This window comes from Bacillus sp. OTU530, from assembly GCF_038440375.1.
The window spans coordinates 1-57,671 of sequence record NZ_JASATP010000038.1 but is presented as its reverse complement, the minus strand read 5'-3'; the positions used below and the strand labels follow the sequence as shown (position 1 = coordinate 57,671).

Here is a 57,671-nt window from a genome sequence, read left to right as displayed (position 1 = left end):
ATTAAGCTAGCCCTTCTTTGCGTTTATTGATGTTATTTACTCAGAGAATTCCATTGAGAATTTCATTGATATTAGTGACAAAAAATATGATGTGATTTGCAATGTTTGCACCTCAAAAGGGAACCCGTTAGTTATCCATCCTGTCTTTTTTTAATTTGTATTAAAATCCATAACAATTTATTGCCGGGGAATAATTTCAAATACCGCATTCTTTTAAAAAGTTTATTACAAAAAACGTTCGTTTAATGTAATGTTGGGCAATACACTGAAAACCTATGAATTTTGGTATTTGATTTTACATGAACTTACACATTAATCTATTTACAAGAGTACCAACATGACAATGCTCTCTCTAAGAAAAGTATGGTATAGTGATTTTAAATATTAATTGATTGCTGCTGCAGAATGAAAGGCGGTGCACTGTGGGTAACAACATATTTACTGGTATTAAATATTCAAGAGTATATGAACAAATTGTGGATCAACTTAGAGAACTGATTCAAGAAGGAAAGATCCTTCCCGGTGATCGGCTTCCGGGTGAGCGGGAACTTGCTACTATGCTTGGATGCAGTAGAACCCCATTGAGAGAAGCGCTTCGGGTACTGGAGGCCGAGGGAGTTGTAATAGCAAAACCAGGTGGCGGTCGGTATGTGCAACATGTTGACCAGCGTCTCGTTATGGAATACAGCTTTGATCCTGTCGATCTTATGAAGACAACATCTATCATTTATTTTTTAGAAGTCCGTGAAATGCTAGAACCTCATATTGCAGCACTTGCTTGTGAAAGAGCTACTGAAGAAGACATTTTAAAAATGGAAAGAGCCTTGTTGAAAGTAGAAGCAGAACGAAAAGATATTGATGAAAAGCTAGTGCGAGACAGTATGTTTCATTTGGCGCTGGCAGAATCAACTCGGAATTTCGTGCTTGTGACTACACTTGAAACAAATTTAAATATGCTTCAGCAAATAAGGATGAAAACGTTGTTATCACCTGAAAGGCTAGAACGTTCAACTGCAGAACACCGAGCTATTTTTAATGCAGTGAAAAGCCGGAAACCAAAAGAAGCATCGGAAGCAATGGCTGCACATTTACAGCGATTACGAGAAAGCATTTTAAATTTTAAATAATCAATAATATTTTCTTTGACCCTATCGTTTACAGATAGGGTTTTAAATTTCCAAAAAACATTGACGCTTTCAATAAAATACTGCATAATAAACTCAACTGGTATGACCAGTGTACCAAATAACCAATTATAAATTTGGAGGTAATAATTATGATGTAAGAAAATTTTGGTCATTTAACTAAAAATTCTTGATGTCTCCAGCGTCATTGCTGCCCCTTTTACAACTTGCCTGCTTGGAGATTTGGGAGCTGAAGTTATAAAGGTTGAACTCCCTAGCAAAGGAAATGCTACAAGAGGACTTGGTTCTTGGAAAGGTGAAGAGTCGTTAAGATAGCCCGTTTTAAGAAGTAAACCCTAATATCGTTTTAACAAGACAATCTGGTTATGGTCAGACAGGTCCTTATGCAGAAAAAACCAGGTTTTGGAACTCCGTGCACTGCTTTTTCAGGTTATACCTATTTGCAGGGATTTTCAGACAAACCTCCTGTAACCTCCGCTTTTTCATTGTTGGATTATGTTTAGGGAATTTTTGTTGCCATCGGAACTGTAAGCGCTCTCTATCATAGGGATGAAAACAATGCAGAAAGACAAATAGTTTAATTAGGATAATTGGGGACAGTAAGAAAAAGAAGCCCAATGTTAGTAGGGCACTCTAGTCCGGCGGGTACATACCAGACAAAAGACGGGAAATGGGTTGTTCTTGTCTGCAGTACAGAAAAAAAACATGGATTAGATTGGCGAAATCAATGGAGAAAGCAGATTTAGTTGATGATCAACGGTATAAAACAAGATGTGGGAAGCTTTCTGTTGAAAGATGGTCCAAATTTATAGCTCCACTGTAAACCAGAAGGGCAGGAAAAACTGGGATGAAAAAAGGTTTAGGGAACTTTTTCTTATCTATTTAATGAAAGCGTTATCTAAAAAGAGGGGTGAAGAAATTGCTAACATTTTTAGGGTTTTTAATGATCGTAGTTTTTATGTATTTAATTATGAGTAATAAAATGAACGCTCTGAATGCTCTTATAGTAATTCCAGCACTATTTGCTCTTTTTGCAGGTTTCACAAATGTGGGCGACATGATTCTAAGTGGAGCTGAAACGGTAGCTTCAACCGCCGTCATGGTGACTTTCGCCATATTGTATTTTGGAACTTTGATTGATGCGGGAATGTTTGATCCATTAGTCAATAAAGTGATTAAAATTTCAAATGGTGATCCTCTAAAAATAACAGTTGGAACGGCCATTCTTTCTTTGTTGGTAGGTTTAGATGGCGATGGAACCATTACGTATCTAATTGTTGTTACAGCTTTTTTACCCCTCTATGAACGTCTAGGCATGAACAAACTGATTCTCGCTTGTTTACCTGCGATGTCGATGGGGATTATGAATGTTCTTCCTTGGGGTGGACCGACTGCACGTGTTATGTCTGTTTTTAAATATGACGCGGCGACAGTAATTACTCCACTGATTCCTTCAATTATCGCAGCGGCTCTTTATTTATTAGGTCTGGGCGTTTACTTTGGCTTGAAAGAAAGAAAAAGGCTGGGCATTCAAAAGATTTCTGTTGATCATCAAGCGAAAGATGAAATTGCAGCAGCTGTGCTGGATGTGTCAACTGAATCATTAAAAAGGCCTAAACTATTTTGGTTTAATTTGGTTATAACCATTTTATTAATTGCGGGGTTATTTACAGCTGTTCTTCCATTACCTGTTTTATTTATGCTTGGATTCGTTATCGTGACGATTGTCAATTATCCCAATTTAGCCGATCAAAAAGCCAGAATAGAAGCACACGCTGGGAATGTTTTGACTGTTGTTTCACTTATATTTGCTGGAGGAGCATTCGCCGGGATATTAGAAGGTACTGGAATGGTAGATGCCATGGCAACCTCTATAGTCAAAGTGATTCCGGATTTTCTTGCTCCTCAACTTCCATTTCTTGTTGGTTTAACGAGTATGCCATTCACTTTCTTTATGGCAAACGATCCTTACTATTTTGGTATTGTTCCTATTCTAGCTGAAACTGCTTCACAAATTGGAATCGATAAACTAGAAATTGCACAAGCATCACTTCTTGGACAGCCTCTTCATTTGTTAAGCCCGCTTGTTGGCTCTGTTTATGTATTAATCGGGCTTGTTGGTATAAATTTTCGTGATCATATTAAATTTTCTACTAAATACGCAGTCGGCAGCGCCCTTGTAATGATTGTTGTTGCGATCCTTACAGGTGCACTGTCCCTTTAGTAGGATTTGCTTTCTGAAAATTCAATATCATCTTTGTACCTAAATAATCTGATTATATTAATAGATTACCATTTAAAAATTACAGTTTTCAATCTACTCATTATATGTATCTTTCGTCCAGAAGCAAAGTATATTGGCCATCAACCAGTTGAACATCAAATAGTATGACATTGGAGCTAGATGATGTTTTGGCTACTGGTTTACCTTCTGGTAGTTTTCCAATGAAGTCAGGCGACGTCGTATCTATGGAAGTAGCGAATATCGGTAGGCTATGTAATTATGTAAAATAGCAGATATAAATGCTTTCTAAACGATCTGTTAATATTGGTTATTTTCTCTGTTTTTATTGCCATTGATCCCTTTTCAATTTTGAGGTTAGCCAGTTTTTCTGGTTGACCTTTTCTATTGTGCTGTAACTATCGGTAACAAACAACAAAGATCCTTTCCACCAACAGATCTGTTAGAAGAAGGCCTTTGTTGCAATTTCGTTAGTGCTATATACAGAAAAAGATTGTTTGATTTTTTAAATCAGTCACTAGGCAACCCATTCAAAACCGCTTGCTAGATAATCGAAGGGTTCCCTAAACAAAGTTTAGATAAAAAGGAGCAGTAAACATCATGACAAAAGTGATTGCAATTAATGCCGGAAGCTCTTCTTTGAAGTTCAAATTATTTGAAATGCCGAATGAAGAAGTACTAACAGCTGGGTTAATAGAACGTATCGGTTTAGATAAGGGAGTATTCACTATTTTAGTAAACGGAGAAAAAGTAACAGAGGTAACAGACATTCCAGACCATGCTGTTGCTGTTAAGATTCTTCTTTCTAAACTAACAGATCTTGGGATTATCCAATCATTAAATGAAATTGAAGGAATCGGTCATCGTGTGGTACATGGTGGAGAGAGATTCCATGATTCTGTTTTCATTACAGAAGAAACATTAAGAGAGATTAAAATTTTATCAGAGTTAGCTCCTTTGCATAACCCAGCGAACATCATCGGAATCAAGGCGTTTCAAGAAGTTTTACCAAATGTAAAGGCTGTAGCTGTTTTTGACACAGCATTCCATCAAACAATGCCTGAACAATCATTCTTATATAGTTTGCCTTATGAATACTATGAAAACTATGGCATTCGCAAATATGGTTTCCATGGTACGTCACATAAATATGTAGCTGAAAGAGCAGCAGAATTATTAGATAGCCCTATAGAAGAATTACGTCTTATTTCTTGTCACTTAGGAAATGGTGCAAGTATCGCGGCAATTGAAGGTGGAAAATCTATTGAAACTTCAATGGGCTTTACACCACTTGCAGGTGTTGCAATGGGAACTCGTTCAGGAAACATTGATCCTGCGCTTATTCCATTTATTATGGAAAAAACGGGTCACTCAGAAAGTGAAGTGTTAGATATTTTAAATAAAAAGAGTGGTCTATTGGGTATTTCAGGATTATCCAGTGACCTTCGTGACATCGAACAAGCTGCTGAAGAAGGAAATGATCGTGCAAGAACATCTCTTGAAGTATTTGCTAGTCAAATTCATAAATACATTGGTTCATACGCAGCTCGTATGTGTGGAGTAGATGCCATTATCTTTACAGCTGGAATTGGAGAGAATAGTAGTGAAGTCCGTTCACGTGTATTACATGGATTAGAATTTATGGGTGTTTACTGGGATGCAGAATTAAATCAAGTTCGGGGAAAAGAAGCGTTTATTAGTTATCCGCATTCTCCAGTAAAAGTTATGGTTATTCCAACAAATGAAGAGGTTATGATTGCTCGTGATGTAGAACGAGTAGCTTTACACCCTATTGGATAAAAACGTTTAGGATACCTTATACGTTCTGGGGCATGATCGACGCTTGAAGAAGTATGTAATTCAATGGATGTCGCAGAACCAAAACGACGATGAAGTTCCTGTCTAACTTTTGTCTATAGCAAAGAATTCAGAAGAGGCATACACTGTAATACATTCACCTACAACTCGATTTCCAATGGTCATCGTGTATTCAACTTGATAGGGAGAAATCATTTATTTCATCCTTCCTTCTTCTTGTCTTTGCTACAGCATATGAAGGAAGATATTGTTGTTGCATTTGTTACAAGTGCGCTCAACTAACCCTCATCTCCTTTTTTAACTCTAATTATGATAAAAAAGCGAAGCCATCTAAATTCAGTTCATAAACTAACTTTAGATGGCTTCACTTTTTAAAAAGATAGTAATTAGTTAAGAATTGTTTCCTTATTTTCCATAATAGATTATCAATCCGTTATTTTGGTTACTACTTTTACAATTGTTTTTGCAAGATTCATGACCGTAAATAAGCGGGTATCATTTAAAAATTGAGAGGTTGGTAATGGATCTATATAATTGACAAACCCGACAAAATGGTAATCCCCCACTTCTGGAGGTTTTTTTTCAAGTGCCTTTCCAGGGATTAGCGGTCCCTCTTTAAACATCACATAACCTACTTGATCTTTATGGTTCTGGTGCAAAAACTCTGAAGATAATTGCAATTAATCTCTAAAGCTTGGACATACTGATACTAGTACTCTAAAAAAGGACGTGATTAGTATGGAAAAGCAAGATTTGTTTAAGTGAAAACATTATCAGCCTGACATTATTTTGTTAACGGTGAGATGGTACCTACGGTACAATTTTAGTTTTCGTAATCTAGTGGAGCAAGATCATCGTTTTATCAAGAAGCGAGTCCGTTCTATACTAGGATTGAAAACGTTTCGAACAGCCAAACAGATTATCTGTGGAGTGGAAGTGATGCATATGCTGAAAAAAGGACAACTTCAACAAGGGGTGAAGTCTGTCCAGAGTGAGATTGAATTCATACATAAATTATTTGGAGTAGTATCATAATTCACAGTTGAAAAGAATATCGAGGTTCTATGCTTCTAAAAAATCATATTTGCACCAGAACCAAAAATAGGACAAGCGGATTGGCCTTCACCGATCTTCAGTAAGGGTGGCCTAAAACAGGCCCAGGTACCTAGGGAGCTTATCGAAAAAGCATTGGAGGATGATTTTTGATTTGGTAGTGAAAGGAAAAGGCGGAAACCTGAAATAGAGTTTGCTCAAATTATCTTTATGCTACCTTATAAAAATAAGAATATCTAGAAAGATTATTGAATTATCTAAATAAACACTTACATTTTATTTAATAAATCTTTATAATGAAATATAGTAACAAATAGAGAGATATTGGTTTTGGTGTAAATTCTTTATATTTTTGTAGGGGGAAAAGGAATGGCAAAACAGAAGCAAAAGAAAGAATCTAATGACAAGATTGCGGGAAGGCACATTGAAGAGCACTATCGTTTTAATAGCAAAAGGCTGTACCTTATAAGTAAGGTTCGTTACGGAAAGCCGTCTTCAAAGGTTTATTATGCTGCATTCGATAATGAGGGAATCGATATCTATGAATTTAATAAAACCGCTACCCCTCAGGTAGTATTGGTGGAGCAACAGAAATGGGGTTCTTTTTCAAAGGTAACGGTTGATCACTATTTTTCAAAATCAGTTTTCAACTTTAGTGGTAATAAAGATTGGTTACTTATAGTAGATTTGAAAGGCAAGGAGGCGGAGCGAGTAATTGACAATTTTACTGATATTGAAGTCCATGTAGTACCCCGCCCTGCCTGGAGGAAAATAGTAGGCTTTCGCTCTAAAACGAATTGGAAAATGTTTGTTGCTTCCTCTATTTATACATACATCCTGTTTTTAATTCTGCATGGTATGTTACCAAGAACAGTAGATAGTAGTCTTATGGGTTTCGGCATTATAGGTGTACTCCTTAGCTTATTAGGGCTCATTGTTGGGATCATTAGACCAGCTTATGTGTTGCCAAAAGTTAAACTTAAGACAAGAAAAAGGGTATTATACTGGTATTCCTACTTAGTAATTGTATTTCTTTCTATGACAGTTGTCTTTGTACAAACCGATGCAGTACCAAAAGATACAAATGAGACCGTAAGCGTTGCAGCTAATACTACTCCGAATGACAAAGTGGATAATGAACAGAAGGAAGAAGCCGAGCAGAAAGCACAACAAGAAGCTGCGCAAAAGGCACAACAAGAAGCTGCGCAAAAGGCACAACAAGAAGCTGCGCAAAAGGCACAACAAGAAGCTGCGCAAAAGGCACAACAAGAAGCTGCTCAGAAAGCACAACAAGAAGCTGCGCAAAAGGCACAGCAAGAAGCTGCTCAGAAAGCACAGCAAGAAGCCGAGCAGAAAGCGCAGCAAGAAGCTGCTCAGAAAGCACAACAAGAGGCTGAGCAGAAGGCACAACAAGAAGCTGCTCAGAAAGCACAACAGGAGGCCGAGCAGAAAGCGCAACAAGAGGCTGCACAGCAAGCACAAGAACAAGCCGCAAGGGAAGTAGCTGCAACAACATCTTCCTCTCAGAATACGTCTGCTAGTGGTAATAACGGTTATGTTCCATTCCAAAATGACCCTAGTGATGATAGACAAACGAATATGAGCTGTGCTGGACAAATTAAAGGAAATGCAAACTCAAAAATTTACCATGTCCCTGGTGGGCAGTATTATGATAAAACACAAGACGATATCGTTTGGTTCTGTTCAGAGGCAGATGCACAGGCTGCTGGTTATAGAAAATCGAAAAGATAGACATTATCTTTGGATTCTCTAATTAAAGGTACTAACCTACAACCTATTAGTAAACATGACAAAAGGGCCTCTGGAGAAGTAGGAGGCCCTTTTGTCTGTACACCACTAAATTGTATAGAGATTGCAAGGCATCCCTATGTGTTTATCTTGCTCAAACATCTATTTTTTATGCATCTGTTTGTATAATTAAACATATGAGTATCGACGTTCAACAGGAACAAAGACTACTACAGTAATCCTCTAGCCCTTAGTTCCTTTTCAATACAATACTTCACGAAATCCTCGATCGTCATCTCTTCTTCTCTCACCACTTGGGCTACTTTTTCTTTTACATGAGAAGGAATAACCGTGTGAATGGTTTCCAAATCGCTGTCAATCATAACCCCTTTATGACGGACAGATACAGTTCCTTCTATTATATTGTGTTGAAGGAGATTGATTTCCACACCATGTTCTTCCCTATTGAACGGGAGTAAGAACGGTTTTACGAATACTTCAATCGTCGCGTCCTCCCGTTCCTTTACCTTCATATTATAAGGGCCGACAAACAAGAATAATTGTTCCAGTACCTTATAAATGGGGGAATTCAGCTGACTCGGTTTGACGAACAGAAACTGGGCATATCCTCTTTTATTGATCGCTTTCATGCTCTTTAATTCACCAGATGCCACATACCCTTGTTCCAGTAACTCATCCAACTGTAAGAATGTTCCTCTTTCCGTCTTTGTCCGAACGATCCCCTCTTGTGTAATTTCCATAACCCGGGCGATTTCCTTTGTCGTCGTATGGATAAAGGATTGATAGAGGAACGTATTCGTCTCCTTATGATAGATTGGCGTCTTACTTTCAATCTGATGATGTTCCATATAATCGAGGAGATCTTCTTCTTGTACAAAAGAGATCTGTTTCCCTAAGTAAAACGCTGTAAACGAAGGAATTTTCCCGGTTTTAATCAGCTTTTGCGCGGTTGATAGGGATACCCCGAGCATCTCCGCCACATCCTTGTTCGTGAGACCTGGTTTCCGGTACATCTCCTTCACCTTTTCTACGGTCTCCGGTGAAAAGTAATAGGTCCCGTCAATGGTCCAGTCATTCTTATTGATCGGTACAATCTCTTCCCTTTTCACTAAGCTGTAAATCGTTTGTTCGGAGATGTTTAGAAGCTTTGCCATCTCCTTTGTGGAAATGTCTTGGTCTAATGTTTCTTGCGTGTTTACCTCGATTGTCATCGTACCCTTCCCCTCTCACATTCTCTACTGCTATGACATTTTATAAAATTGTTCTCTCGTTTCTACCGTTCATGATCTACAAAACAAATTCGTTGATGTTTTCTATTTGTATAGATATGTAGTTAAAACATATAGAATCATGACATCATAACGGATCGTCTTCCCCTTGAATGATATCCATTCCACTTCTATATATCTATTATACTACAATTCATTCACCTATCATCAAATAAACGTAAAGTATAAGTTTATTTATAAGAAAAGAAAGAATGAATGATAATCTAATAAAAATAATAGAAACGTTATGTATGTGAAGAGTGCAAATAATGGGGCGGTTATTTGTATCTCTCATGATGTACCAGTACTTCTATGCAATATATAATAGTATCAGTTATATAATAATAATACAAAGAGTACCGTTTAATCCATAACATATGGAATGGAGTTGGTGAGATTGGAATTCATAAAAAGAGATAAAAGTGAATCTTCATTAGTAAAACAATCATTATCTACAATGGATCTATTACACATAGTCCAAAATGATACAGTAAAAGAAGAAATGATAGATGATACATACTTACCTGTATTACAATCCATTGTGTATCAAAATGAAGAAGAGTTATAGGAAACAACTGTGAAGGATTATATACGAGATCTCTTTCAGTTTTATAAACATTGGCTACAATACCTGTCTTCTTCTCGTCATGAGGGTTCCTCCCAAGGATAAACAGGAAATTCTAAGGAGTTACAATTAAATATCACATTAAACATCAATTAATGAAAATTGATTAATGTATAAGTTAATGTAAAGCCAAGTACCCTAATTTATGTGACTTTCTTTTTTATTTGACGTAATTTCTTTAAAATTAAATGTCGTTGTCTAATAAATTAGAAATAGGGTGTTTTTTCCCATCCCCTCGAAAAGGTGGATTAAGGGATTTTCCGAAAAACAAATCCCCGTTAAAATAGAGAAAGGGCGCTTCCCTATTCAAGAAAAGCGCCCTTCGTATTATAAGGTCAGCCAGAAAATATTTCTGGTTGACCATTTTTTATATCCATATATGATAGCGGTAGCCGGGGTAGAACGTAAGCGCCCTTGGGACTCGACCCCGTCCATTAAACAGTTCGCCCCCTACTTGTAGAAACATGATTGAGGCTGGTTGGGACAATGATCTCGTATAACAAGCGAAGCTATGATACTACATGGAGGATTAGGGGTTACCGGTTAATAGATTTTCAGGAGGGGATAAATGATGAATCCAGTCATTGGTCTGGATGTGGCAAAAGGTGAAAGCCAGGTTCAAGCATTCTTGGATAAAAAGCAGCCGTACAAAAAAGGTTTTAAAGTAGCACATACTCTTGAAGGGTTAAATAGTCTTCTAGGATTTATTAGAGAAGTAGAGGATGTATCAGGGGGACGACCTCCCATTGTGTTAGAGTCCACTGGACATTATCACACACCAATTGTCCAGTATTTTGAGGACAGAGGGTACTTATTAATTATCGTGAATCCTCTCATATCGTATCGGGCTAAGAGTTCTAGTTTACGCAAGGTAAAGACGGATATCATTGACGCTTATCACCTCTGCGAGCTGTACTATAAAGAGGACTTAGAGCCTTATAAACAAAGAGGAATACAACTCTTAAACCTTCGTAATCTTACAAGACAACACGAAAATATTACAGGCATGTTTGTACAAACCAAACTGCAATTTCAGGCAGTTCTGGATCAAGTATTTCCTGAATACTGTGGAGTTTTTGGAGCTTTATATTCGGATGTTTCTTTACTGACTTTACAAGCATTTCCTACTTCAGAAGAAGTCTTGGAAGCAGGCGAAGAAACCATCGCTAACAAAATAAAAGAGTTCTGTAAAAGTCGTTCACAACAATGGGCAAACAGTCAGGCAGAAAAACTAATGGCTGCCGCAGCTCAAAACCCATTTCAGAAAACCTTATATCATAGCCTTTCTTTAAGTTTGAACATGTATATTAATATGCTTCTTGAATACAAAAAACATCTATCCACGCTTGAAGACGAGATAGATGCATTAGCAAAGCATATTGAAGAGTGTGAGATTATCCGGTCAATCCCTGGCATCGGTGAAAAAATCGCTGCCACGATTATTTCTGAGATTGGGGAAATTGATCGGTTTAATCACCCTAAGAAACTAGTTGCATTTGCCGGAATTGATCCAAGTGTCTTCGAATCTGGTACATTCAAAGGGACTCTAAATCGAATTACCAAAAGAGGCTCTAGTAGACTACGGCACGCCTTGTATATGGCCGTTAAATGCGCCCTTCGTGATTGTCGCAAGAAGAAAACGACAGATGAAATCATTCCTCGTAACAAGCGATTACGAGAGTTTTATGATAAGAAACGCGAAGAAGGAAAACCCTTTAAAGTAGCTGTAATAGCATGTGCCAATAAACTCTTACATTGGATTTATGCACTTTTAAAAAGCCAATCAGCTTTCCAAGATCTAACCTAGTTTAAAAATATAACTAAACAGCCCAAAACTTTCCAAAAGCTGAACATTGGAAAGTTATTTGGCATGTCTAAATTTAGTATAGCATGAGATATTTTAAATTTTTATTGAAAAATATTGACAAACTATTAGCTGGTTTAGTTTAAGTACAATTCTTCACAAAGTCACAGAAAAAAAACCGATCTTCCTAATTAGGAAAATCGACTTTCCTTCTGTTATTAATTTAAAGGTGTTATTACTTAAAAACAGTTATTGGGTGGGTAAATGTCGCTCTTACAGAAACGGAATTCCTTCAGATGTACCGCCCCGAAGTTGATGCTGCTATCCCCTATCTTGGAGTCAACCATATTAGGCGCACATAAGAAGAGAGTGTTATAACGACGCTATGTCATTCTAAACTATTCTTAAGACATTCCACCATTTTCATTTTCTAAATATAGGAAGTTTAATTAAAATTGCTACATTTATCGTCCAAAAGAGCGACTGAAAGGTTGTCCTGATTGCACAAGCTGACGTACATTCTTTAAACGGCGAGACTCATATTCCAAAAGAGCCTCAGCTGCTGCAGTTCCTTGTATTCCCTTTGCAACACAGTCGGCCAAGGTAGCAGCATCTTGTAATGAAGCATTAAATCCCGATGCAGTGAGTGGTGTAGGTACATGTGCAGCATCTCCAACGATTGCTATACGTCCTTTCACAAGATTATCAGGAACGTATTCGGCAATCGGTGTTCCTGTAAGGTTACGTGTTTGAATGCTATGAAGAGTCGCGTCTAACCATGGTTGAGGCCATCTAACAGAAGCTTGTTCAGCTAGCTCAATCAGTGTCTGTTCTGGAATGTCAGGAGCATTAAGTGAATGTCGCACAACGTTTCCTTCCACACATCCAAGACGACGTAACAAATCATTTCGAGTGTTATCGTACCAAGCCCATCCTAGTCGTCTATGTCCTAGAGCGCGAGAACCGTCTGTTCCAGCAACAATAGAACCGAGTAAAAAGTCACCAATACCATCTGGCATAGTAGTCATCGGGGCATTACGACTTGGTCGATGTTCTTCAGGGATATCATTCTCATCTACAATAGCTACCCATATCAAGTATCCCGCAAAAGTTGCGTCCGGTTTATGCGGTGCAACATGATGTCGCACCGTGCTGCGGTGACCATCAGCACCAATCAAAATATCTCCGCGGAATGTCTCTCCCTTATCCGTCACAACCCAAGCAGAGTCGTCGTCCTGATTAACAGTTTGAACGCGAGTATCATAACGTAAGTCGATTCTAGGATCAGCTTCGGCTTCTGCGCGCAATCGAGACTGTACAGATGACCAAGCCTCAACAGACTTAATTCCACCAGAAGCAAGTTTTCTTAAGACTTTCGCTGTTATAGTTCGATCAATATCTCCACTGTCAACTTGAAGAACAGCGCCACTACGTGGTTTCGCTCCAGCTCTCTCTAAAATTGTAACATTTAACCCAACTCGCGCAAGAGCAATCCCTGCCATTAGTCCAGAAAGCGACGCACCGACAACTACAGCAGATTCATTTGCTTCTTGAATGGATTCGGTAAAAGTGTCATTGATTGATTCACTCAGGAAATTATCCTTTCCTACATTTTTTTCAGTCATTGTATTTTCTCCTTATCCTACAACTAACTTGCCCCGATAGTTGAAGAAGTCCCCCTGCTTCAAATTATTGATTGATGTCGATAACTCTAGTAAAAAAGAAATATTTGATATTAACCAATTACATCTCTCCCGACATCGATAAAATAAATGGCTGTTGATTTATTTTTCGCGTACCTGGCACGGCTTTTGAGCTAGCAGCTAGGCAAGGGCAATTTGGGCAAGAGTTGCATTTTTCTGTTCTGCAACCTTTTTAAGTAAATCAACTAGAGCTTGATTTTCTTGAAGATGCTTTAACTAAGAATAGTTGAATAAGAACTCAATAATTTTTAAAAACAGCCCGATAGAAGCTGAAGGCACTGTAAAAATGCCCTATTGAAAAAAGGTATAATACCTCATAATTGCAAGGGATTATACCTTTTTTCTTTTAGTCTCCATTTCAAACAGGTGTACAATCAATACTTTATAATCTATATAGCGCACTGATCCAAGTGCAAGTGATCGCCATTATCGACAAGCCTCCCACGGTGATTCCCCCGATGTCGGCGCCCGTGGCAAAGCCGAGCTGTACGAAGGAACTGTACAGACTAAACATAATACCGAGTTGCAGGAATCAGTGAACCTAAAAAGAATGGACCAATTCCTATTTCCGTTTCTCCTCGTGTATAGTCAATATTGCAATTATGACGGATCGCTTACGCGGTGGCTCAGTGTGATCTTCGGAGCATACAGAAGTAATGGGCTCAAAACTTCCATAACTCTTGCCACATTAGGATGCTGAGCGTGTTCAGCAACAGCTTTTTCATTAACCCAACCGTCAAGGATATAGAAAGTGTTGGGGTCTTCAATCTTTTGGTATAAATCGTAGTAAAGGCACCCTTCCTCAAGACGTGCAGGTCCTACAAGTTCCAGGAGAAGTTCTTTTACCTTTTCGCGGTTCGGCGTTTCACAACTTACTTCGCAAATGATGTGTTGTTCGTCTGGTTTTAAGGTTTGCATTGGTCATCCCCCCTTTTTTAGTTAGCAGAGCCCGAATGTCATCTGGCTTTACGTTCAACGAGCAAAAGAATGTTGATCGACCACCGATCAATTTTTCCCCGCATACACTCGTGTCTGCCCGCCATCGACCACCAGGTCAATACCCGTAATGAAGCTGCTCGCATCAGAAGCCAGAAAGACCACGGCGTCACCAATATCTTCCGGCGTCCCGACACGCCCTATAGGAATCTCACTCGTGACTCGCTGCGCGTAATCGGCCACCTGTTCTTCGGTCATTTTTTGCTCGGTGCGGTATCCCTCTGTCGGCACAACGCCCGGGCTAACCGAATTCACTCTGATGCCCCGATGCTTGAGGTCTGTGGTCCAGCTGCGTGCAAGCGAACGGACGGCTGCCTTGGTCGCCGCATAAACCGCAAAACCAGGAAGCCCCATGTCGGCGGTGATCGAAGCGTTCAGAATAACGGAAGCGCCGTCCTTGAGAATCGGAAGCATTGTCTGAACGGTAAAGATTACGCCCTTGATATTGACACCCAACAAGTGGTCGATGTCCTCCCCGGTGAGCTCTTCGAATGCGATGGGTTTGCCTCCGCCAGCATTTGCGAAGATGATATCGAGGCCTCCGTGCTCTTTCTGGATGGTCTCGGCGAGACGCTCCAAATCGTCCTTCTTCGTAACATCAACAGCGATGCCACGCACCGATGTTCCGAGCCGCGCTGACGCCTGTTCAATCTGTTCTTGTCGACGCGAGACAATGTAGACGAATGCTCCCGCCTCGGATAAGCTCTTAGCAGCGCCGAAGCCAATCCCAGCGCTACCCCCTGTGACGAGTGCCACGCGTCCTTCCAATGTCTTTGATGTCAGTTTTCCAATATTCACATCTTCCATTGAGTCATCCCCACTTCCCCATAATTACATGTATTAAATATCATCTAAATGTCGTTATGTCACAATTAACTATGGCCAACGATTGCGTGCGGTACATACGGCTCTTCCAAGTATGCAACATCTTCCGGTGTTAACGAAACGGAAAGAGCAGCTACTGCATCTTCGAGATGAGAGATTTTTGTAGCACCGACAATAGGAGCTGTTACCGGTTCTTTCTGCAGCAGCCAGGCAAGGGCAATATGAGCGCGTGGAACACCATGTTTTTCTGCGAGTTCGGCAACACGTTCTACGATTAATCGATCGGCGTCTGCTGTTGCATCATACTTCGTTTTTTGAACTTGATCCGTTTCCGAACGAAGCGTTGTTTCCGACCAATCACGTGTCAATCTTCCCGATGCGAGCGGGCTGTATGGGGTGACGGCGATCTTTTCTTCCTTGCAGAGCGGCAGCATCTCCCTTTCTTCCTCACGGTACATGAGGTTTAGGTGGTTCTGCATGGATACAAACTTTGTCCATCCATTTTTCTCAGCCACATGAAGCGCCTTCTGGAACTGCCATGCGTACATGGCAGAAGCACCAATGTATCTTGCCTTGCCGGCCTTCACAACATCATGCAATGCCTCCATCGTTTCTTCGATTGGAGTATTGTAATCCCACCGATGGGTAATATAGAGGTCTACATAATCTGTACCAAGGCGTTTAAGACTTTTATCAATTTCGCTCATAATCGTCTTCCGAGAAAGTCCAACACTATTTGGACCGTCGTGCATTGGAAAATGAACTTTTGTTGCAAGGACGATTTCATCCCGATTTGCAAAATCCCTTAAAGCACGTCCCACAAATTCCTCACTCATTCCGTCTGAATACACATTTGCTGTATCAAAGAAATTGATCCCTAATTCTAGTGCCTGTTTAATAATCGGACGGCTCTTCTCCTCATCAATTACCCATTTTTGGGGCCAGCGCTCTGATGGTACACCAAAGCCCATCGTACCCAGGCAAATCCGTGATACATCCAAACCTGTATTTCCAAGTTTTGCATATTCCATTTGTTTCATCCCTCTTTCTTATAGATGTAATATAGCTCATAAACGCTGTTTATCATTCGACAAACATCATTAAATAAACATGTATGGATATCAATTGTTAGCTTGCTTTTAAAGTTTACACTCACTTGTAATATTGTTCTCGGTACTTCATTGTATTAGAATTAAATATCATATTTACGGTTACCGATCATTCTCACGCTTTCAGGATCGTTATGATCAAAGATAAGGTTTTTTTTCATATCTAAAGTAGCAATCGTCTCCATATCCTCTTGGCTTAATTCAAAGTCAAAGATATTGAAGTTTTCGATGATTCTTTCTTTACGAACAGTCTTTGGAATCACAACGACTTCTCTTTGTGTTAACCAACGTAAAATCACCTGACTAACGGATTTATTATACTTTTCTGCTATTGATACTAAAACTTCATTCTGGAAGATGTTATTTTTCCCTTGGGCAAAAGGACCCCAGGACTCGATCTGAACATTGTTCTCTTTCATAAATTTAGCACTTTCAATTTGCTGGGTGAAAGGATGTGTTTCAATCTGGTTTACGGCAGGAATCACTTCATTATGATCCATTAAATCTACTAGACGGTCCATCTTGAAGTTGCTGACTCCGATTGCCCTGATCTTTCCCTCACGATACAATTCTTCCATAGCACGCCAAGAACCATATACATCTCCAAAAGGCTGATGAATTAAATACAAATCCAAATAATCCACTTGCAATTTTTCTAGTGATTTTGCAAATGCTTTTTTTGTATTCTCATAACCGGCATCCTGAATCCAAACTTTCGTAGTAATGAATATTTCCTCTCTTGGCACCCCACTCCGTTTGATTGCTCTGCCAACCGCTTCTTCATTTAGATATGCAGCAGCGGTATCAATCAGACGATAGCCTGCCATAAGGGCATCATAAACGCTTTGTTCACATTCATTTGCATCTTCAATCAGATAAACACCAAAACCGAGAATAGGCATCTCCACACCATTGTTCAAAATTACTTTTTGCATTTTGTAATCCTCCTAATTCTTTTATTATTTATTTTAATTATTAATTAAAACCAAGCACTGGATGCGGTACATACGGCTCTTCCAGGAAGCTAATATCTTCAGGTGTTAAGGTAATCAGAAGAGAAGCTACCGCATCTTCGGGATGAGACATTTTCGTAGCACCAATTATAGGAGAAGTAATAGGCTCCTTTTGCAGCAACCAAGCAAGCTTGATTTGAGCGCGGAGAACACCGCGTTTTGCCGCCAATTCTGCTACTCGTTCTACCACTTTCCGGTCTGAATCGGATGTTGAGGGAAAACACATATTCTAATTGATTGGTTCTCACTTACGAATAGACGTAATATAGCTACCATTACTTTTCATTTAATAGAAAAAGGATGCTTATAATGTTCGAATGTTACCAATCGATTGGTTTTCCATCTCTGAAGAATCCCCCATTAGGTCCTTCAGTTCCAATAGTCGCTAACCAAAGGATAGACTCAGCTGCTTGCTTTGGAGTTCTTGGAGCGGATGGTCCACCCATATCTGAACTTACCCATCCCGGACAGACTGCGTTTATTTTGATGTCTCCTTTGATTTCTGCAGCTACCAATTGTGTCAATCCATTCAAGGCAAGTTTAGACAACTTATAGGCGCCTGTTCCTTGAACGGACATTTCTCTCATCGCCCCAAGTTCTGAAGAAACATTAATAATTCTCCCATAGCCTTGCTTTTCCATGAGTGGAATAAAGGAATGGATGACATGGCAAGCGCCGAAGAAATTAGTTGCCATCGTTTTCTCTAGAATGGAAGGGTCCATAGTCAATAACCTTTTATACTCATCCAAATACACGCCAGCATTATTAATCAATACGTCTAATCTTCCATACCTTTCATTTACTGTAATCGCAGCTTGACGGATGCTTTCTTGATTGTCTACATCCATCATCACAAACGAAACATCCAGATCTGACTCCTTAAGTTTTTGGGCAGCTTCATGACCCATATTTGGATCCCGACTTGCCAAAATAACTTTAAAATCTTTCAAAGCCAATTGTTTAACCAGCTCATATCCAATTCCTCGATTCCCGCCGGTGACAAAAGCAACTTTTTTATTATCCTGTGACATTTAAAATCCTACATTTCTCTCCTCCTAATAACCTTGGTTAGGGCAATTTACATTTTTAACTGCTAATCCTATCAAGGAAATAGGACAAGGATATAAATCAAGAATGATTGGCAACTTTTATAGAATGTTGAATTAGTTGTTTTTTGGAACTATACATGGTGTTTCTCAGTAAAATAAACACTATACTCAATATCAAGAATAGAGCCCCTGCTAACAATACGTATTGGATACCCATGCCCGATATAAACAATCCGCCTACTGCCGAACCAATGGTTATTCCTAAGCTACCAAATGCTAGAAACAATCCATTAGCAAATTCAGGAGCTTCTGGAACTGCAGACGCAATCCAATATTGGCTAATATTATTACCAACAGCAAATAATACTCCCCATAGCAAAACAATGATAAACATAGGTGCAGTGAACGTCCCCATTAGGAGTAATAAGATGTAAATGGCTCCTAATGCGAATGGATAAGACACTACAGATTTGATGGCATTTTTAGTAAGTAATGTCCCTCCCACGAGGTTTCCTATTAAACTTGCCACACCAAATATAACTAACATTAAACTAATCGTTTCCCCTGATACTTTAGTAATAGTTTCGAGATACTCGGCAAGGTAAGTGTAAACCCCAAATATTGCTGCATTTATAAATATGACAGCAAAAATGGATAGCCATAAAATTGGTTTTTTTAATACGCTTAATTGTGTTCCGTAAGAAAGTCTTTCCTTAACCGGCATAGATGGTACAAATAATAACATAGCAATGAATGCTACAGCATTCACGATAGCAAAGAATAACATCGCATTTTCAACCGAAGTTGTATTAGCAATAAAGGTAGTGATTGGTACACCTATTACCATACCTGCAGATACTCCCAAAATTACTTTAGAAATAGCTTTTGGAGCTTCTGCCTGGGGAACTGAGCTAGCTGCTGCTGTCAAAGCTATTGAGATATAAACTGGATGTAAAAAGGCTGGAATCACACGAGCAATTAATGCAATTGTAAAGTTTGGTGCAAATATGGAGACAATATTACCCAGAACGAAAACACCAAGTACAAGTAACAATACCTTCTTTCGATTTATACCAGAGAACAATAAAGGTAAAATTGGACCAGATATAGCAACAGCAAGTGCGAAGAAACTCACTAGCAACCCTGCTGTGGATACACTGACATGAAAGTGTTCAGCAATTAAAGGTAAAATGCCAACAACACCCATTTCAGTATTTAAGATGCCGAAAACTCCTATGGTTAGTATAAATATAAACAAGCTATTTCGTTTAGACATAATATCCCTCTCCTACTTTCATTCATTATAAATCTTAACTTTTTGGTAATGCATTTCTATAAATAGCATGAACAGATACGTCACCTGTTTCATGGACGGAAGATCTGGATTTGTACCATTGTGGATACTTATAATATCACCACCCTTCAATAATAAACGAATGTACGTTTATCTATAATCAAATTAATAATTAGATATTTTAACCTCTTTCTTTATGTTCATTCTGTACACCTTAACGGAAAGACTGAAAGGAATTAGCTACTTAGAACTTTAAATATTAATCGAACGTTCGTTCATTTTAACTTCAAAAAAATATTAACTTCCACTTGTCATATGTTAAACGAACATTCGATTATAGTCAATATATATTTTTATCAGAGAGAGCATGTTTTTTATACAATGGAATTAACTAATATTTAACCATTTGCTCCCTCTGAACGAAAAGTTTCAATAGAATCGATTTTCAAGCTTTTATAGCATCCCAACTCATACGAATAATTTCATCCATTTTTTCCTGATTCAATTCAGAATTTCCATTAAAATGTTCTTTAGCAAATTCAATGACCGGTCTAAAAGTAAAGATAACCAGCAGATTCGTATCAACTTGTTTAAAAACATGTTGCTGCTTCCCTTTTTCAAATAAACTATTATAGAGCGGTTCAAACAATTCTATACTTTCTTCAAGAGAGATTTTGTGAAGTAGGGGTGAATTTTGAAACTGCTCAATAAACAAAAAGTAATCTTTATTGGTCAAGATAAAATGAATAAATTTTCTTAAAGAAGTTTCAAATGCTATTTGTAATGGAGTTGAATCATCGAAATTGTTGAATATTTCTAGACTCATCTTCTTTTTGACATTCAAAAATAATTTATTAAGCAAATCCTCCTTATTTTCAAAATAAACGTAAATAGTTGAAGCAGATACCTTGGCTTTTTTAGCGATCTTCGACATAGAAACTTCGGCAAGACCCTGTTCATTTATTAACTCTATTGTTGCATTAAAAATGCTTTCGTTTTTGTTTTCATCTTTATGTCTCATATGCCATACATTAAATGAACGTTCGATTAAAGTCAAGTGGTTCTGAAGGACAACTATATTTACAATCAACAACTATTCTTATTAAACTAACCCGCTAGCCATCCATGCAGCACAAAATCAGTGTTGCGCCACAAATATGGATCGGCTTTTTCATAACTTTGTGAAGAAATGTACTTAAACTAATCTGCCAGTTAGCTTAAGTACATTTCTTCACAATCTTCACGATACAATAAAAAATGTTATTCAACAATCGGCCCTTTAGCTGAATAAAGGAGGGGACGGTGTTCCCTCAGATTTTTTTATAAACCTCTGCATAAGCGACTTTCAATTGCTCACGCAATTGCTTGTTCTCATCTTCTAATTTCTTGATTCTTCGCTTCAACGATTCAATGATGGCATCTTTGTTGTTGTCATTCATCTCCCGTTTGATTTGTTTCGAAGTCGGCACTTGTGCTTGTTGTTGCCTCAGGGTTTCGATTCGATCACGCAGCTCCTGGTTGTTGTACAGCGTCGCTTTCGCTACACCAGCTTCGTTCGCTACGCTATTGAAATTGATAGGCTTATTGGCTCGCACGAGCCTTTGGATGGCTTTATCGACCTTTTGAGCGGAGGAAGCCTTCCTTGATGCGTGAATCGCTTTTAACTGTTCTTTACGGTCATAATTAGCCATTTCTCACACCTTGCTTTCGTTTCATTCGTTCCATTCTGCCAAAGATAATGTTTCCTTCTGTGAGCTTGCTTAAAATTTCTTCATAACGCTTTAAATTCTTGAGACTCTTCTCCACAATGTCTTCACGCCCATATTGTTTTGCCACTTCAATATTTCTGGCCGTCCTTTTGATGTGATCTTCATATTTCCCTATATCGAAATCGGAAAATCCGATGGCTAAATCTTTACAAGGACTGCCTCCGTTACACGTTAAACAAGGAGCTTCCTCCATATAAGGACAACTGCCGCTTAAACGAGCGTGACACGTTCCATAGTTGTTTTCCATCGCATTCAGTTTATGGTCCTGCCAGAGAGCGTGCAGAATGTCCTCGGGGATGTCTTCGCCCGCCTTGATTGCCTGCACCTCACCATTCCGGTCGAAGCTGAACACCCCTTGGCTGATGACCGATTCAAATGCTTTTCGCTTCGTGTCATCCAACAGCTTGGCATACCGCAAGGTCATGTCAGGGTAAGCATGGGCTAACAATTCTTGCACAGTCAGAATATCCGCACCGCCGTTCAACATTTTGACCGCGTAAGTATGGCGGAACTGATGGGGCTTGAAATGAAACATATTTCCTTTCTCGTCTACGATGTTTTTCTCGTTTGCCAAGACATTCAGTTTTGCTTGAACCCAAGCTTGGGAATAAGGTCTTCCTTTCCGAGAACCGTGATAGCGAACGAAAATAAACCCTTCCGGGTTATTGTCTTGATTGCTGTTCTCTTTGGATTTGTGAATGAGAACCGCCAAGATGTTTGCCATTTCTTCATCGATTGGGATTCGATGTCCCTTCACATAGGTTTTTTCAATATCTGTCACAATGGAATATTTGCCGTTCAGCCGTTCCAAGCAATCAGAGGTTAAGCCCAATACGTCTGAGATCCGCAGCCCCGTCTTGTAAGCCACCCATACGACAGGGATAACGTCTTTGTGTAAATCGTTGATGTACGTAAAAAGTTGTTCCAACACAAAATCAGGAATGTAATCAATTTGGTCAACGGACTTCTTCCTCAGTTTCGGTTTGTCTTCAGGAAAAAGCAACAATTGTACATGGGTTTCGGGCGCGATGTCATATTCATATCGCTGGATGTCTTCGAGAAATTGTCCCACATAAACTAATGTGTTTGATATAAAATGTTCTGGATGTGCATTTTTCTGTTTTACATTGCTCTTGGCATATTCATGTAACCATTGGATGTATTGCTCCATATGAGAACGCTTCAAGCCTTTCAAATTCTCCCAAGTAGGTTCCTGCGAAAATACAAAAGACAGAAATTTTGATAAATTATGTAAGTAGCTTTTTGCTGAACTCCATGAGAATTTATTTTTACTGAGTAAGCGTTGTTTGATATATTTTTTTATCTGTTTGCACACTTCCACTTGTTCAATTTTTGTGAAATTAAGATAATAATCTGCTTTGCTTTTGTTATAAGGAATCCCATATTGATCATGCAATACCCGCACATCCCATCGGTCTTTGTCCCATTCTTCACGTACGTCTGTCAACGCAAAGAGATTGGAGTGGATGAATCGTAAAAAGGTTGCTACGGCTGTTTTCTTTATGTACTCGCCATACGTTATGTCCTGCGTAGGTCGCTGTGTTGAAACCCCTTGCTCCTGTAACCAAAACCACCATTCCCGTTCCGCTTGGTTGATGTCCAAGTCAAGGAGAGAGGGAAGGGCAGTGTATTTTTCGTTGAGAAACGCTGTCAACTTTCGCAAGTTCGTTGCTTGTCCCTTAAACACGTGGCTCAACATCCATTTGTCGTTGAATAGTTTCCGGTAACACACATACTTCACTTCCAGGTTGACAGTCGGGCTGGTAATCTTAAAATGTACATTTTGATTTGGGCCCGCATAATTCTCCGCCATCTTCTGAAACTGCGGAATATCACCGATAAAGCCACTAATCCAAACGTCGTTGACCAAGAAATAGGGGTCTTGTAGGTAACGGAACCATCATCTTGTATCGTCTTCACAGGATAACCTGACAGCTCGCGCTGCAAGCGCTCATGGAATCCTAATTGTTCTGTCCTGATTTGCTGTGTTTGTCTCATTCTCCCCCGCCGTTCTGTCGTTGGATTTGAAATGCGCTCTGCGCCTTCTCCCAATCCTTACGGATTTCTTCGTCCGAAGGATGAAGGTACAGGTTCATCGTCGTTTGGATTTGCGAATGCCCCAGACGCTCTTGCACCTGTTTGATATCTTTTGTCTCCTGGTAGTACATCGTCGCATGAGTGTGTCTGAACAGGTGAGGGTGCACGTCAATCCCTGTTTTCTGCCGCAACCGCTTGAACAGGGCTTCTACGTCCCCATATGTCATAGGTTTGCCCGCATTCTTCCCACGCAGCTTGACGAACACGAAGTTGGTATCCATGTCTAATTCGTCGATCACTTCATACAGGTAATCGTCGTACAAGTCCATGAGGGATTGCGACACGAAGATCTCCCGTTCCCCTGTTTTCAGCTTCGCGCCATTCTCCAATTCCCCACGGTCCGTCAGACGAATGCGATGCCCTTTTCCATGGTCAAACTGGAAATCCTCCAAGAATAACGAGAGCGTCTCTCCGATCCGCAATCCTGTCTCGAACAATAATTGGATGAGGAAGGTGTCCCGTATATTCGTTGTTGCCGCCAAGACTTGTTGCACCTGTTCCTTTGTGAGTGTTTGTATCTTCTTACGAGGTTCTTTTACCTTCAGCACATTCCGTATGGACGGCTTGTCCTTATTGATGTGGTGAAGAAGACTCTTATATCGTGTTCTTCCACCTGTGAAAACTTGCCGCATGAGTTTTTCGTCCATATAACGCAGCAGCTCTTCGTTACGGTACAGATAGTCATAGAAGTTTGTGACAGTGGTGACCGTCAGGTTCACCGTCTTCTCCGTTTTCTTTGCCTGCTCAGGTCGAAGGGACGTCACCTTGGTACTCTCATATGGACTTCGAAGCCACCCCACAAATTCCGCCAAATCCTCCAATCGGATCTCCCTATAATCCTTCCCTGTCTCCTGTAAGTACAGGAAATACTGCTTTAACGCATAACAGTACGTCTTCTGGGTGTTGCTACTTTTCCCTGTGGCATCCAAATACTTAAGATACTTTACCACAGGGATCACAGGAATGCCTTCCGAATCTATTAATATGTATCTCTTGCCATTCTCTAAGATCACCTCTTGTACACGCACAACTTTTCACCCCCTAAAACCTTTTTACGCTTGGTCTGTCGACCTCGCTACGCCTCCCGCTGTGAGCTACGTCCCCTAACTCATAAACAAACATACATGCTCTTATCATTCATATACATGATAGACTATCTTTTCAATGTCTGGTTATAGAGTATATCATGTAAGAAAAAAGAGGATATACTCCCTATATTGGACATAGTATCCTCTTCTAATTATAGTATGTTTAAATATGATTGTCCCCCAGCAACTAATTACGTCTTTATACTGTTCAATGGCGGGATTATAAACGTCACTAAAATTAAAGCAGCCTTTTTGATATTTGAAAGCCTACCAAAAGCGTATGTCCTGTGCAGGGTACATTTCATTTGTCCCGTTATCAATAAATAGGGGATGCCAACACCAACATATCCGCAGCTAATATTTCGGGGTAGATGGCTTGCATATCATCCTCCTAAACACATTTCCCATTTTCTTTCGTGCGGCAATATTCGCAGGCTTTACATACGTGAATTTCTTGGAATGCCACCCTCTAACCGTCACTATGTGGCCGGATTCCTCTGCTCCCTTTTGAAAAGAACTAACGAGCCTTGATGTATTTCCGTTTTTACGCGGGCTTCAATTCAGTACTAATATGTTCATAAAACTTCACTTCTCATATTCTATTTGTGCGGAATATAATCCGCTGGTGACAAAGCAATCATCCTCTGTTCCATTTATGCTGTTTATGAATGCATGATACGGATGCACCATATAGGCTTCAAACGCCTCTTTATCCTTCAGATCTACAACCATCGTTACTGCGTTTTCGCCACCAACCCAGCCTGTATTTTTTCCTATTGTCAGATCCATGATTTCAGGAATATTATCCTTCATCGCTTTCAACAAATTTATTTCTTTATTCAGTTTTTCTTCTGTTATGCCTTCTTTAATTGGTGCAATAAAAATATGTCTAATCATTTTAATCCTTCCTTTAACTTGAATATTTTTAACTTAGTTCTTAAGTTGACGACATTGTCCGCACGGGAGTAAAAGACAATTATCTCGGACATAAACTCCTCACTTTTGACTTTTATCAGTCCTCGATCTTATATGCGTTCAGGAGCGTTTCGCCAAGGCCGTTTGCCTCGGGATCGTGAGAGCCTTTGCCCGTATCCATAAACTTTATTTTTTATAATTAACCAACTTGAACAGTTGGACGAATAATCATCTCGTTAACGGCTACATCGGAAGGTTGCTCAATAGCAAATGCGATGGCACGAGCAACGCTATCCGCATCAATTGCAATTTTGTAAAATTCATATAATCCTGCTTTCATCGTTGGGTCAGTTGTAGTTTCTAAAAGTTCACTGGTAACTGCCCCAGGAGAAATATTTGTCACACGGATATTTGTCTTGTTCATTGCTTCTTCTTGACGCAAGCCTTCAGAAATGGCTCTTACTGCAAATTTGGTACCACAATATACCGTTCCGCCTGGGTAGATATTATGTCCAGCTACAGAAGAAAGATTGATAACATGACCTGATTTGCGCTCTCTCATAGATGGAACAATAGCAGCAATAGCATATAGAACACCTTTGATGTTGACATCAATCATCTTATCCCACTCATCAACTTTATTCTCAGCAAGAAAAGCCCGTGGCATGATTCCGGCGTTGTTGACTAGTACATCAATTTTTCCAAACTCTTTAAGAGCATATTGGGCTAGTTCTTCCATTTGCTGACGAGAAGTTACATCGGTCACTTTATAAATAGCTTGTCCGTCGTTATTTTGAATTTCAGCTTGCAATTTCTTTAAACGGTCATCACGACGAGCAGCTAGGACCAATTTTGCACCTTTAGATGCAAGTTCTCTTGCAGTGGCTTCTCCAATACCGCTAGAAGCACCCGTAATAACGACAACTTTATCTTGAATATTAGACATAATAAATAACACCCTTTCTTAGTTTTCAGGAATAATTTCATTAATACAATTTAATGCGTTTAGTGTTCTCGGAAAGCCCATATAGGGAATGCAGTGGGTGATGGCGGTGATTAAGGTTTCCTTGTCATTGCCAACATTTTTGTTCCCCTGCACATGTGCTTTTACTTGACCTTCTGCACCACCCAACGCACTAACGATACAGAGTGTCAACAACTCCCGTGTTTTCAAATCAAGCCCGCCACGGGTGTAGAAATCTCCAAAGCAAAAAGAAGAAAGATAATCCTGAATATGCTTTTGATTTGCTGGGGCACCTTCCCGCATCTTTGCAATGATATCTCCAAATATCTCTACTTGAGTTGCAAGACCTTTATCAAAACGATTGTCTTCTTCAACTTGTTTTTGGCTTTCAAGTGGTAATGTAATATTGTTGGATTTGAAAACCTCATTGACTTCATTTATGGCGTTTAGCGTTTTCGGAAATCCAATGTATGGAGCACATTGGTAAACCGCCTCCTTGATTTCAACCGGAGTCAGCCCAACATTCAGCGCAGCTTGAACATGAGCCTTTAATTGAGGTAATGTTTGATTGGTCGCAAGCACAACCAGAGTGATAAGCTCACGATGTTTGTCATCCAGATTACCTTGATAAAAAACTTCCCCAAAAATAAATCGGCTCAGGATGTCTTGAAAATCAGAGTCGGTAGCGTATGCGGCAGGTACTCCATTCCCAAATAGTTGTTTGTATTTTTCCTTGCTCTTTTCAACACGGTTCATATTTAGACCACCTTTTAGGACTTACTTTTCTATTTTGCTTAAAGTATCAAGTTAAAGTTACGATTATTCGAGAGAAAATTAAATCGTACTGAGGGAGCTTAGTAAAGGTTTCGAAAAGTATCGTTCTTGAACTGATAAAATAGTAGCTCATTCAGTATTACTACCCCAGCATTATCGGGTAGTTTAATTTAATATTCTTTTTAACCTTGCCTACTCTACTATTATCGTCCAAAAGAGCCTCAGCAGCTTACTTTTAAAGTTTACGCTCACTTGTGATATGATTCTCGGTACTTCCTTGTAATACAGTTTTATATGTCAAATTTAACGTTACCGAGGAATCTCACGTTTGCTGGATCGTAATGATCAAAGATAAGGTTTTTTTTCGTATCTAAAGTAGCAATCGTCTCCATATCCTCTTGGCTTAATTCAAAGTCAAAGATATTGAAGTTTTCAATGATTCTTTCTTTGTTAACAGACTTTGGGATCACAACAACTTCTCTTTGTGTTAACCAACGTAAAACCACCTGACTGACGGATTTATTATACTTTCCTGCTATTGATACTAAAACTTCATTTTGGAAGATGTTATTTTTCCCTTGAGCAAAAGGACCCCAGGACTCGATCTGAACATTGTTCTCTTTCATCAATTTTTCACTTTCAATTTGCTGGGTGAAAGGATGCGTTTCAATCTGGTTTACGGCAGGAATCACTTCATTATGATCCATTAAATCTATTAGACGGTCCATCTTGAAGTTACTAACTCCGATTGCCCTAATCTTTCCCTCACGATACAATTCTTCCATTGCACGCCAAGAACCGTATACATCACCAAAAGGCTGATGAATTAAATACAAATCCAAATAATCCACTTGTAATTTTTCTATTGATTTTGCAAATGCTTTTTTTGTATTCTCATAACCGGCATCCTGAATCCATACTTTCGTAGTAATGAATATTTCCTCTCTTGGCACACCACTCCGTTTGATTGCTCTGCCAACCGATTCTTCATTTAGATATGCAGCAGCCGTATCAATCAGACGATAGCCTGCCATAAGGGCATCATAAACAGCCTGTTCACATTCATTTGCATCTTCAATCAGATAAACACCAAAACCGAGAATAGGCATCTCCACACCATTGTTCAAAATTACTTTTTGCATATAAAATCCTCCTATATTCTTAAGCCTTAGAGTAACGAACCCATAGTTCAAGTTCATTTTTACACAATGTCTATTATCATTTTTTTAAAGTTACTGATCATATTTTTATAATTTTATTTGTGTTGCTTCTTCTAATTTGGCTAGCAGTTGATTTTGCAAGTCAATATTTTCTACTCTTTCATCATAACGAGAAAGCTTCTTATGGTAGTAATAATTCCCTGAGCTCAAGGCATTTTTATCCTCACCACTAGCTAGCCAAACCTGTGAGGAATAGCCACCTTCAAGAGAATCATTTGCGCCTGCACCACCCATGCGAGTTGGCACCCAGCCAGGATCAACTGCATTGACGAGCACATCTGGCCATAAACGACTGACCGCTTTCATCAGTAATAACAAGGCTAATTTGGAACTTGAATAATCTGTTCCTTGTTCTAAATGATCAATGTTCAATCTAGAACCGCGATGCATGCTAGATGAGACATAAATAATCCGTTTAGGTTTCTCAATAAGGCTAGTTAAAAGATAAGGCGCTTCAATATTCACTGTGTAGGTTAAACGAGCATCTGTCGTGTAAACTCCTGCATTATGAATAATGACATCAAATCGACCGAATTGATTGACTTGTTTAGCCACTGAGAGAATTTCTTCTTTCTTTCCTAGGTCTCCAATGACCACCTGAGTGGCACCAGGATTTTCTTTTAAAGCCTCTTTTGCACGAGCTTCATTGCGTGCATGTAAAACTACTTCATTTCCTTGAGCAATTAGCTCTTTTGCTGTCAATGCACCAAGACCTGTTGACGATCCTGAAATAAAAATTTTTGTCATTTTCATTCACCTCCAAACTTATTTTCCTGTTTTTAACAAATCCAACAAATTATCAATGAAGCCCCCACCTCCCTTTAGGACTCTACTTCTCATACAATCCTTTAATCAAGTCGCATCGTACAGGCGGGTACGTAAAGCGGACCAGATGATGAGTCCAACGAGGGTAATGACCAGGGCAGCGACCATAATCGCGGACCAACCGCCGAATGCCCAAAGTGGACCAGCAATGACCGAACCTATCGCACCTCCAAGAAAGTTACTCACTACGAAAGCCGTGTTCAGACGGCTTCGTGCAGAACCAGGAAGAGCGAGGAGACGGGTCTGTCCCAAAACCAGGTTGGTCTGCGTAGCGATATCTAAGACAATAACAACGATAATCAGTCCAATGATTGAATTTTTCAAAACCCAAGCCGCAATCAGTGACAATGCGAGTAACGCTAAGGCGCCTCCTGCAGCAGGAACGGACCAGCCACGGTCGTGCAAGACACCTGCACGCCTTGCAGCAAGAGCACCAGCTAAGCCAGCAAGTCCCAAGAGCCCTATCTGACCTGCCGAGTAAGAGAATGGCTCCGCTGTTAGCAGATAAGTTAATGATGTCCAAAACAGCGAGAACACGGCGAAGTTCGCTGCAGAAATGACCAACGTCGGAGGCACTGCACGATGACGTGCCACGGTTGTGAACACCGATCCTAAAAGACGTGGGTAGGAAATACGTTCGCGTGGTTCGAGTTGCGGAATAATTTTGTACAGTATGATAGCAAGAATAATTGCGACACCTGCTGCTAATCCATAGATCGCCCTCCACCCAAGAAGATCGGCTACTAAGCCGCTAATAGTGCGTGAAAGTAGAATACCGATTAGAGCTCCCGAAGCGACCGTGCTGACTACTCGTCCACGTCGCTCAGGCTCAGCCAGTTCACTGGCTAATGGAGTCAGAAGCTGTGCAGAGACAGTGGTCAATCCTAAGCCGCCGAGCGCTGCTAGTAGGACGGAGAACGTCGGTGCTATGGCGGAGACCATAAGCATCACTGCTGATAGACTCAGAATCAGTGGAATTAGCCGACGTAAATTAAGAACATCACCTAGTGGCACTAGGAGGAATATCCCAAGCGCGTATCCAAACTGGGTGACGGTTACCAGCATCGCAGCGGTCGATGATGAGACGCCGAGAGACGAGGCGATAATCTGGAACAGTGGTTGAGACAAATAAAGATTCCCGACTGCCAGCCCCGCGGCAATCGCGAAGATGATTGTTTTCGCCGGGGTCATCCGGCGGTCGGAGTTGGTGGATATTTTGGACATTATGAAACCTCCTAATAATCTAACGGCTGTGACAGCCTCGTTAATATACTGTCGCAACTGTTTATTTCACTTTTTTTAATCCTTCTTTAAGTTGCTTTCCTTATAAATTGCTTTACATGGCATGACTGATCATAAGAATTTATAATTTGAGCATTAAACAATTGTAACTATACAACCTTCGTGTTACACGAAGTCAATAATTTAAAATTCACTATTAATCTGAAATTTTTGAAAAGTAGTAGCAGAACAGATACGGAGAACCATATGCAGGTCTTACTATTTTCGAATTGTATAAATGAGAACGATAAACTAAAGATAGAGATTCCCTTCCATTTTCAGATGGTTGTTTTTGCATGGTACTTGTTTTTTATATCATCATCTCCTTGTTTTTAATTCACATTGATGATTTAAGCCACATCTGTGTATAATTATAAGCAGAAATAGAATGTTAACAATCACTAAATCACCACGATTTGTGTATTAGTGCACAGGTTGATTGGAATTGTGTATTTATTTTTAAGAAGGATGGGGGACTCTTACAATGTCTACGGTTGATAGAAGAATACTCAGATCTCAAGAAGCAATAAAAAAAGCTTTTATTGAACTGATGTCTGAAAAAAATTTTGATCAAATTACGATACAGGATATTGCTGACAGGGCCAATGTGAATCGAAGAACCATCTATCTTCATTACATGGATAAGTTTGATCTGCTTGATAAGCTCATTGAAGAACATATTAACGAACTACGAGAAATGTGTGAATCCGCAGATGAAACGGATGATTTAAATGCAGGTGTGAGCTGGTTCGAATACTTTGGACGCCATTATTCATTCTTTTCGGCGATGTTAGCCAGTAAAGGAGCCCCTTTCTTCCGTAGCCGGTTCCTTGAGTTTGTCATCGAAGTTATCAAGGATGGATGGAATATAACAGAAGGAAAAAATCGCGGTTTAAGCGAAGAGGTTATTCTTCAATTTTTCGGAACGGCTTACGTAGGGGTAGTGGAATGGTGGTTCAAGAATGAAATGCCTTACCCACCTCATGTTATACAAGAACAAGTGTGGATACTGCTAGATTCCATGGAAAAACTAGCTCAATTTAGTGAAAAAGAAATGGGATAAAAATAATTACAAAATTTAATCGATTTGTGCACTAATACACGAATCGTAGGAATTTGGTTATTGAAAGCGTTTTTTTACTGTTTATAATGATAGACAGATGCCCAATAACGAATAAAAATCAATAAAGGTGATACAGGATTGTTACTGGTCATGCAGGCAAAACCTAAATCGCTAAAATCGTGGACTTTTTATGTCTTATGGTGGACTTTTTATGTCTTACTGTGGACTTCTTATGTCTTCAATTTTAGTGGTTTAGGTTTTTCTTTTTTTTAAAAATGGAGGTGTATGGCAATGAGTTATGAAAACTAGGAGTGGACTTTTTACGTCTTCAATTTTAATGTTTAGGTTTTTCTTTTTAAAAAATGGGGGTGTATGGTAATGAGTTATGAAAAACTAGGAAAAGAAATAGTAGGGTTAGTCGGTGGAGAACAAAACATAGCTAGTGTTGTGCATTGTGCGACTCGTTTGCGTTTTAAATTAAAAGATCCTAAAAAAGCTAATAAGCAAACCCTTCAAAACTTAGATGAAGTTCTCAGCGTTGTAGAGAACGGTGGACAATTTCAGGTTGTAGTCGGAAGCCATGTGTCGGAGATTTATAAAGCAATTACAAAGATTGCGAATGTAGGTGTTGAAACAAAATCCAAAGATGAACCAAAAGGAAGTATTGGAACACAAATTTTTGGAGTTATTTCAGGTGCTTTTTCCCCATTGCTCGGAGCCTTTGCCGGTGCAGGTATGCTTAAGGTGTTGTTAAATATTTTATCAATGACTGGAGTATTATCAGCAGAAAGTGGAACGTACCATATTTTATCAGCAGCTGGAAACGCGGTCTTTTACTTCCTTCCAATCTTTCTGGGTATTACAATTTCTACAAAACTTGGAGCAAATCCTTACGTGGGCGGAGCCATTGGAGCTGCATTATTAGAGCCGAATTTTGCAAGCTTGTTACAGAATACGGGTGATGTCTCTGATTTTCTTGGAATTCCGGTTGTTTTGATGAATTATTCTTCTTCTGTGTTCCCTGCTTTTATCGCAATTGGTGCCTATGTTGTTTTAGATAGATTTCTTAAGAAAATCATTCATAAAGATGTACAAATGTTTTTGGTTCCAATGTTGTCATTAATCATCATCGTACCATTAACGGTAATTGCTTTAGGTCCTTTCGGTGTATATCTGGGTAATGGTATTGGACATGGAATTAGCTTTTTATCTACCAAAAGTGGAATCTTGACAGGTGCTGTAATGGGCGGCGCTTGGGCTTTCATCGTCTTAACTGGTCTTCACTGGGGATTTACACCGATTGTTATGGAAAACTTAGCTAATGGTGGAGATCCATTGCTTGCAATGGCAGCCGCCGCTATATTTGCACAAGTGGGACTGGCATTGGGTATTTTCTTAAAAACTAAGGACAAAACCATAAAATCATTTGCTGGATCTACGTTATTGCCTGGCGCATTGTCTGGGGTAACAGAACCAATTCTGTATGGGTTAGTTCTTCGTAACAAGCGCACTATTCCTTACATTGTAATAGCTGGAGTTATTGGAGGCGCAATTAGTGGTTCTGTTGGAGCAAAAGCAATGTCAATTGCGTTTCCATCTTTCTTAAGTATTCCAGCCTACTCACCATTGGTACCATATACTATTGCTGCGTTAATTTCTTTTGCTACTGCAACAATTTTAACTTTAATTTTTGGCTATGAAGATAAAAAGAAAAAAGAAGTTGAAGAAAACAAGGTAGAAGCCGGACAGCCAATTGGAAAACAAGAAGCAATTGTCAGCCCGTTAACAGGGGTAGTTAAGCCATTAGCAGCAGTGGATGATCAAGTGTTTTCATCAGGAGCTATGGGAAAAGGAATCGCAATCGATCCAACTGTTGGTAAAGCTGTCTCTCCTGTTAATGGTATTGTTACAACAGTTTTTCCGACAGGGCATGCAATTGGTATCACGTCAGACCAAGGTGCAGAAATATTAATCCATATCGGAATCAATACTGTCCAATTAGAAGGAAAATACTATTCACCGGTCGTTAAACAGGGAGATCGGGTGAAGCAAGGTGATCTATTAGTTAACTTTAATATTGAAAAAATAAAAGAAGCTGGGTATCCAATTACTACCCCAATTATTATTACAAATACAAATCATTATGTAGATGTTATTGAAACCAATAAAGAAACTATTCAGGCAAAAGAAGGTTTACTGACAGTAGTCATTTAATCGTCTTCTTTTAGAAATACGGGGAGAGACTTGATTACGTTTCCCCATATAAATTGCTTTAACTATTGTAAATAGATAGTAATTGAGGAGGATTTACATTATGAATTATGAAGACAAGAAATTTCCAGAAGGCTTCTTATGGGGTGGAGCTACCGCAGCAAATCAATTAGAAGGCGGTTTTCATGAAGGGAATAAAGGATTAAATATTGCAGATGTTCTACCAGGTGGAAAAGAACGACTTAGGTTATTACAGTCACCAGGCTTCAACTTTGAAATTGATACAGAAAAATATAGTTATCCGAACCATGAGGCGATCGACTTCTATCATCGCTACAAAGAAGATATAGCGTTATTTGCAGAAATGGGATTCAAAGTATACCGTATGTCCATCGCTTGGACAAGGATTTTTCCTAATGGAGATGAGCTGGAACCAAATGAAGCAGGTTTAGCTTTTTATGACCGTGTGTTTGATGAATTGCATAAGTATGGTATTGAACCAGTTGTCACGATGTCTCACTATGAAATGCCGGTAAATCTTGTGAAAGAATACGGCGGCTGGAGAAGTCGAGAAGTTGTTACGTTCTTTGAAAGATATGCAAAAGTAATTTTAAACCGTTACAAAAACAAGGTAAAGTATTGGCTGACATTCAACGAAATCAATTCTGGTCTTGAATTACCGATTCTGGGTCTTGGTTTTGCGATTCAAAAGGAAGAGGATAAATATCAGCCAACGTTCCAAGCTTACCATCACCAATTCGTTGCAAGCAGTTTAGCGGTAAAGGCTTGCCATGAAATCATTCCTGATGCAAAAATAGGGTGTATGATTATATATGCACCTATATATTCTTATGATAGTAACCCTGAAAATGTAATGTATACTCTACAAAAATCGCGCTTCCTTAATAATTTCTGTGGTGATGTTCAGGTAAGAGGAGAATATCCTGCTTTCATCAAGCGTTACTTTAAAGAACATAACATTAATCTTGAAATGCAACCTGGTGATTTAGAGCTTTTGAGAACTTATCCAGTTGATTTTATTAGCTTTAGTTATTATATGTCACTTACCGAAAGGAAAGAAAAGGCAGCTGCTGACATTGGGGAAGGAAATATTTTAGGAGGAATGAAAAATCCATTCCTAAAAGCGAGTGAGTGGGGATGGGAAATAGACCCTATCGGATTAAGAGTTTCCTTGAACGAATTATATGACAGATACCGTAAACCACTTTTTATTGTTGAGAACGGTTTAGGAGCCAAAGACAAGGTAGAGGAAGATGGCTCAATTCACGATGATTATCGAATTGAGTACCTCCGCACCCATATCGAACAAATGGCGGAAGCGATTGAAGATGGCGTTGAACTGATGGGGTATACTCCTTGGGGCTGTATTGATTTGGTCAGTGCTTCAACAGGAGAAATGTCCAAACGTTATGGTCTCATTTATGTCGATAAACACGATGATGGCAGCGGGACATTAGAACGAAAAAAGAAAAAGTCCTTCTTCTGGTATAAAGACGTAATAGCAACAAATGGGGAAAAATTATAACAAGCAAAATTTGATATTTACATCTTTATTAACCTTATTACCCTTGTTTTATAACGACTAATCTGAAAAACTCCCTTTCTTACTTCTAGAAGGGAGTTTTTAGTCTGTGGGGGATTGTGAATCATTATACTTAAGGTAATGGGCGCGTTTATTTAACAGCGTGATGCAGCTCTCTATATGCTTTTAAATTAGTAAGCGGTCATATACCTATTCAAGAGTATGGCCCTTTAAAGGAATAAAAACGAACTATTTTTTCCCTTCTGAAAGCTTTCGATATAAGGCCGACCTAGAAACATTCGTAATTTCACAAATTTGCTTTACGGTCATTTTGCCTTCTCGATAAAGATTTACTGCATAGTTAATCCCGGCATGCTTATGGTGATACTTTTTGACTCTTCCACGGTATTTCCCTTCCTTTTTCGCTAAATCAATTCCTTCACGTTGACGCATTCGAATTAGATCACGCTCTAATTGATTTACTCCACCCATGACCGTCATTAAAAATTGGCTATAGGGATTATCTTCCGATAGGTCTAACCATGTGTCTTTCAAGGACTTTAAGTTCGCCTTCTTTTGTTTAATGTAATCTACTAATTCAAATAGATCTCTTGTGCTACGAGTAATTCGAGTAAGGTCCGTAACAAAAATGATGTCCCCTTGTTGAAGGGATTCCAACATTTTTTGCAACTCTGGTCGATCCTGTGTCGCTCCAGACAGTTTCTCTTCAAAGATAATGTCCATTTCGATTTCGTTCAGTTGCTGAAACTGCCTTGCAGGATTCTGGTCAACAGAACTCACTCGTACATAACCGATTTTCCGGTTCTGGTGCAAAAATCACTCGTTAGAAACATAGAGTGTGAGTTTCCTTTAAATTGCTAACTTATGAAGCTAATCCAAACAATTTATGGATGAAGTCTTTTTGATTTTGGGCAGACTTCACCCCCTGATGAACCTGCTTCTTTTTCATCATATGCATGGCTTCTATGCCTCTCAGTATGTAAGTAGCTGTACGAAATGATTTCAATCCTAACATCGAACGAACTCGCTTTTTTATAAAACGATGATCCTGTTCTACGATATTATTGAGATATTTCACTTGTCTCATTTGGATGCCTTCAGGCATACGTTTCTCTTCTTTTAATTCTTGAATCGCTACAGGATAAGCTGGATTTTTATCCACTGTTATGACGCGGGGGTTACAAACATGAGAAGTAGCCAAGGCTTTCTTGAAAAAGCGCTTGGCTGCTTGTTTATCTCTTGATTCACTTAGATAAAAATCAATGGTATTCCCTTCTGAATCAACTGCACGATATAAGTACATCCATTGACCTTTTACTTTGATATACGTTTCATCGACTCTCCAGGAATCATTTGTTGGCTTAAGATGACGTCTTACTCTTTCATCTAATTCCGGTCCATATTGATGAACCCAACGCATAATCGTTGTATGAGCCATGGATAGGCCACGCTCCTCCATCATTTCCACCAAATCACGAAAACTTAAGTTGTACCGTAGGTACCATCTCACTGTTAACAAAATAATGTCAGGCTGATAATGTTTCCACTTGAACAAATTTTGCTTTTCCATACTGATCATGCCCCTTTTTTAGAGTAATAGTATCAGTATATCCAAGCTTTAGAGATTAATTGCAATTGCTTTGAGTTTTTTGCACCAGAACCAGAAATTGAGCTATTTATTAGGAGGTTATCAGTTTCAAATGTTTTAGAACAAGCCAATTTTCCAAAAGGAAATCAGCTTGTTCTTTTTTTTTGCGGGGTATTAGAATTTATTGACTCCCATTCTTTAGGATTCGTATCATCTGGGACTACACCATTGATAATATCAAGGTAGTGATTTGCTTTTTCTTCCATATATTTAGCTTTTTGTTTTGCCTCCTCTAACTGAGTCAGAGCGATGGCTTTTTGTTTCATAATGATTTCATAGCGTTCATGAATGGTAGAACGTCCTTCCAAACACAAGTCTACATAGGATTTAATGTCTTCCACTGACATACCACATTGTTTTAGATATTTAACACCTATAAGCCAACTGATAGATTCTTCATCAAAAAGTCGATTATTGTTTTTGTCTCGCTGTACACTTGGAACTAATCCTTTATCCGTATAGAAACGAACGGTATGTTCAGTCAGATCAAGTAGCTTGGACACTTCCTTCACAGTATGCATTTTAACCACTCCCTAAAAATTTTTTATTAAAACTTTTTAAAATCTCTTGCCTTCGTGTCGCTCGAAGGTGATAGGATTAGCATAGTTCAAGTTACTGAAATTGTAAATCACCAAGCATAGAAGACTAAATGGGATAAAATCAGTGATTTGAAATATTACATTTAAAATACTGGAGGAATTATATATGCAAAAAGTAATTTTAAACAACGGTGTTGAGATGCCTATTCTTGGCTTTGGTGTATTTCAAATTGAAGATCCAGAACTATGTGAACAGGCAGTTTATGATGCCCTTATGGCTGGTTATCGCTTGATTGACACAGCAGCAGCTTATATGAATGAAGTAGCAGTAGGCAGAGCTATCAAGCGAAGTGGTGTCCCAAGAGAAGAAATATTTATTACGACAAAACTTTGGATTCAAGATGCAGGTTATGAGAATGCCAAGAAAGGATTCGCAAAATCACTGGAACGATTACAAGTAGATTATATCGATTTGTATTTAATCCATCAGCCATTTGGGGATGTATATGGTTCTTGGCGTGCGATGGAGGAATTGTATCGTGAAGGTAAGATTAAGGCGATTGGAGTCAGCAACTTCTATCCAGACCGTCTGGTGGATTTGATTGATCATAATGAAGTAGTTCCAGCAGTAAACCAGGTTGAAACCCATCCTTTTTGCCAACAAATAGAAAGTCATAACCTTATGAAAGAGAACAATGTTCAGATTATGTCCTGGGGTCCGTTTGCCGAAGGAAAAAATAACATGTTCCAAAATGAAGTATTAGCATCAATAGCTGAAAAATACAATAAATCTGTTGCCCAAGTGATTTTACGCTGGTTAACACAAAGAGAAGTAGTCGTGATTCCAAAGTCAGTTCATAAAGAAAGAATCATTGAAAACTTTAATATCCTTGACTTTGAATTAAGTCAAGAAGATATGGAGACGATTGCTACTTTAGATACGAAAGAGAGCGTGTTCTTTTCACATAGAGATCCTGAATTTGTAAGATGGCTTGGAAACGTTAAATTTGATGTTTAATGTTATTTATCACTGAAAAACCGATTTTCCAAATTTGGAAATTCGGTTTTTCCTTTTTGAAGACATTACTACTAAGGGGAAAAACGCAATGAGAAAGAATTTCAGGAGCAAATCAATCAATGATACTTTTATAAAAGAAGCTAACTGCTCTGCGGTTGTAGTTGGTGCGTCGCTTTCTGGACTAATGACAGGGATTGCTCTTTCACGAGCTGGATTGAAGGTTACTATTTTAGAGAGAGCTGGAGCGAAACCACGTAGTGGTGCTGTTCTTCAAGTTGACAGTGGGGAAATTGATCGAACAAAAACAGCTAAATTCTTGAGAAAACTTGCTTCTGGTGGAATTAGGTCGGCTGAGGCTTGGTCATCTATACAGTTTCGATTACGCACAGAAGTCGAAGCTGATTCCAGAATTGACTTACGTTATGATACCCGTGTTCAAACTGTTAATGAGGACGACAACTCTGCTTGGGTTGTGACGGATAAGGGTGAAACATTCCACGGAGATATTTTGATTGGTGCTGATGGTCACCGTAGTATTGTGCGACGCTATGTTTCACCGCATAAACCGAACGCCACTTTTGCGGAATACTTGATATGGGTAGCTATTGTAGATGAGAAAGACATACCTGAAAAACACCGACCTAGCCTCAATGCCCCGAAGTTTACTATGCCAGATGGTATCGGTGACTTTTTACTCGGTTCCATTATTGCTGGGGCAGACGGTTCTACAGCTCTAGGAGATCGACGACTGGGATGGGCTTGGTACGATAACACTCAAAATGATTTGTTACGTCGTCTTGGATGTGTTGAAGGAGACGTTGTGCAACATTCGCTTCATGCACCAGACATCCCTGAACAGACATTGATTGAGCTAGCTGAAAAGGCTTATGATAGATGGGATCAACCTTGGTTGGACGCAATCCTTCATAGTATTCAAACACGTAATCTTATCGGAACACCGATTGCCGAGTACGTTCCTGAAAATCTTGTGAAAGGACGTATAGCAATCGTTGGAGATGCTGCACATCTACCTACACCACTAACTGCGTCAGGATTTAATGCTTCCTTACAAGATGCTTCTACCTTAGCTGAATGTGTTGCAAAGGGGATACAAGGAACTGGAGCATCTGAGGCTCTTCTGGAATATGAGTCTCTCCGTCTAAAAAATGCACGTCAAATTGTGCAATCTGGACAATCTTTTAGTCAATCATTTGGACGATAATTTGTGAAGCATTATACTTAAACTGGCAGTTTAGTTGAATAAGGAATCGGATAACTATAGTAAAGAAAACTCGCCAATACTGCGGCGAGTTTTGCTTTTTTATACACCAATGGTTTGCAACTTCGGAAAAGCATCTCATAACGGGCAGAGGAATTAAAAATTCTTGACTTAGAGTAAACTCTAAGTATTACTCTTTCTTTGTGTCGCAAATTAAAAATGAAAGAAGCAATAGACATATTAGATTTAATGGAGGCGGTTATGATGACATATTCTATTGGAGAATTTTCTAAAATCGTTGGGTTAAGCGAACATACATTGAGGTTTTATGAAAAGGAAGGGTTAATAAAAGTAAACAGAGACGATAACAATGTCAGAATCTACTCGGATGAAAATAAATTATGGATTGAATCACTGCTCCACCTAAAAAATACAGGGATGTCTCTAAAAGACATGAAGCAATTTGCCATGTGGGGGCATATTGGGGATAAAACAATGGAAGAAAGGTTAGCTCTACTTAAAAATCATCGAAAAAAAGTAGTGGAAGATTTGGAGAAGCTTCGTCAAAGTTTAGAGCATCTGGATAATAAAATAAATTTTTATGAAAATGAATTAGGAGACTGTTTCTCTACAAATTAAGCAGCCAGTTGTTTTTTTCCATTTGCCTCTTTTTGATAAACCTCGTACAAACAGCTTTCGAAATCATGTTTTTATCGAAAAAAATAAGAATAAAAAAACACTTGCTTTAGAGTACACTCTAAGGATTAATCTGTTCTTGCACCATTTAAACATATGAAGGGTTGATAAACCTTTACAAAATAGTGCAAAACTATCCAGAACATATAAATAAACATATAGAAAGAGGTTAAAAAATGAACGAAAAATATAGCAACTTACTTGAATCCTTCACATTTAAAAATGGAATCACCCTTAGAAATCGGGTCGTTATGGCACCTATGACCACTTGGTCTAGTAATGACGATTACACAATTTCAGATGATGAAGTGAAATATTACAAAAAAAGAGTGAATGGCGTAGGTCTAGTTATAACAGGATGTACGCATGTGCAACCAAACGGTATAGGTTTTACGAACGAATTCGCAGCTTATGACGATAAACTTATTCCAAGTCTACGTAAATTGGCGGATGCTGCGAAAAGCGGTGGAGCTCCTGCGTTACTTCAGATCTTCCATGCAGGTAATAAAGCACTACCGGCTTTAACTCCAGATGGTGAAGTGGTTAGTTCCAGTGCTGTGGAAACTGAAGCTACTGCTTTTGCTCCTTCAGTATTACCTAGAGAACTGTCACACGAAGAAATCCTTGACGTAATCCGCGCGTTCGGAGAAACAACGCGCCGTGCGATTGAAGCGGGCTTTGACGGTGTAGAGCTTCATGGTGCCCATGGCTTCCTGATGCAAAACTTCTTCTCTCCATTCTTCAACAGACGTGAAGACCAGTGGGGCGGATCCCTTGAGAATCGCATGCGTTTTCCACTTGCAATCGTTCAGGAAATTAAAAATGTCATTAAAAAGCATGCAACAAAACCGTTTATTTTAGGATATAGAATATCTCCTGATGAACATGAAGAAGGCGGTTTGAGAATGAAGGATACCTATGAATTAATGAATCGTCTTATTGAAGCAGATGTTGATTATGTACATGCTTCGTTGGCTAATGCCCTTTCCTCAAAGCCAGTTGATAGTCAAGATGAAAAAACATATCTTGAATTAATTGTTGAACATGTAAACGGCAGAGTTCCTGTAATGGCTGCTGGTTCTATGGTAACTGCTGATGATGTTGCAACTGCATTAGATAAGGGTCTGTCCCTAGCAGCGGTTGGTCATACGTTAATCATGAATCCAGACTGGGTAGAAAAGGTTCAAAATGGACAAGAGTCTGAGATCCAAACGGCGATAAAGGCTTCAAAGGTTAGTGAGCTTGAGCTTCCGGAAAAACTTTGGGGGATAATTCAAGCATCAGGTCCATGGTTTAAGATCGAAGAATAACATCGAGATAGAAAAGTTTACTGTTTTTTATCACGTTTTTATTAAGAGAGGATGGGTTCTGGTGCAGAAAATCTAGGAAGCTTGGACATACTGATGTTATCAATCTGAAAAGGATGTGTATCCGTATGAAAAAGCCAACAGAATTTAAGTGAAAACATTACCAACCCAAAATTATCTTACATGTAGTACGCTGGTATCTCCGATACAGTCTGAGTCTTCGTGATCTCGTAGAGATGATGGAAGAGCGTGGAATATGCGTAGCACATACTACGATTATGCGCTGGGTTCATCAATATGGACCAGAACTTGATAAACGTATCCGGCGATATTTAAGGAGAACCAATGACTCCTGGAAGGTGGACGAAACTTACATAAAAGTAAAAGGAAAGTGGATATATCTATATCGTGCAGTAGATTCTAAAGGGAACACGATTGATTTTTACCTAAGCAAAACTAGAGATGCGAAATCAGCTAAGCGCTTTTTCAAGAAAGCCTTGGCTTCTTCCCATGTGTCCCAACCTCGTGTCATTACGGTGGATAAGAATCCGGCTTATCCAGTGGCGATTCAAAGATTAAAAGAATGGTAAAATGGCTTCTCTTGCAGTGGATAGACTCGTACAACTTATGGAACATCCTACAAGCGAGAAAATGCAGTTTATTGTCAATACAGAATTAGTTGAGAGGAAGTCGTGTATAGCGCTTCATTCAAAGTAACATCTTCCTACTAATAAAGAATTCCATGATTGATTAAAAGTCCTTAGTTTTCGGTGCACAGTTTGCTGATGACCCTTATAAAACAAATCACTAGTTGTGAACATACATTTGAAAAACCTCAAAAAAGTAAGGGTCCTACTACTTATGCGCAGGACCCTTACTAATTAATTTCGAACATTCTGTACATCTTTTACGATTTTATTTTTGATGGCTTTCGTTTCCCCTCTGTTGGCTTAGCTAGCTTTCGTCTACTGGAACGTTCAACTAATTGGCTATATACATTCTTGTATGACCGTGTTTCTTTTTTATTGGAACACGGATTTTTTGTATTGAATGTAAACTAATGCCTATAAGTATACATTAATTTTGGTGATTTTATTGGATTACGGAGAGGTGGTTATAGGGTAATGGGGGCATTATTTGTATCTCTTATGATGCACCAGTACTTCTATTCAAGGGATAATCGTATCAATTATATAAACACAGTACAAAGAGTACCATTTCATTCATAACGTATGTGATAGAGTTGATGGGATTGGAATTCATAAAAAGAGATACAAGTGAATATTGGTTCTGGTGCAAAAATCTCAAAACACTTGCAAGTAATCTCTAAATTTTGGACATACTGATACTATTACTCTAAAAAAGGGGCATGATTAGTATGGAAAACCAAGATTTGTTTAAATGGAAACATTATCAGCCTGACATTATTTTATTAACAGTGGGATGGTACCTACGGTACAACTTAAGTTTTCGTGATTTGGTGAAAATGATGGAGGAGCGTGGCTTATCCATGGCTCATACAACGATTATGCGTTGGGTTCATCAATATGGGCCGGAATTAGATGAAAGAGTACGACGTCATCTTAAGCCAACAAATGATTCCTGGAGAGTCGATGAAACGTATATCAAAGTAAAAGGTCAATGGATGTACTTATATCGTGCAGTTGATTCAGAAGGGAATACCATTGATTTTTATCTAAGTGAATCAAGAGATAAACAAGCAGCCAAGCGCTTTTTCAAGAAAGCCTTGGCTACTTCTCATGTTTGTAAACCTCGCGTCATAACAGTGGATAAAAACCCAGCTTATCCTGTAGCGATTCAAGAGTTAAAAGAAGAGAAACGTATGCCTGAAGGCATCCAAATGAGACAAGTGAAATATCTCAATAATATTGTAGAACAGAATCATCGTTTTATAAAAAAGCGAGTTCGTTCGATGTTAGGATTGAAATCATTTCGTACAGCTACTTACATACTGAGTAGCATAGAAGCCATGCATATGATGAAAAAGAAGCAGGTTCATCAAGGGGTGAAGTCTGCCCAAAATCAAAAAGAATTCATCCATAAATTGTTTGGATTAACTTCATAAGTTAGCAATTTAAAGGAAACTCACACTCTATGTTTCTAACGAGTAATTTTGCACCAGAACCTCCTACTAAAAAGGCAGCAACTAACTACGATTTGTAGTATGTTGCCACCTTTTATTATTGTTTCATAAGAATAAGTACTTTGGGAATTCTCTTTATTCTTTTATTATTTAGCTTTATCTACAAACGTATTAGTAAACGTCTTGCTTAAGTCTACTTTGGCACTTTTCAGTTCTGGTTTAGAAGTTGTTAAGACGTCCAACACTTTCTCCGGGCCATCGGAAGGCATTTTTCCATCAGCTGTGAACATCGGAAGACTAGATTTCAAAGCCTTCACATACAATTCCTTATCGCCCGCGTAATATTCTTTCGGCAATTTATCAGCAATTTCCTCTGCGCTATGCGTGTGAATATACTTTAATGTTTTGACAAAAGCGTTGGCTAGATGTTGAACCACTTCTGGGTTCTTTTTTACATAATCCGAACTCATATATAAGCTAGAAGACGGATAAATACCTCCAGTCGCTTGTTTCATTCCCTCCGGACTCTCTAAGTCTACCAGAGGAGTGGCGATTCCTTTCGTCTCCAGCAAAGAAGTGGTAGGCTGCGTCGCCCATGCCAGATCAATATTCCCTTGTTGCATTGCAGCAATTAAAGTATTTCCCGATCCTACGGCTAAAGGAACAAAATCCTTCGAGGTATTTCCACCTTTTGTTACCAAGTAGTTGATGAGAAAATGGGAGGATGCTCCTAAGCTAGTGACACCGATATTTTTACCTTTCAAATCAGCCAAACTTTTTACTTTATCTTTGATTTTATTGGATACCATCAATTTTGCTCCAGGGACAGTGGCCATTTGAACTACCTCTTCAAGATATTTTCCCTTGGCTTGCATATCGATGTTGTGATCATAAAAACCAACCACCCCCTGCACTTCACCCGCAATCAAGGACTGTTCTGCATTGACTCCAGAAGACTGGCTTGTCAGTTCCACATCAAGCCCTTCCTCCTTAAAATAACCCAGGTTTTCAGTTAATTTAGCAGGCAGATAAATGATTTTTTCCATGCCTCCGACCATAATATTCACTTTGGGAAGCTTTGCGGATGTATCAGACTTCTGGCTAGCATTATTCGCGTTCGTTTTTTCCGAAGTAGAGCATCCTGTTAGAGCCATTCCAGCCAATACAATCAAACTAGTGCCCAACATCACGGTTTTTCTTAGTTTCATTTAGCATTACCCCTTTTATAGAATTTCACTAACTATTGGCGAACATGCCGCCAAGCGATAAACCGTTTTTCGAGCTTTCCAACCGCCCAGTTTGCAGCTAAAGCAGTAAGCGATAAGAGAACCATTCCGGCAAATACCCCAGTTGTATCAAAAGCACCTTGTGCTTGCGCAATAAGAAAACCCAGACCTTTTGTTGCTCCGATAAATTCCCCCACCACTGCACCGACCAAAGCGAATCCGAAACTAGAATGGAGGCTTGATAAAATCCATGTTAAAGCCGAAGGAATAATAACATGTTGGGCCAACTGTCTTTTGCTTGCTCCAAGTAAACGAGCGTTATTAAGCAGATTGCGATCTACTTCTCGAACGCCTTGAAAAGCGTTAAAAAATACAACAAAGAAGGTAAGCGTTACTCCAAGTGCTACCTTAGAAGGCATCCCTAAACCGAACCATATGATAAAAATCGGTGCTAAAACGACCCTTGGCAGTGCATTTAACATTTGAATATAAGGTCCGAAAATAACAGAGAGAATCTCGTTTCTGCCCAAGGCATATCCGGCAACCACACCCAAAATGACTCCTATTAGGAAGGAAAGGATGGTTTCCTCGAAGGTGACAACAAAATGGGTATATAACGGCCCTTGGCTGGTACCATCTACAAACCAACCCCAAATTTTTTCTATAATAGCAAATGGACTTGAGAAAAAAAACGGATCAATGATTTTATTACCCGCTAAAACTTGCCAAGAACCGAACATTAAAATAAAAACGGCAGTTTGCAGAGATAAATTGCGAGTTCGGATTCTTAAGGCTCTGGCCTTCATTTCTTTTTTACGCGTCATAACCTTTTCTTTTGAATTATTAAGCATTGTTTGCGTTTGCATAACTAATCATCACCTCATCTCGCAAATCATTCCAAATTTTTTCATGGAGTTTCATAAATTTAGGATCAAAACGAATTTCAGCTACATTACGTGGCCTTGGTAAATCAATTCGATAATCCCCTTTAATCGTAGCTGCTGGTCCTGCTGTCAGCACAATTACCCGATCGCTTAAAGCGATTGCCTCTTCTAAATCGTGCGTGATAAAAAATACAGAAGCGGATGTTTCCTCCCAAATGCGGAGCAACTCATCCTCCATAAGATGGCGTGTGTGTACATCGAGAGCAGAAAACGACTCATCCATCAGAAGAATTTCCGGTTGAACAATTAAACATTGTGCTAAAGCCACACGTTTTCTCATTCCTCCTGAAAGCTGAGCTGGATAATGCCCTTCAAATCCTTTTAATCCCACCCGTGAAATCCATTTTCTTGCTTCGTTATACGCCTCCGCTTTATCTATCCCTCTTAGCCTTAAGCCCAAAGAAACATTATCAATAACTGTTTTCCAAGGGAAAGCGTTTTCAGTTTGAAACACACAAGCAGCTCGTGAATTAATTCCTTCTAGCTTTTCTCCCTGAATCAACACTTGACCGGACGAGGGTTTCTCAAATCCTGCAATCAAACTTAACGTTGTCGATTTTCCACAACCTGTTGGCCCAACAATAGATACGAATTCTCCTTTAGGAATTTTCAAATTAATATTTTGTAATACCGTATGGATCTCGCCCGATGGTTTTATGAATTCCTTCGTCGCTCCTTTTAATTCCATCATGGGTGTAGTGGACTGTGCAACAAGCCGATGTGTTTTTTGATTTACAACACTCATTTGGTTCCTCCATTCTACTTCCCTCATTCCACTTTTCATGGGCTTATGAAAGGTATTAAAGTATTTTACATTTTAATTTGTTCATAGCTTGATGTTATTCCCACTGTATTTCCATCATGAGAGGTACAACCGTATGCTAGCTAGGTTGATACAAATGTAAGTCTGTTTGTTTTGATTTTTTACTTTTCAGAAGATCAGATAAGATTCCGTTACTATATCACCTGCATTAAGTATTTTCACCACCTTTAATGTTAGCGCTTTCATTTAGTGTCTTTATAATAAATCAGAAGATTAAAAAAAATAAGTTTTTGAAAATTAAAAATATTAAGTTTATTATTTTTAATTTGTTCATATTATTCACGAAGTATAAAAAATGATAAGTTAGGAAGCATCTCGGAGCTTTATATGACATTCTTCTAATGAACGATACATGGTTTGGGTGGAAGAAAAATATATAACCTTTACCTTTCACAGATAGGAGCCGTTCATTTTTTTGAAAAAAAACCCCGCATTTCTTGTATACTGTTACACGAGGTGACGAAAATGAAGTGGATTCGGTTGCTATGGATTGCATTGCTTACGACAGTAGTACTAAGTGGATGTAATCTGACCGTTGAGAAACAAAATGGAGATGGAAAGGTTCAACAAGTAAGTGACACAATTCTCGATGAGATGGAAGGACCTCCAAAGAACGGGCATACTTTGGAAAGACATGTAGGTAAGTCAGACCAAGAACTAGAAGAACGAGTTCAGAGAGAACGTGTCACAGCTGCCAGTACATACTATGACAAAGAAACAGCAACAAAGGCAGTGCGAGAGAGTCTGCAGTTTCATGATAAAGACATCAAGAAATGGCTTGATGAATCTAAACGGGAGCGTCTTGTACTGAATACTCATCATTCTTTTGCGGTGGGAAAAGCGGTGCTCCGATCAGATATGCGTGTGCATGAACCTATATATACGATACAGTAACAGTGTTGGCAAAAGACCCTGCAAGTGAGTTGAAATACAAAATTATCACTTCTTATCCAGATGCAAAGCGAGGGAAATAGGATGTATCCGGAATTTCGATATTTTTTAGAAGCATATTGTACGTTGGGCTTAGATGTGGAAGAAGTATGGAAGGTCATCGAGGAGTTTAAAAAGCACGAAAATAAAAAGGTTCAAAAGGCATTGCAGGCTGAAATGCAAAACATCTTGAATAGCGGGAATTTGACGACAGCGAGAGAGATGATAGAAGAATACGGATATAGAGAATTTTCCGCTGAGGAAACGGAGAAGTGGCTGAACCACATTGTAAAAAAACTACAAAAGGAAGGGGCGTGAATCATCACGCCACTTTTTATACCTGCTGGCTAAGCACAAGAAGTTGCAGGCGAATCGTAACGACATATGAAAGAAAAATAGACTTTAAGGATTCCATAATGCGAACCATTTTTGTATGTAAGGACAGATTCCAAAAAGTTTTGAGCCTGGAATCAGAATTTGGATATAAAGGATCTAGATAATATGGAATGAAAAGGTTTTGGTGTACAAAATCTATTGTTTTTGCTCCAGAACCTTTTTATGATGTCTCTCCGTTGGAAGATTACAGAGGAATGGATCCCTCAGGCTAAGATTCGTCCTGCAATCCTAAACAATTGGTATTCTGAACAGGAAGAAGCTATACTATTAGGTACTCTTTCTTTCGAAAGGAAGGAACGGCTTCATAAAATTATGGGCACTTACTGGAGTGAAAATATATCGATCTGATTTTAATAAATGATAAAGGAAATAGGAGCATCACCCCGTTTCCAAACTCTTATTCAGGTTAGTTACTCATATATATGTTAGTAGTCATTGTTGTAAATACATTAAACGAGATTTTTTTTGGCTGGTCAATAGAAGATTGTTCTTTTAAGTTTTTAGGTCCTAATTATTAGGATCTTTTTTTATGGTTAACTTCTTCATTTTTAGAAGCCTTATTAAAATTATTTTATGTGTATCTTAAGGTTATACCAAGTAAAGAGAAGTATTGTAGATTTCTGCGGAAACTAATCTACCTGCATTGAATTTAAAATTTTACAAAAAATCTCTAAGATTTATTTGACGTGATAGAATAGGAATAATGGTAGCTTTATTTTATTTAACTCAATTCATCACCTAGCCGAAAACGCAAGTTGAAAAGACTGTTAAAAGCTCGCCTTCTTTTACACCCTAAAGCGTTTTAAATGTTGGGGGATATCCATCTTCAGAGTTTAATCTTATTCCAATTTCACATTAAATTTATTTTTAACGCATGCTTGGATTCGAAATTAATGCGTAGTATCTTCTCAAACATCTATCTACTCCATTTCAGTTTTCATTTTATAGAAACATGATGGCAATATTTCAAAAAGGTTATAATCACTCAAAACATGCCTTATCCAATTTAGTTCATCCTCTGTTAGCGTATAATCATTTTTCTAGATATTTTTATAAGATGTCATAAGGATAGTTTGAGCAAACTCTATTGCAAGTCTACACCTTTTTTTCACTACCAAATCAAAAATCATCCTCCAATGCTTTTTCGATAAGATCCCTAGGTACCTGATCCTGTTTTAGGCCACCATTACTGAATCTAAGTGAAAACCAAGCTGCTTGTCCTGTATATCCGTCAGATTTGCTGTAAATACGATGCAGAAGGGCTGTATTGCACACACGGTTATTACAACAACGAAAGGCCCTGCTCTCACTCAATATGCAACAGACTGGCACCTATTTTTACGTTTGGCGGACTATAAGGGCATCCCCAATAGTTCGCCAAAAACAAGAGGGATCCCCCAAGCCATGCCCTAGGTCATTTACCGAAAAAACGATGCCACCATGACCTTTTTTCCTGGGCTGCCGCTATTTGCATCTGCGCTTCCTTTTCCTCTTGCATCATTCTATTTCGTTCCTGTTCACGTTGATCCATGCGATCCAAGTGAAGCAAAATGTGATGCAGCTTTTCATCTTGTTTCGTTGTCATTTCTTTTTGCTGCTGGATAAGTTGTTGGATTTGAGAGGTAAACCGCTGCTCTTGCTCCCGAAGAAGGGAGTCTACAAGAGTCATAACGTCATGACTTTGTAAGTCTTGGGGATTTAGGGTGGCTTGCTCCTGGATTTCGTTTCCTGTCATGTCGTCATGACCTTTATTCTTTCTCCATTCTGCAACCCTTTTGGCTACTGACTCTAGAGTTACACCGTCATAACGACTTAACTTTATGAAGGTTTCAAGTGTTTGAATGTCCAGTTCACTAAACATTCGATGGCCTTGCGCATTTTTTTGAAACAAAAAGCCTTCCTTCTCAATATGTGAAACATATTTCTTAAAAACGGATTCCTTTACATCTAAGAGCTTCATAACGTCGCTACTTTTATACACGACTGTCATGCCGTCATATCCCCCTTTCTCCTACGGCTTCCTTCTATATGTAAGTGGGGAATCCCTGCATGTCATGTATGCCATGTTAGCAATGCCCGAGCACTTACTTCTGGGAAACAGGGCATCCCCTGCTTTGTTAGTGGTTGCTTATATGGAATCCCTTTGTAGGAGTTAAAGATCATGTAACCAAGGACGAAGTAGAGGTATCATACACGACTGTCATACCGTCATGATCTCTTTCCGCATAAGAAAAAGAGCTTTCAAGATAAAAGTGAGACTGGCTATCCTCGGCACATGGCATGGGGTAAAGGATCGTCCTCCCGAAACAAAGGTCATGCACTATTTAATAGAACGTTTGAATCAAGAAAGAAAGAAAGGGAATCCTTCCTAATAGTAATAGAAACTACCAACCTAGTACCTGGAATACTTCAAACTCCTCCTTCATATGCTGTAGCAAAGACAAGCGGGAGGAAGGAGGCCACAAATGATTATTTCTCCCTATCAAGTTGAATACACGATGACCATTGGAAATCGTGTTGTAGGTGAATGTATTACAGTGTATGCCTCTTCTAAATTCTTTGCCATAGAAAAAGTTAGCCAGGAACTTCATCGTCGTTTTGGTTCTTCAACATCCATTGAATTACATAATTATTCCAGAACAGATAGTGCCCCAGAACGTATTACTATAGGGATCTAATTAGGTTTGGTTCTTCTACATTCTGAATAGTATCACTCTAGAATGGAGTCCCGTCCCGTAGCCATCAAGTTAAAATTATGCAGCCCCCCAGAACGAAATTTTAGACTTTCTTGTAACAAAGAAGCCCATTTTATCGTTTTGGGGGTGACCTGTTCCCTTGGCTTGATGGGTATGCGTCATAACCCTTATTGCGGTTGATGACAGCTTCGCTCTGGTACTAGGTCTTATGGAATTGTTCCAAAACTTTAAACACGGGAGACTCAGCTTCCAGAGTTCCCTGTTAGATCATTACACTAATTCGGCAAATTCCTGAGATACCTACCTTTCAATAAATTGATTATCTGTAAAGGACCTAAGTTGTTATACTTATAGTACATTATGGCTTCGGCCCTCCACATTGGGTCACCGGGTCCATTGTACCTTTGTCTAAAGGTTCTAACCATAGCAACAGCTTGATGTGTCCAGTTCAGAAATTCCATCCAAATAAGACAAGTGAAATATCTCAATAATATCGTAGAACAAGATCATCGTTTCATTAAGAAAAGACTATGCTCCATGCTGGGATTCAAAACGTATGAAACTGCTACTTCAATAGTACGTGGCATTGAGGCCATGCATATGATAGAAAAAGGACAAGTTCGCCAAGGGGTGAAGTCTGCTCAAAATCGAAAAGAATTCATTGATAAACTGTTTGGCATTGCATCATAATCCGTAAGTTAGCAGGAAATCCATGTCCTATGTTTTTCTGAAATCATCTTTGCACCAGAACCCATATAGTAAATAAAAAAGAAGACAAATGCTACATTGTAGGTATTTGTCTTCTTTTTGTTTTGAATAGGTATTTGTCAACAGCCCCTCATAAGCAATCCCCTTAGCTATATTCTTATCCTGTTGTATTCTTCAAAGTCTCATCGTTACCCATTCCACGAGTTTTAGCCATGTTTATTCTTTCCTTTATGCTTCCCCTCATTTTTGTGCTCTCCATGACCTGGATCTGGGGCTCCTTCTGCATTCCCTTCGTTACCGCCTTAGGCGGGACGATCCACATCTGGTGCCGACGGAGTCGCATCTGGTGCCGACGGAGTCACATCTGGTGCTGACGGAGTCACATCTGGTGCCGACGGAGTCACATCTGGTGCCGACGGAGTCACATCTGGTGCCGACGGAGTCACATCTGGTGCCGACGGAGTCACATCTGGTGCCGACGGAGTCACATCTGGTGCCGACGGAGTCACATCTGGTGCCGACGGAGCCTCTTCCGATGGAACATCGTCAGGCTTTGCTCCCTTAATGTATAAATCCTGATTCATTCGATATACACTGCTTGGCTGCTGGAATCCCGGCACACTTGTTCCAACTTTCTCCATCATAGCTTTGAAAATAAGATGAGAGACTTTTGTAGTGTCCCCAAGCATATAATTCCCCGGGTCATTCTTTGCGTAGCCGGTCCAAACCGCCATTGTATATTGTGAGGTATACCCAGCAAACCAACTATCGTTTGTCGCTTTGGAGGGATAACCAAATTGATTTCTTGTTTTGTCATCGAAATTGGTTGTTCCTGTTTTTCCCGCAACATCTAGTCCCGGTATATTCGCATCTGTACCCGTTCCGTTCGCGGCAGTCAGTACCCCACGAAGCATATCGGTTATCATATATGCTGTATAATCCTTCATCACACGTTTTCCCTTTTGCTTAAAGTTGATTTCTTTTCCATCGGGGAATACAACCTTTGTCACAAAGGATGGCTTTGTATACACACCCGCATTTGCGAATGCATCGTACGCTCCTGCCATTTCAAGCGGAGACACCGTATTACTTCCAATTGCGTAGGATTCATATACTTGATTGTTCGGGAATGTAATACCGAGTGATTGCGCAAATGCCTGCGCCTTATTTAAACCTACCGTTTGTAATGTTTTCAAGGCCGGAACATTACGAGACTCCACTAAAGCATCCCGGATTGACATCGATCCTTTGTAGGAAGCATAAGCGTCTCGAATTGGCGTTCCATTTGAATATTGATACGGTTCATCGACAATTTGATGATATGTCGACCATTTTAAATTTTCAATGGCTGGGCCATAGTCAAAAATAGGCTTAAATGTCGATCCTGGTTGACGCATAAGATCAACCGCCAAGTTATTCCCCCGGAAGGTTGCTTTATACTCATTACGGCCGCTCCCGATCGCACGCACTTCACCCGTTTTCGAATCCAGTAAAACGAGAGCCGCTTGAAAACGTTCGTTCGGATAACGTACAACCCCCTGTGTATTCATGATGGCATCGGAATATTTCTGCGCCTGCGGGTCAAGTGTTAAGTAAATTTGAAGACCGTCTGTACGGATATCAACATCTTTCAGCTCGCTCTCCACCTCTCTCGTTGCAGCATCCAAAAATGCCTCATACGGCATACCCTCTTGATTTGTTTTTGGCACAATCCCCGCTGTTACCGGGACCTTCATAGCAGCTTGCATTTGCTGCTCGGTAATATAGCCCCGCTTTTGCATGAAAGTCAAAACAAGATTGCGACGCTTTGTAGCCGCTTCTACGTTTTCCGGTTTAGATGGGTCATAGTTATTTGGGCTTTGCGGCAAGCCTGCCAGCATGGCAGCCTGCGGCAGAGTCATTTTCTTTAAATCTTTCACATCAATTCCATAATAATTCTTGGCCGCTGCAGCCACTCCATAAGAACGGTTTCCCAAATTAATTTTGTTTAAATACATCGTTAAAATGTCATGCTTCGAATATTTTTGCTCCAGCTTATACGCTAGATACCATTCCTGCACCTTCCGTTTGACGGTTTTTTGAGGCGACAAAAATGAATTCTTAATGACCTGCTGTGTAATCGTACTTCCGCCCTGCGATCCAAAATTTCCAATCAGGTTTTCGAAAATGGCTTTACCGGTGCGTTTGATATCTATGCCATGATGGTTATAAAAATCAGCATCCTCGGTAGCAATGAAAGCATCCTCCAGCACACTTGGAATTTGATCATACGTAACCTTTGTACGTTTTTCTTTTCCATATTCATAAATAAACTTTCCATCTTTATCATAAAACTTTGTAGATAGCGGATCTGCCAATTTGGCATCATCGATTTGCGGTGCATCCTGAATTATCGAAAAGAACGCAGCCACCCCGGCACCTACAGAAACGATACCAATCAGTAAGCAAGCGAGTAACACCTTTTTTAAGACAGACCCTTTCTTAGGGGGCTTGCTACCTTTCTCTTGCTGTTTGACCTGCTCTTGTTGTTTTCTCTCCTGACGAGAACGATATGCTTCTGACATAATTCTTCTCCCCCATGTGTAAGCTACTCCAAAAATCCAAAGAACAATGCTGCCAAGTAAATGTTTATTGCCTACGAGCACACTTGGAGTACAATAGCTAGACTAATATTTTTTCATGCAACACTCGTATATAACGAACCAAAGAAGAATCTATTGTACAGTCACACATCCTTATTTAGACTGATAGTATCAGTATGTCCAAGACTTAGAGTTTACTTGCAAGTGCCTTGAAGTTTTTGCACCAGAACCATAACTAGTTACTTGGTTGTGCATATATGTTGAATTGTTTACAAAAACAAGAGTTTTATAGAAATACAATTTACACCGTACTCTTTTAACATTAAAAACTAATGAAAATACATTAAATTTTCCATTAATTAGATAACAAGCAAAACGTTTTTGCACCAGAACCTACACTCCGACAGGGAGCCGCTTTTGCTTCCTGGAGGAGCCTGTACTACTGAAGGAGGGCAGGACTATACTATTTAATAGTTAAGCCTGGAAACATAAAAAATAGACTAGGATAAAATATCCTAGTCTAATATGAAATACGAGCTATTCTCAAGCGATTACCTATTAAATTAACAGTTATAACCAGTGTATCTGAAGTTAAAAGAGGGATTCCCTTCTAAATGGCTGCTACCGGATCACACCCATCTTATTTTATTTTCCAAAGGTTTATCCAGATATCCCAATAGTCAGCAGGAGATGTTTTTAAATAAGCTTCCCAAAGCTCCACATATTTTTCCATTAAGTTAGGGTTATTGCTGCTCCCCCCTAGCTTTTTATATTCTTTTAATACACTTGACTTAAGTGCAAGATCAGCAATTTTATTTATTTTTTGATCCCGCTTATCCATTGCCTCATCTACTAATTTAAAAACTTCCCCAGAGTTTTCCTTTTGAATATCCTTAGCTACTTTCATGGTTTCTCTAACCGCATCTGTAACTGCTATCCTAATCGCTTCCTGAAAAGCAGCTTTGGTCATGGTTATAGTTTCATTTTCCTCACTAGGATTAATAAAAGAAGGTTTCCTTACTTGTTCTGGCATAGCTAAACTCACCCCTTAAGATAGATGTTTGCTAAACAAATTCTTTATCCATGAGAAAATTCCTTTTTTTTCCTGATAAACTGCAATCAGTTTTTTGGTTCTGGTGCAAAAAATTCAAGATAAATCAAGGTAAAAGGTCAATGGATGTATTTATATCGTGCCGTTGATTCAGAAGGGAATACCATTGATTTTGATCTAAGTGAATCAAGAGATAAACAAGCAGCCAAGCGCTTTTTCAAGAAAGCCTTGGCTGCTTCTCCTGTTTGTAAACCTCGTGTCATAACAGTAGACAAAAACCCATAGCGATTCAAGAGTTAAAAGAAGAGAAGCGTATGCCTGAAGGTATACGAATAAGGCAAGTGAAATATCTCAATAACATTGTGGAACAGGATCATCGTTTTATCAAGAAGCGGGTTCGTTCGATGTTAGGATTGAAATCATTTTATACAGCTACTTACATACTGAGTGGCATAGAAGCGATGCATATGATCAAAAAGAAGCAAGTTCACCAAGGGGTGAAGTCTGCCCAAAATCAAAAAGAATTCATTCATAAATTGTTTAGGTTTGCTTCTCACACGAATGAAGGTCAACCAACCACAAATAGATGACCAAGCGCTAGAACAATTCAATGTGATTGTAGACGATACGCTGGAGAATAACGACCTGCTGTACGTCGACTTCTGGCGAAATGGATATATAACGCACGTTAGCGGGCATGTGCATTACTACGATACACAACGGAATCAACTTCGTATAGTTGACGTTAAAAGAAAAGTGCGTTACGTAAAGGATATCGTACATATATCTATGGATTAAACGTTGGGAGGTGACGCCTTTGTTTCTTCGCTTTATCTGAACGTAGTGGGATATAAAGTATTTTTGCGCCATTTTTCCGTACCAATCTTCGTTAGTTTTATCTGAACACAGTGGGATCTAATTAGGTATCTTGCAGACAATAAATGAAAAATTTTTAGCGTAATTCTCATGTGATTTTAATGTTCTGACCTTATCTTACCTAGTAAGAAATTTGAAAAAATCCCATCTATACAGCCGCCTGCTATGGATGATGAGCATAGACGCAAGCCGCTAAAAAATATGCAGCAGAGAAGTCTACTACTATAGAGCGAGAGTAACCATGATAAGATAAAAGAGTATAACACTGAGGGGGGTGTTATGCTGGAATGTGGTGTTGAAGAGGATTTGAGGAATGGGAGATTTCCGTATTAAGAGTAAGGCAGGTAGGCAGGTAATCCCCTTTTTCTATTTAATTTTATAGATATTTGTAAAGCGAGGGAATCAGATGAAAAAGAAAATTCTATCATTTCTATTAATGTTTACCGTATTGCTTACCCCTGTCCTAGCGCAGGCGAAGGGGTTTAGCGGGGGCAGCTCGAGCATACATTCCAGCAGCTCTGTTTCAAGAAGCGGAAGCATTTCAAGCTCCGGTACGTATCATTCCGGCTATAAGTCTCCATCATCAAGCGTGCGGTCTCAGCAGCCTTCCTACCACAGCAATAGCTCAGTAGGAACTGTACCGGTTCAGTCTAAGCGTTCCAGCCTTTTGAGTCATGCAGCTGCATTTGGGGCGGGTGCTCTTTTGGGCAGCATGCTTCATCCGTTTGGTACACATGCAGTGGGTGCAGTCGGCGGAACAGGATTTTCGTTCAGCGGCTTGTTGATGGATGTGATTTTGATTTTAATTGTGGTGTGGATTGGGCGCCGCATCTTTGGCAGACGATAAGAAGGAGAGAGAGAATGAGAATATTATTTGAGGAACAGGACGTTATTGACGCGGTTTGTGTGTATGAAGCTGCTGAGCATGCATATCGTCCCGAGCAGATTGAGGTGGATTTGCAGTTTCATCCCGCGCACGGCTTTCATGCAAGTGCACGATTACCTTATCGCACTGTTGAGCTGGGAGAACAGCAGCTCATTGATGCGATTGCTGTCTATTTACGTGACTATCATCATTTTATTCCGGAGCGCTTAGGGATTGACTTACAGTTTCACGAACATACCGGCATTACAGCAGAAATCATAGTAGAATAAAAGGCGGCAAACACACCGTTTTCTTGTACATGTTGTACGTGAGAACAGTGTGTTTTTTTGTTTCCAAAGGTATTAAGTGATATATAAGGAATATGCGATAAATATTACAAAATGGATGTTTTTTCCCATCCCCCATAGCCATAAACCTAATAAAAATAAACTATCCCCAAAACGATAAAATTGAGCAACTTATGCAAAATCTTTGTTTTGGGGTGATTTCAATTTCTTAACTTGATGGGTATGTGAT

49 protein-coding genes and 6 pseudogenes are annotated in these 57,671 nt (G+C 39.3%); 26 read left to right on the top strand and 29 right to left on the bottom strand.

The features are described 5' to 3' along the window. Positions 1-422 precede the first annotated feature (422 nt). The 5 genes from AAHB12_RS22580 to AAHB12_RS22560 all read left to right on the top strand — a co-directional run bounded on the left by AAHB12_RS22580 (position 423) and on the right by AAHB12_RS22560 (position 5,187). Complete coding sequence (locus AAHB12_RS22580; RefSeq protein WP_342047217.1) at positions 423-1,127, top strand: FadR/GntR family transcriptional regulator; 705 nt, start codon at positions 423-425, stop codon at positions 1,125-1,127. A gap of 183 nt (positions 1,128-1,310) precedes the next feature. Beyond that, the gene (locus AAHB12_RS22575; protein WP_342047225.1) at positions 1,311-1,460 is read left to right on the top strand and encodes a CoA transferase; all 150 of its coding nucleotides are present in this window, start codon (positions 1,311-1,313) and stop codon (positions 1,458-1,460) included. A 604-nt stretch (positions 1,461-2,064) separates the two neighbouring features. Then, a complete protein-coding gene (locus AAHB12_RS22570; protein ID WP_342047215.1) occupies positions 2,065-3,369 on the top strand; it encodes a CitMHS family transporter in 1,305 nt (434 codons plus the stop codon). A gap of 164 nt (positions 3,370-3,533) precedes the next feature. Continuing rightward, positions 3,534-3,659, top strand: coding sequence for a fumarylacetoacetate hydrolase family protein (locus tag AAHB12_RS22565; RefSeq protein WP_342047214.1), 126 nt, complete (start codon positions 3,534-3,536; stop codon positions 3,657-3,659). 328 nt (positions 3,660-3,987) lie between these two features. Continuing rightward, on the top strand, positions 3,988-5,187 hold the full coding sequence (locus tag AAHB12_RS22560) for an acetate kinase (RefSeq protein WP_342047212.1): 1,200 nt from the start codon (positions 3,988-3,990) through the stop codon (positions 5,185-5,187). A gap of 443 nt (positions 5,188-5,630) precedes the next feature. Here AAHB12_RS22560 and AAHB12_RS22555 read toward each other — a convergent pair whose 3' ends face one another. Next, complete coding sequence (locus AAHB12_RS22555; RefSeq protein ID WP_342047223.1) at positions 5,631-5,864, bottom strand: DUF1256 domain-containing protein; 234 nt, start codon at positions 5,862-5,864, stop codon at positions 5,631-5,633. Positions 5,865-5,988: 124 nt separating this feature from the next. Between AAHB12_RS22555 and AAHB12_RS22550 the strand changes: the two genes are divergently transcribed. Both AAHB12_RS22550 and tolA read left to right on the top strand, forming a co-directional pair. After that, positions 5,989-6,240, top strand: coding sequence for a DDE-type integrase/transposase/recombinase (locus AAHB12_RS22550; RefSeq protein WP_342047221.1), 252 nt, complete (start codon positions 5,989-5,991; stop codon positions 6,238-6,240). A 387-nt stretch (positions 6,241-6,627) separates the two neighbouring features. Then, positions 6,628-8,010 (top strand): cell envelope integrity protein TolA, encoded by a 1,383-nt coding sequence (gene tolA / locus AAHB12_RS22545; RefSeq protein ID WP_342047210.1) that lies wholly within the window; start codon positions 6,628-6,630, stop codon positions 8,008-8,010. A gap of 227 nt (positions 8,011-8,237) precedes the next feature. Here tolA and AAHB12_RS22540 read toward each other — a convergent pair whose 3' ends face one another. Further along, complete coding sequence (locus AAHB12_RS22540) at positions 8,238-9,239, bottom strand: helix-turn-helix domain-containing protein (protein ID WP_342047208.1); 1,002 nt, start codon at positions 9,237-9,239, stop codon at positions 8,238-8,240. Positions 9,240-9,693: 454 nt separating this feature from the next. Here AAHB12_RS22540 and AAHB12_RS22535 point away from each other — a divergent pair, with 454 nt between their 5' ends. Both AAHB12_RS22535 and AAHB12_RS22530 read left to right on the top strand, forming a co-directional pair. After that, entirely contained in the window at positions 9,694-9,864 is a 171-nt protein-coding gene (locus AAHB12_RS22535) for a hypothetical protein (RefSeq protein WP_342047206.1), read from the top strand. Positions 9,865-10,492: 628 nt separating this feature from the next. Continuing rightward, entirely contained in the window at positions 10,493-11,728 is a 1,236-nt protein-coding gene (locus AAHB12_RS22530) for an IS110 family transposase (protein ID WP_342047219.1), read from the top strand. A gap of 461 nt (positions 11,729-12,189) precedes the next feature. Here AAHB12_RS22530 and AAHB12_RS22525 read toward each other — a convergent pair whose 3' ends face one another. From AAHB12_RS22525 to AAHB12_RS22440, 18 genes and pseudogenes are all read right to left on the bottom strand, one after another. Continuing rightward, positions 12,190-13,350: an FAD-dependent monooxygenase gene (locus tag AAHB12_RS22525; RefSeq protein ID WP_342047204.1), complete on the bottom strand. Its 1,161-nt coding sequence runs from the start codon at positions 13,348-13,350 to the stop codon at positions 12,190-12,192. A gap of 678 nt (positions 13,351-14,028) precedes the next feature. Next, the gene (locus AAHB12_RS22520) at positions 14,029-14,346 is read right to left on the bottom strand and encodes a putative quinol monooxygenase (RefSeq protein WP_338787741.1); all 318 of its coding nucleotides are present in this window, start codon (positions 14,344-14,346) and stop codon (positions 14,029-14,031) included. Between the two features lie 87 nt (positions 14,347-14,433). Then, a complete protein-coding gene (locus AAHB12_RS22515) occupies positions 14,434-15,231 on the bottom strand; it encodes an SDR family NAD(P)-dependent oxidoreductase (protein ID WP_342047202.1) in 798 nt (265 codons plus the stop codon). Between the two features lie 65 nt (positions 15,232-15,296). Then, the gene (locus AAHB12_RS22510; RefSeq protein WP_342047201.1) at positions 15,297-16,280 is read right to left on the bottom strand and encodes an aldo/keto reductase; all 984 of its coding nucleotides are present in this window, start codon (positions 16,278-16,280) and stop codon (positions 15,297-15,299) included. 161 nt (positions 16,281-16,441) lie between these two features. Next, positions 16,442-17,293: an aldo/keto reductase gene (locus AAHB12_RS22505; protein WP_342047198.1), complete on the bottom strand. Its 852-nt coding sequence runs from the start codon at positions 17,291-17,293 to the stop codon at positions 16,442-16,444. A 40-nt stretch (positions 17,294-17,333) separates the two neighbouring features. Next, positions 17,334-17,576 (bottom strand): annotated as a pseudogene (locus tag AAHB12_RS22500) (aldo/keto reductase); the annotation flags it as partial. A 115-nt stretch (positions 17,577-17,691) separates the two neighbouring features. Then, positions 17,692-18,402, bottom strand: coding sequence for an SDR family oxidoreductase (locus AAHB12_RS22495; protein WP_342047196.1), 711 nt, complete (start codon positions 18,400-18,402; stop codon positions 17,692-17,694). A 97-nt stretch (positions 18,403-18,499) separates the two neighbouring features. Next, a complete protein-coding gene (locus AAHB12_RS22490; protein ID WP_338787746.1) occupies positions 18,500-19,696 on the bottom strand; it encodes an MFS transporter in 1,197 nt (398 codons plus the stop codon). 463 nt (positions 19,697-20,159) lie between these two features. Then, positions 20,160-20,735, bottom strand: a complete 576-nt coding sequence (locus tag AAHB12_RS22485; protein ID WP_251685875.1) for a TetR/AcrR family transcriptional regulator — start codon at positions 20,733-20,735, stop codon at positions 20,160-20,162. A gap of 289 nt (positions 20,736-21,024) precedes the next feature. After that, positions 21,025-21,405 (bottom strand): DUF6262 family protein, encoded by a 381-nt coding sequence (locus tag AAHB12_RS22480; RefSeq protein ID WP_342047192.1) that lies wholly within the window; start codon positions 21,403-21,405, stop codon positions 21,025-21,027. Beyond that, positions 21,398-23,502, bottom strand: a pseudogene (locus AAHB12_RS22475) (tyrosine-type recombinase/integrase). The gene AAHB12_RS22480 and the pseudogene AAHB12_RS22475 overlap by 8 nt, the downstream one beginning before the upstream one ends. After that, complete coding sequence (locus AAHB12_RS22470; protein WP_342047191.1) at positions 23,499-24,629, bottom strand: tyrosine-type recombinase/integrase; 1,131 nt, start codon at positions 24,627-24,629, stop codon at positions 23,499-23,501. The pseudogene AAHB12_RS22475 and the gene AAHB12_RS22470 overlap by 4 nt, the downstream one beginning before the upstream one ends. 645 nt (positions 24,630-25,274) lie before the next feature. Beyond that, positions 25,275-25,586 (bottom strand): Dabb family protein, encoded by a 312-nt coding sequence (locus tag AAHB12_RS22465; RefSeq protein WP_214809364.1) that lies wholly within the window; start codon positions 25,584-25,586, stop codon positions 25,275-25,277. Positions 25,587-25,803: 217 nt separating this feature from the next. Further along, on the bottom strand, positions 25,804-26,550 hold the full coding sequence (locus tag AAHB12_RS22460; protein ID WP_342047187.1) for an SDR family oxidoreductase: 747 nt from the start codon (positions 26,548-26,550) through the stop codon (positions 25,804-25,806). An 18-nt stretch (positions 26,551-26,568) separates the two neighbouring features. After that, positions 26,569-27,324 carry a carboxymuconolactone decarboxylase family protein gene (locus AAHB12_RS22455; protein WP_342047185.1) on the bottom strand — a complete coding sequence of 252 codons (756 nt, stop codon included), beginning with the start codon at positions 27,322-27,324 and terminating at the stop codon, positions 26,569-26,571. 308 nt (positions 27,325-27,632) lie between these two features. Then, positions 27,633-28,484, bottom strand: coding sequence for an aldo/keto reductase (locus AAHB12_RS22450; RefSeq protein ID WP_342047184.1), 852 nt, complete (start codon positions 28,482-28,484; stop codon positions 27,633-27,635). Between the two features lie 105 nt (positions 28,485-28,589). Next, positions 28,590-29,309, bottom strand: a complete 720-nt coding sequence (locus AAHB12_RS22445) for an SDR family NAD(P)-dependent oxidoreductase (RefSeq protein ID WP_342047182.1) — start codon at positions 29,307-29,309, stop codon at positions 28,590-28,592. A 105-nt stretch (positions 29,310-29,414) separates the two neighbouring features. Beyond that, positions 29,415-30,611, bottom strand: a complete 1,197-nt coding sequence (locus AAHB12_RS22440; protein WP_342047181.1) for an MFS transporter — start codon at positions 30,609-30,611, stop codon at positions 29,415-29,417. 541 nt (positions 30,612-31,152) lie between these two features. On the opposite strand from AAHB12_RS22440, the gene AAHB12_RS22435 reads away from it, so the two are divergent. From AAHB12_RS22435 to AAHB12_RS22425, 3 genes are all read left to right on the top strand, one after another. Beyond that, complete coding sequence (locus AAHB12_RS22435; protein ID WP_342047180.1) at positions 31,153-31,731, top strand: TetR/AcrR family transcriptional regulator; 579 nt, start codon at positions 31,153-31,155, stop codon at positions 31,729-31,731. A 378-nt stretch (positions 31,732-32,109) separates the two neighbouring features. Then, positions 32,110-33,945: a beta-glucoside-specific PTS transporter subunit IIABC gene (locus tag AAHB12_RS22430; RefSeq protein WP_342047179.1), complete on the top strand. Its 1,836-nt coding sequence runs from the start codon at positions 32,110-32,112 to the stop codon at positions 33,943-33,945. A gap of 100 nt (positions 33,946-34,045) precedes the next feature. After that, positions 34,046-35,488 carry a glycoside hydrolase family 1 protein gene (locus AAHB12_RS22425; protein ID WP_342047178.1) on the top strand — a complete coding sequence of 481 codons (1,443 nt, stop codon included), beginning with the start codon at positions 34,046-34,048 and terminating at the stop codon, positions 35,486-35,488. Between the two features lie 246 nt (positions 35,489-35,734). Here the strand turns inward: AAHB12_RS22425 and AAHB12_RS22420 are convergent, their stop codons facing one another. The 3 genes from AAHB12_RS22420 to AAHB12_RS22410 form a co-directional block, all read right to left on the bottom strand. Further along, complete coding sequence (locus AAHB12_RS22420; protein ID WP_342047177.1) at positions 35,735-36,319, bottom strand: recombinase family protein; 585 nt, start codon at positions 36,317-36,319, stop codon at positions 35,735-35,737. 49 nt (positions 36,320-36,368) lie between these two features. After that, complete coding sequence (locus tag AAHB12_RS22415) at positions 36,369-37,076, bottom strand: IS6 family transposase (RefSeq protein WP_342047175.1); 708 nt, start codon at positions 37,074-37,076, stop codon at positions 36,369-36,371. 164 nt (positions 37,077-37,240) lie between these two features. Then, a complete protein-coding gene (locus AAHB12_RS22410; protein ID WP_342047174.1) occupies positions 37,241-37,675 on the bottom strand; it encodes a MerR family transcriptional regulator in 435 nt (144 codons plus the stop codon). A gap of 184 nt (positions 37,676-37,859) precedes the next feature. On the opposite strand from AAHB12_RS22410, the gene AAHB12_RS22405 reads away from it, so the two are divergent. The 6 genes and pseudogenes from AAHB12_RS22405 to AAHB12_RS22380 all read left to right on the top strand — a co-directional run bounded on the left by AAHB12_RS22405 (position 37,860) and on the right by AAHB12_RS22380 (position 44,019). Further along, entirely contained in the window at positions 37,860-38,711 is an 852-nt protein-coding gene (locus AAHB12_RS22405) for an aldo/keto reductase (RefSeq protein ID WP_342047172.1), read from the top strand. 88 nt (positions 38,712-38,799) lie between these two features. Beyond that, on the top strand, positions 38,800-39,933 hold the full coding sequence (locus AAHB12_RS22400) for an FAD-dependent monooxygenase (protein ID WP_342047171.1): 1,134 nt from the start codon (positions 38,800-38,802) through the stop codon (positions 39,931-39,933). A gap of 258 nt (positions 39,934-40,191) precedes the next feature. Continuing rightward, positions 40,192-40,569 (top strand): MerR family transcriptional regulator, encoded by a 378-nt coding sequence (locus AAHB12_RS22395; RefSeq protein ID WP_342047169.1) that lies wholly within the window; start codon positions 40,192-40,194, stop codon positions 40,567-40,569. 233 nt (positions 40,570-40,802) lie between these two features. Next, positions 40,803-41,936: an NADH-dependent flavin oxidoreductase gene (locus AAHB12_RS22390; protein WP_342047168.1), complete on the top strand. Its 1,134-nt coding sequence runs from the start codon at positions 40,803-40,805 to the stop codon at positions 41,934-41,936. Between the two features lie 125 nt (positions 41,937-42,061). Then, positions 42,062-42,517: pseudogene (locus AAHB12_RS22385) on the top strand (IS6 family transposase); the annotation flags it as partial. A gap of 794 nt (positions 42,518-43,311) precedes the next feature. Beyond that, complete coding sequence (locus tag AAHB12_RS22380) at positions 43,312-44,019, top strand: IS6 family transposase (RefSeq protein ID WP_342047166.1); 708 nt, start codon at positions 43,312-43,314, stop codon at positions 44,017-44,019. A 164-nt stretch (positions 44,020-44,183) separates the two neighbouring features. Here AAHB12_RS22380 and AAHB12_RS22375 read toward each other — a convergent pair whose 3' ends face one another. From AAHB12_RS22375 to AAHB12_RS22365, 3 genes are read right to left on the bottom strand one after another with little or no spacing between them, the layout of a single operon-like run. After that, positions 44,184-45,245: an ABC transporter substrate-binding protein gene (locus tag AAHB12_RS22375; RefSeq protein WP_342047164.1), complete on the bottom strand. Its 1,062-nt coding sequence runs from the start codon at positions 45,243-45,245 to the stop codon at positions 44,184-44,186. 32 nt (positions 45,246-45,277) lie between these two features. Continuing rightward, a complete protein-coding gene (locus AAHB12_RS22370; RefSeq protein WP_342047162.1) occupies positions 45,278-46,129 on the bottom strand; it encodes an ABC transporter permease in 852 nt (283 codons plus the stop codon). Next, positions 46,107-46,952, bottom strand: coding sequence for an ABC transporter ATP-binding protein (locus AAHB12_RS22365; RefSeq protein WP_342047161.1), 846 nt, complete (start codon positions 46,950-46,952; stop codon positions 46,107-46,109). Before AAHB12_RS22365 ends, AAHB12_RS22370 begins: the two co-directional genes overlap by 23 nt. Before the next feature lie 543 nt (positions 46,953-47,495). Here AAHB12_RS22365 and AAHB12_RS22360 point away from each other — a divergent pair. Both AAHB12_RS22360 and AAHB12_RS22355 read left to right on the top strand, forming a co-directional pair. After that, positions 47,496-48,004, top strand: a pseudogene (locus AAHB12_RS22360) (RNase A-like domain-containing lipoprotein). Between the two features lies 1 nt (position 48,005). Next, the gene (locus tag AAHB12_RS22355) at positions 48,006-48,278 is read left to right on the top strand and encodes a contact-dependent growth inhibition system immunity protein (protein WP_342047160.1); all 273 of its coding nucleotides are present in this window, start codon (positions 48,006-48,008) and stop codon (positions 48,276-48,278) included. A gap of 1,492 nt (positions 48,279-49,770) precedes the next feature. Here AAHB12_RS22355 and AAHB12_RS22350 read toward each other — a convergent pair. Next, entirely contained in the window at positions 49,771-50,346 is a 576-nt protein-coding gene (locus AAHB12_RS22350; protein ID WP_342047159.1) for a hypothetical protein, read from the bottom strand. Between the two features lie 475 nt (positions 50,347-50,821). Here AAHB12_RS22350 and AAHB12_RS22345 point away from each other — a divergent pair, with 475 nt between their 5' ends. Then, entirely contained in the window at positions 50,822-51,034 is a 213-nt protein-coding gene (locus tag AAHB12_RS22345) for a hypothetical protein (RefSeq protein ID WP_342047157.1), read from the top strand. A gap of 477 nt (positions 51,035-51,511) precedes the next feature. Beyond that, positions 51,512-51,742: pseudogene (locus AAHB12_RS22340) on the top strand (DDE-type integrase/transposase/recombinase); the annotation flags it as partial. 320 nt (positions 51,743-52,062) lie between these two features. Here AAHB12_RS22340 and AAHB12_RS22335 read toward each other — a convergent pair. Beyond that, positions 52,063-54,324 carry a transglycosylase domain-containing protein gene (locus AAHB12_RS22335; protein ID WP_342047156.1) on the bottom strand — a complete coding sequence of 754 codons (2,262 nt, stop codon included), beginning with the start codon at positions 54,322-54,324 and terminating at the stop codon, positions 52,063-52,065. Positions 54,325-54,982: 658 nt separating this feature from the next. Next, positions 54,983-55,375 (bottom strand): hypothetical protein, encoded by a 393-nt coding sequence (locus tag AAHB12_RS22330; RefSeq protein WP_342047155.1) that lies wholly within the window; start codon positions 55,373-55,375, stop codon positions 54,983-54,985. Positions 55,376-55,498: 123 nt separating this feature from the next. On the opposite strand from AAHB12_RS22330, the pseudogene AAHB12_RS22325 reads away from it, so the two are divergent. From AAHB12_RS22325 to AAHB12_RS22310, 4 genes and pseudogenes are all read left to right on the top strand, one after another. Continuing rightward, positions 55,499-55,983, top strand: a pseudogene (locus AAHB12_RS22325) (IS6 family transposase); the annotation flags it as partial. Then, complete coding sequence (locus AAHB12_RS22320; protein ID WP_342047153.1) at positions 55,955-56,191, top strand: YolD-like family protein; 237 nt, start codon at positions 55,955-55,957, stop codon at positions 56,189-56,191. The pseudogene AAHB12_RS22325 and the gene AAHB12_RS22320, both read left to right, overlap by 29 nt. A gap of 484 nt (positions 56,192-56,675) precedes the next feature. Beyond that, positions 56,676-57,116 (top strand): hypothetical protein, encoded by a 441-nt coding sequence (locus tag AAHB12_RS22315; RefSeq protein ID WP_342047151.1) that lies wholly within the window; start codon positions 56,676-56,678, stop codon positions 57,114-57,116. A gap of 14 nt (positions 57,117-57,130) precedes the next feature. Continuing rightward, positions 57,131-57,424, top strand: coding sequence for a DUF2653 family protein (locus AAHB12_RS22310; protein WP_342047149.1), 294 nt, complete (start codon positions 57,131-57,133; stop codon positions 57,422-57,424). Positions 57,425-57,671 lie beyond the last annotated feature (247 nt).

Bases quoted from the DNA above. Each gene is read 5' to 3' on its own strand.
- AAHB12_RS22485 (WP_251685875.1), bottom strand. From the start codon at position 20,735: ATGAGACATAAAGATGAAAACAAAAACGAAAGCATTTTTAATGCAACA.
- AAHB12_RS22345 (WP_342047157.1), top strand. From the start codon at position 50,822: ATGATTATTTCTCCCTATCAAGTTGAATACACGATGACCATTGGAAAT.
- AAHB12_RS22495 (WP_342047196.1), bottom strand. From the start codon at position 18,402: ATGTCACAGGATAATAAAAAAGTTGCTTTTGTCACCGGCGGGAATCGA.
- AAHB12_RS22400 (WP_342047171.1), top strand. From the start codon at position 38,800: ATGAGAAAGAATTTCAGGAGCAAATCAATCAATGATACTTTTATAAAA.
- AAHB12_RS22375 (WP_342047164.1), bottom strand. From the start codon at position 45,245: ATGAAACTAAGAAAAACCGTGATGTTGGGCACTAGTTTGATTGTATTG.
- AAHB12_RS22490 (WP_338787746.1), bottom strand. From the start codon at position 19,696: ATGTCTAAACGAAATAGCTTGTTTATATTTATACTAACCATAGGAGTT.
- AAHB12_RS22415 (WP_342047175.1), bottom strand. From the start codon at position 37,076: ATGGAAAAGCAAAATTTGTTCAAGTGGAAACATTATCAGCCTGACATT.
- AAHB12_RS22515 (WP_342047202.1), bottom strand. From the start codon at position 15,231: ATGGAAGATGTGAATATTGGAAAACTGACATCAAAGACATTGGAAGGA.
- tolA (WP_342047210.1), top strand. From the start codon at position 6,628: ATGGCAAAACAGAAGCAAAAGAAAGAATCTAATGACAAGATTGCGGGA.
- AAHB12_RS22565 (WP_342047214.1), top strand. From the start codon at position 3,534: ATGACATTGGAGCTAGATGATGTTTTGGCTACTGGTTTACCTTCTGGT.
- AAHB12_RS22520 (WP_338787741.1), bottom strand. From the start codon at position 14,346: ATGCAAACCTTAAAACCAGACGAACAACACATCATTTGCGAAGTAAGT.
- AAHB12_RS22455 (WP_342047185.1), bottom strand. From the start codon at position 27,324: ATGAACCGTGTTGAAAAGAGCAAGGAAAAATACAAACAACTATTTGGG.
- AAHB12_RS22450 (WP_342047184.1), bottom strand. From the start codon at position 28,484: ATGCAAAAAGTAATTTTGAACAATGGTGTGGAGATGCCTATTCTCGGT.
- AAHB12_RS22370 (WP_342047162.1), bottom strand. From the start codon at position 46,129: ATGCAAACGCAAACAATGCTTAATAATTCAAAAGAAAAGGTTATGACG.
- AAHB12_RS22355 (WP_342047160.1), top strand. From the start codon at position 48,006: ATGTATCCGGAATTTCGATATTTTTTAGAAGCATATTGTACGTTGGGC.
- AAHB12_RS22435 (WP_342047180.1), top strand. From the start codon at position 31,153: ATGTCTACGGTTGATAGAAGAATACTCAGATCTCAAGAAGCAATAAAA.
- AAHB12_RS22390 (WP_342047168.1), top strand. From the start codon at position 40,803: ATGAACGAAAAATATAGCAACTTACTTGAATCCTTCACATTTAAAAAT.
- AAHB12_RS22430 (WP_342047179.1), top strand. From the start codon at position 32,110: ATGAGTTATGAAAAACTAGGAAAAGAAATAGTAGGGTTAGTCGGTGGA.
- AAHB12_RS22350 (WP_342047159.1), bottom strand. From the start codon at position 50,346: ATGACAGTCGTGTATAAAAGTAGCGACGTTATGAAGCTCTTAGATGTA.
- AAHB12_RS22425 (WP_342047178.1), top strand. From the start codon at position 34,046: ATGAATTATGAAGACAAGAAATTTCCAGAAGGCTTCTTATGGGGTGGA.
- AAHB12_RS22560 (WP_342047212.1), top strand. From the start codon at position 3,988: ATGACAAAAGTGATTGCAATTAATGCCGGAAGCTCTTCTTTGAAGTTC.
- AAHB12_RS22320 (WP_342047153.1), top strand. From the start codon at position 55,955: ATGAAGGTCAACCAACCACAAATAGATGACCAAGCGCTAGAACAATTC.
- AAHB12_RS22505 (WP_342047198.1), bottom strand. From the start codon at position 17,293: ATGCAAAAAGTAATTTTGAACAATGGTGTGGAGATGCCTATTCTCGGT.
- AAHB12_RS22540 (WP_342047208.1), bottom strand. From the start codon at position 9,239: ATGACAATCGAGGTAAACACGCAAGAAACATTAGACCAAGACATTTCC.
- AAHB12_RS22440 (WP_342047181.1), bottom strand. From the start codon at position 30,611: ATGTCCAAAATATCCACCAACTCCGACCGCCGGATGACCCCGGCGAAA.
- AAHB12_RS22480 (WP_342047192.1), bottom strand. From the start codon at position 21,405: ATGGCTAATTATGACCGTAAAGAACAGTTAAAAGCGATTCACGCATCA.
- AAHB12_RS22330 (WP_342047155.1), bottom strand. From the start codon at position 55,375: ATGCCAGAACAAGTAAGGAAACCTTCTTTTATTAATCCTAGTGAGGAA.
- AAHB12_RS22335 (WP_342047156.1), bottom strand. From the start codon at position 54,324: ATGTCAGAAGCATATCGTTCTCGTCAGGAGAGAAAACAACAAGAGCAG.
- AAHB12_RS22365 (WP_342047161.1), bottom strand. From the start codon at position 46,952: ATGAGTGTTGTAAATCAAAAAACACATCGGCTTGTTGCACAGTCCACT.
- AAHB12_RS22445 (WP_342047182.1), bottom strand. From the start codon at position 29,309: ATGACAAAAATTTTTATTTCAGGATCGTCAACAGGTCTTGGTGCATTG.
- AAHB12_RS22395 (WP_342047169.1), top strand. From the start codon at position 40,192: ATGATGACATATTCTATTGGAGAATTTTCTAAAATCGTTGGGTTAAGC.
- AAHB12_RS22525 (WP_342047204.1), bottom strand. From the start codon at position 13,350: ATGACTGAAAAAAATGTAGGAAAGGATAATTTCCTGAGTGAATCAATC.
- AAHB12_RS22530 (WP_342047219.1), top strand. From the start codon at position 10,493: ATGAATCCAGTCATTGGTCTGGATGTGGCAAAAGGTGAAAGCCAGGTT.
- AAHB12_RS22315 (WP_342047151.1), top strand. From the start codon at position 56,676: ATGAAAAAGAAAATTCTATCATTTCTATTAATGTTTACCGTATTGCTT.
- AAHB12_RS22510 (WP_342047201.1), bottom strand. From the start codon at position 16,280: ATGGAATATGCAAAACTTGGAAATACAGGTTTGGATGTATCACGGATT.
- AAHB12_RS22405 (WP_342047172.1), top strand. From the start codon at position 37,860: ATGCAAAAAGTAATTTTAAACAACGGTGTTGAGATGCCTATTCTTGGC.
- AAHB12_RS22465 (WP_214809364.1), bottom strand. From the start codon at position 25,586: ATGATTAGACATATTTTTATTGCACCAATTAAAGAAGGCATAACAGAA.
- AAHB12_RS22460 (WP_342047187.1), bottom strand. From the start codon at position 26,550: ATGTCTAATATTCAAGATAAAGTTGTCGTTATTACGGGTGCTTCTAGC.
- AAHB12_RS22380 (WP_342047166.1), top strand. From the start codon at position 43,312: ATGGAAAACCAAGATTTGTTTAAATGGAAACATTATCAGCCTGACATT.
- AAHB12_RS22310 (WP_342047149.1), top strand. From the start codon at position 57,131: ATGAGAATATTATTTGAGGAACAGGACGTTATTGACGCGGTTTGTGTG.
- AAHB12_RS22410 (WP_342047174.1), bottom strand. From the start codon at position 37,675: ATGCATACTGTGAAGGAAGTGTCCAAGCTACTTGATCTGACTGAACAT.